The sequence below is a fragment of the Microbacterium sp. F2 genome (assembly GCF_052274505.1).
Lineage (GTDB): Bacteria > Actinomycetota > Actinomycetes > Actinomycetales > Microbacteriaceae > Microbacterium.
In genome coordinates, this window is sequence record NZ_JBNVBV010000001.1 from 281,243 (window position 1) to 337,362 (window position 56,120).

Annotated in this window: 53 protein-coding genes and 2 riboswitches (2 of these 55 running past the window's edge); of the genes, 29 read left to right on the plus strand and 24 right to left on the minus strand. The window is 67.3% G+C overall.

The window, feature by feature from the left end; translation table 11 throughout:
* Positions 1-448, minus strand: the 5' portion of a protein-coding gene (locus tag ACQVDU_RS01390; protein WP_300593091.1) for an SDR family oxidoreductase. 383 nt of this gene lie to the left of the window's left edge; the window shows 448 of its 831 coding nt (coding positions 1-448); the start codon lies at positions 446-448; its stop codon lies beyond the left edge, outside the window.
* A 305-nt stretch (positions 449-753) separates the two neighbouring features.
* On the opposite strand from ACQVDU_RS01390, the gene ACQVDU_RS01395 reads away from it, so the two are divergent.
* Positions 754-1,089 carry a DUF7882 family protein gene (locus ACQVDU_RS01395; RefSeq protein WP_300592974.1) on the plus strand — a complete coding sequence of 112 codons (336 nt, stop codon included), beginning with the start codon at positions 754-756 and terminating at the stop codon, positions 1,087-1,089.
* Positions 1,076-1,330: a hypothetical protein gene (locus ACQVDU_RS01400; protein ID WP_300592971.1), complete on the plus strand. Its 255-nt coding sequence runs from the start codon at positions 1,076-1,078 to the stop codon at positions 1,328-1,330. Before ACQVDU_RS01395 ends, ACQVDU_RS01400 begins: the two co-directional genes overlap by 14 nt.
* A gap of 32 nt (positions 1,331-1,362) precedes the next feature.
* Here the strand turns inward: ACQVDU_RS01400 and ACQVDU_RS01405 are convergent, their stop codons facing one another.
* Together ACQVDU_RS01405 and ACQVDU_RS01410 are read right to left on the minus strand one after the other, a co-directional pair.
* Positions 1,363-2,907 carry a DHA2 family efflux MFS transporter permease subunit gene (locus ACQVDU_RS01405; RefSeq protein WP_443476091.1) on the minus strand — a complete coding sequence of 515 codons (1,545 nt, stop codon included), beginning with the start codon at positions 2,905-2,907 and terminating at the stop codon, positions 1,363-1,365.
* Positions 2,908-3,074: 167 nt separating this feature from the next.
* Positions 3,075-3,284 (minus strand): hypothetical protein, encoded by a 210-nt coding sequence (locus ACQVDU_RS01410; protein ID WP_300592969.1) that lies wholly within the window; start codon positions 3,282-3,284, stop codon positions 3,075-3,077.
* Positions 3,285-3,328: 44 nt separating this feature from the next.
* Here ACQVDU_RS01410 and ACQVDU_RS01415 point away from each other — a divergent pair, with 44 nt between their 5' ends.
* Positions 3,329-3,973 (plus strand): DUF2461 domain-containing protein, encoded by a 645-nt coding sequence (locus tag ACQVDU_RS01415; protein WP_300592966.1) that lies wholly within the window; start codon positions 3,329-3,331, stop codon positions 3,971-3,973.
* A 16-nt stretch (positions 3,974-3,989) separates the two neighbouring features.
* Here the strand turns inward: ACQVDU_RS01415 and ACQVDU_RS01420 are convergent, their stop codons facing one another.
* The 6 genes from ACQVDU_RS01420 to ACQVDU_RS01445 are packed head-to-tail and all read right to left on the minus strand — an operon-like array spanning position 3,990 to position 10,572.
* Positions 3,990-4,880, minus strand: a complete 891-nt coding sequence (locus ACQVDU_RS01420; RefSeq protein WP_300592964.1) for a glycosyltransferase family 2 protein — start codon at positions 4,878-4,880, stop codon at positions 3,990-3,992.
* Entirely contained in the window at positions 4,877-6,019 is a 1,143-nt protein-coding gene (locus ACQVDU_RS01425; RefSeq protein WP_300592961.1) for a cysteine desulfurase family protein, read from the minus strand. Before ACQVDU_RS01425 ends, ACQVDU_RS01420 begins: the two co-directional genes overlap by 4 nt.
* Positions 6,016-6,885: a carboxylating nicotinate-nucleotide diphosphorylase gene (gene nadC / locus ACQVDU_RS01430; protein WP_300592958.1), complete on the minus strand. Its 870-nt coding sequence runs from the start codon at positions 6,883-6,885 to the stop codon at positions 6,016-6,018. Before nadC ends, ACQVDU_RS01425 begins: the two co-directional genes overlap by 4 nt.
* Positions 6,885-8,444: an L-aspartate oxidase gene (nadB, locus tag ACQVDU_RS01435; protein WP_443476092.1), complete on the minus strand. Its 1,560-nt coding sequence runs from the start codon at positions 8,442-8,444 to the stop codon at positions 6,885-6,887. Before nadB ends, nadC begins: the two co-directional genes overlap by 1 nt.
* Positions 8,441-9,790, minus strand: coding sequence for a quinolinate synthase NadA (gene nadA, locus ACQVDU_RS01440; RefSeq protein ID WP_300592952.1), 1,350 nt, complete (start codon positions 9,788-9,790; stop codon positions 8,441-8,443). Before nadA ends, nadB begins: the two co-directional genes overlap by 4 nt.
* On the minus strand, positions 9,787-10,572 hold the full coding sequence (locus tag ACQVDU_RS01445; RefSeq protein WP_300592949.1) for an NUDIX hydrolase: 786 nt from the start codon (positions 10,570-10,572) through the stop codon (positions 9,787-9,789). Before ACQVDU_RS01445 ends, nadA begins: the two co-directional genes overlap by 4 nt.
* A gap of 113 nt (positions 10,573-10,685) precedes the next feature.
* Here ACQVDU_RS01445 and ACQVDU_RS01450 point away from each other — a divergent pair, with 113 nt between their 5' ends.
* From ACQVDU_RS01450 to ACQVDU_RS01470, 5 genes are all read left to right on the plus strand, one after another.
* A complete protein-coding gene (locus ACQVDU_RS01450) occupies positions 10,686-11,870 on the plus strand; it encodes a MarP family serine protease (RefSeq protein ID WP_443476093.1) in 1,185 nt (394 codons plus the stop codon).
* Between the two features lie 65 nt (positions 11,871-11,935).
* Positions 11,936-12,027: riboswitch (glycine riboswitch) on the plus strand.
* 1 nt (position 12,028) lies between these two features.
* A riboswitch (glycine riboswitch) is annotated at positions 12,029-12,143 on the plus strand.
* A 48-nt stretch (positions 12,144-12,191) separates the two neighbouring features.
* A complete protein-coding gene (locus ACQVDU_RS01455; RefSeq protein WP_443476094.1) occupies positions 12,192-13,427 on the plus strand; it encodes a glycine cleavage system aminomethyltransferase GcvT in 1,236 nt (411 codons plus the stop codon).
* Positions 13,424-13,807 (plus strand): glycine cleavage system protein GcvH, encoded by a 384-nt coding sequence (gcvH, locus tag ACQVDU_RS01460; protein WP_363496643.1) that lies wholly within the window; start codon positions 13,424-13,426, stop codon positions 13,805-13,807. The genes ACQVDU_RS01455 and gcvH overlap by 4 nt, the downstream gene beginning before the upstream one ends.
* On the plus strand, positions 13,804-16,704 hold the full coding sequence (gcvP, locus tag ACQVDU_RS01465; RefSeq protein WP_443476095.1) for an aminomethyl-transferring glycine dehydrogenase: 2,901 nt from the start codon (positions 13,804-13,806) through the stop codon (positions 16,702-16,704). Before gcvH ends, gcvP begins: the two co-directional genes overlap by 4 nt.
* Before the next feature lie 118 nt (positions 16,705-16,822).
* A complete protein-coding gene (locus ACQVDU_RS01470; protein ID WP_443476096.1) occupies positions 16,823-17,980 on the plus strand; it encodes an IS30 family transposase in 1,158 nt (385 codons plus the stop codon).
* Positions 17,981-18,008: 28 nt separating this feature from the next.
* Here the strand turns inward: ACQVDU_RS01470 and ACQVDU_RS01475 are convergent, their stop codons facing one another.
* Together ACQVDU_RS01475 and ACQVDU_RS01480 are read right to left on the minus strand one after the other, a co-directional pair.
* Complete coding sequence (locus ACQVDU_RS01475; protein WP_300594824.1) at positions 18,009-18,965, minus strand: hypothetical protein; 957 nt, start codon at positions 18,963-18,965, stop codon at positions 18,009-18,011.
* Positions 18,966-19,156: 191 nt separating this feature from the next.
* The gene (locus ACQVDU_RS01480) at positions 19,157-19,996 is read right to left on the minus strand and encodes a CPBP family intramembrane glutamic endopeptidase (RefSeq protein WP_443476097.1); all 840 of its coding nucleotides are present in this window, start codon (positions 19,994-19,996) and stop codon (positions 19,157-19,159) included.
* A gap of 137 nt (positions 19,997-20,133) precedes the next feature.
* Between ACQVDU_RS01480 and ACQVDU_RS01485 the strand changes: the two genes are divergently transcribed.
* From ACQVDU_RS01485 to ACQVDU_RS01495, 3 genes are all read left to right on the plus strand, one after another.
* Positions 20,134-21,966 (plus strand): ABC transporter family substrate-binding protein, encoded by a 1,833-nt coding sequence (locus ACQVDU_RS01485; protein ID WP_443476098.1) that lies wholly within the window; start codon positions 20,134-20,136, stop codon positions 21,964-21,966.
* A gap of 155 nt (positions 21,967-22,121) precedes the next feature.
* Positions 22,122-23,639, plus strand: coding sequence for an ABC transporter permease (locus ACQVDU_RS01490; RefSeq protein WP_443476099.1), 1,518 nt, complete (start codon positions 22,122-22,124; stop codon positions 23,637-23,639).
* A 1-nt stretch (position 23,640) separates the two neighbouring features.
* Positions 23,641-24,846, plus strand: coding sequence for an ABC transporter permease (locus ACQVDU_RS01495; RefSeq protein ID WP_443476100.1), 1,206 nt, complete (start codon positions 23,641-23,643; stop codon positions 24,844-24,846).
* 8 nt (positions 24,847-24,854) lie between these two features.
* On the opposite strand, the gene ACQVDU_RS01500 is transcribed toward ACQVDU_RS01495, so the two are convergent.
* Positions 24,855-25,463 carry a PH domain-containing protein gene (locus tag ACQVDU_RS01500; protein ID WP_443476101.1) on the minus strand — a complete coding sequence of 203 codons (609 nt, stop codon included), beginning with the start codon at positions 25,461-25,463 and terminating at the stop codon, positions 24,855-24,857.
* A gap of 31 nt (positions 25,464-25,494) precedes the next feature.
* Between ACQVDU_RS01500 and ACQVDU_RS01505 the strand changes: the two genes are divergently transcribed.
* Both ACQVDU_RS01505 and typA read left to right on the plus strand, forming a co-directional pair.
* Entirely contained in the window at positions 25,495-27,222 is a 1,728-nt protein-coding gene (locus ACQVDU_RS01505; protein ID WP_443476102.1) for a dipeptide ABC transporter ATP-binding protein, read from the plus strand.
* A gap of 98 nt (positions 27,223-27,320) precedes the next feature.
* Positions 27,321-29,234, plus strand: a complete 1,914-nt coding sequence (gene typA / locus ACQVDU_RS01510; RefSeq protein ID WP_443476103.1) for a translational GTPase TypA — start codon at positions 27,321-27,323, stop codon at positions 29,232-29,234.
* 35 nt (positions 29,235-29,269) lie between these two features.
* Here the strand turns inward: typA and ACQVDU_RS01515 are convergent, their stop codons facing one another.
* Positions 29,270-30,373 (minus strand): serine hydrolase domain-containing protein, encoded by a 1,104-nt coding sequence (locus tag ACQVDU_RS01515; protein ID WP_443476104.1) that lies wholly within the window; start codon positions 30,371-30,373, stop codon positions 29,270-29,272.
* 22 nt (positions 30,374-30,395) lie between these two features.
* Entirely contained in the window at positions 30,396-30,941 is a 546-nt protein-coding gene (locus tag ACQVDU_RS01520; RefSeq protein WP_341579650.1) for a helix-turn-helix domain-containing protein, read from the minus strand.
* A gap of 65 nt (positions 30,942-31,006) precedes the next feature.
* Between ACQVDU_RS01520 and ACQVDU_RS01525 the strand changes: the two genes are divergently transcribed.
* From ACQVDU_RS01525 to ddaH, 7 genes are all read left to right on the plus strand, one after another.
* Positions 31,007-31,789: an AzlC family ABC transporter permease gene (locus tag ACQVDU_RS01525; RefSeq protein ID WP_443476105.1), complete on the plus strand. Its 783-nt coding sequence runs from the start codon at positions 31,007-31,009 to the stop codon at positions 31,787-31,789.
* Positions 31,786-32,100 (plus strand): AzlD domain-containing protein, encoded by a 315-nt coding sequence (locus ACQVDU_RS01530; RefSeq protein ID WP_300592133.1) that lies wholly within the window; start codon positions 31,786-31,788, stop codon positions 32,098-32,100. The genes ACQVDU_RS01525 and ACQVDU_RS01530 overlap by 4 nt, the downstream gene beginning before the upstream one ends.
* Positions 32,101-32,135: 35 nt before the next feature.
* Entirely contained in the window at positions 32,136-32,519 is a 384-nt protein-coding gene (locus ACQVDU_RS01535; protein WP_443476106.1) for a histidinol dehydrogenase, read from the plus strand.
* Between the two features lie 10 nt (positions 32,520-32,529).
* On the plus strand, positions 32,530-32,850 hold the full coding sequence (gene fdxA / locus ACQVDU_RS01540; RefSeq protein WP_300594868.1) for a ferredoxin: 321 nt from the start codon (positions 32,530-32,532) through the stop codon (positions 32,848-32,850).
* A 16-nt stretch (positions 32,851-32,866) separates the two neighbouring features.
* On the plus strand, positions 32,867-33,973 hold the full coding sequence (dapC, locus tag ACQVDU_RS01545; RefSeq protein WP_443476107.1) for a succinyldiaminopimelate transaminase: 1,107 nt from the start codon (positions 32,867-32,869) through the stop codon (positions 33,971-33,973).
* A 217-nt stretch (positions 33,974-34,190) separates the two neighbouring features.
* Entirely contained in the window at positions 34,191-35,486 is a 1,296-nt protein-coding gene (locus tag ACQVDU_RS01550; RefSeq protein WP_443476108.1) for a citrate synthase, read from the plus strand.
* A gap of 48 nt (positions 35,487-35,534) precedes the next feature.
* A complete protein-coding gene (gene ddaH, locus ACQVDU_RS01555) occupies positions 35,535-36,296 on the plus strand; it encodes a dimethylargininase (protein WP_443476109.1) in 762 nt (253 codons plus the stop codon).
* 21 nt (positions 36,297-36,317) lie between these two features.
* On the opposite strand, the gene dapD is transcribed toward ddaH, so the two are convergent.
* On the minus strand, positions 36,318-37,277 hold the full coding sequence (gene dapD / locus ACQVDU_RS01560; protein ID WP_443476110.1) for a 2,3,4,5-tetrahydropyridine-2,6-dicarboxylate N-succinyltransferase: 960 nt from the start codon (positions 37,275-37,277) through the stop codon (positions 36,318-36,320).
* Between the two features lie 87 nt (positions 37,278-37,364).
* Here dapD and dapE point away from each other — a divergent pair, with 87 nt between their 5' ends.
* The 3 genes from dapE to ACQVDU_RS01575 are packed head-to-tail and all read left to right on the plus strand — an operon-like array spanning position 37,365 to position 39,852.
* Entirely contained in the window at positions 37,365-38,429 is a 1,065-nt protein-coding gene (gene dapE / locus ACQVDU_RS01565; RefSeq protein WP_443476111.1) for a succinyl-diaminopimelate desuccinylase, read from the plus strand.
* A complete protein-coding gene (locus tag ACQVDU_RS01570) occupies positions 38,417-39,643 on the plus strand; it encodes a hypothetical protein (RefSeq protein ID WP_443476112.1) in 1,227 nt (408 codons plus the stop codon). Before dapE ends, ACQVDU_RS01570 begins: the two co-directional genes overlap by 13 nt.
* Positions 39,644-39,678: 35 nt before the next feature.
* Positions 39,679-39,852: a DUF3117 domain-containing protein gene (locus tag ACQVDU_RS01575; protein ID WP_076490128.1), complete on the plus strand. Its 174-nt coding sequence runs from the start codon at positions 39,679-39,681 to the stop codon at positions 39,850-39,852.
* 66 nt (positions 39,853-39,918) lie between these two features.
* On the opposite strand, the gene ACQVDU_RS01580 is transcribed toward ACQVDU_RS01575, so the two are convergent.
* Positions 39,919-40,551: an O-methyltransferase gene (locus ACQVDU_RS01580; protein ID WP_443476113.1), complete on the minus strand. Its 633-nt coding sequence runs from the start codon at positions 40,549-40,551 to the stop codon at positions 39,919-39,921.
* A gap of 79 nt (positions 40,552-40,630) precedes the next feature.
* On the opposite strand from ACQVDU_RS01580, the gene ACQVDU_RS01585 reads away from it, so the two are divergent.
* On the plus strand, positions 40,631-41,023 hold the full coding sequence (locus ACQVDU_RS01585; RefSeq protein WP_331791415.1) for a Sec-independent protein translocase TatB: 393 nt from the start codon (positions 40,631-40,633) through the stop codon (positions 41,021-41,023).
* On the opposite strand, the gene ACQVDU_RS01590 is transcribed toward ACQVDU_RS01585, so the two are convergent.
* From ACQVDU_RS01590 to ACQVDU_RS01600, 3 genes are read right to left on the minus strand one after another with little or no spacing between them, the layout of a single operon-like run.
* The gene (locus ACQVDU_RS01590) at positions 41,016-42,164 is read right to left on the minus strand and encodes a P-loop NTPase (RefSeq protein WP_443476114.1); all 1,149 of its coding nucleotides are present in this window, start codon (positions 42,162-42,164) and stop codon (positions 41,016-41,018) included. The two genes, ACQVDU_RS01585 and ACQVDU_RS01590, sit on opposite strands and share 8 nt — an antisense overlap.
* Positions 42,165-42,183: 19 nt before the next feature.
* Positions 42,184-42,753, minus strand: coding sequence for a DUF1003 domain-containing protein (locus ACQVDU_RS01595; protein ID WP_292708512.1), 570 nt, complete (start codon positions 42,751-42,753; stop codon positions 42,184-42,186).
* The gene (locus ACQVDU_RS01600; protein WP_300590951.1) at positions 42,753-44,033 is read right to left on the minus strand and encodes a magnesium transporter MgtE N-terminal domain-containing protein; all 1,281 of its coding nucleotides are present in this window, start codon (positions 44,031-44,033) and stop codon (positions 42,753-42,755) included. Before ACQVDU_RS01600 ends, ACQVDU_RS01595 begins: the two co-directional genes overlap by 1 nt.
* Positions 44,034-44,136: 103 nt before the next feature.
* Here ACQVDU_RS01600 and ACQVDU_RS01605 point away from each other — a divergent pair, with 103 nt between their 5' ends.
* Entirely contained in the window at positions 44,137-44,826 is a 690-nt protein-coding gene (locus ACQVDU_RS01605) for a general stress protein (protein ID WP_443476115.1), read from the plus strand.
* 16 nt (positions 44,827-44,842) lie between these two features.
* Here ACQVDU_RS01605 and ACQVDU_RS01610 read toward each other — a convergent pair whose 3' ends face one another.
* A complete protein-coding gene (locus ACQVDU_RS01610) occupies positions 44,843-46,261 on the minus strand; it encodes an aminopeptidase P family protein (RefSeq protein WP_443476116.1) in 1,419 nt (472 codons plus the stop codon).
* A gap of 32 nt (positions 46,262-46,293) precedes the next feature.
* Positions 46,294-47,316 (minus strand): endonuclease/exonuclease/phosphatase family protein, encoded by a 1,023-nt coding sequence (locus ACQVDU_RS01615; protein ID WP_443476117.1) that lies wholly within the window; start codon positions 47,314-47,316, stop codon positions 46,294-46,296.
* Between the two features lie 83 nt (positions 47,317-47,399).
* On the opposite strand from ACQVDU_RS01615, the gene ACQVDU_RS01620 reads away from it, so the two are divergent.
* Complete coding sequence (locus ACQVDU_RS01620) at positions 47,400-48,263, plus strand: PHP domain-containing protein (protein WP_443476118.1); 864 nt, start codon at positions 47,400-47,402, stop codon at positions 48,261-48,263.
* Between the two features lie 171 nt (positions 48,264-48,434).
* Here the strand turns inward: ACQVDU_RS01620 and ACQVDU_RS01625 are convergent, their stop codons facing one another.
* Together ACQVDU_RS01625 and ACQVDU_RS01630 are read right to left on the minus strand one after the other, a co-directional pair.
* A complete protein-coding gene (locus ACQVDU_RS01625) occupies positions 48,435-48,872 on the minus strand; it encodes an SHOCT domain-containing protein (protein WP_292735855.1) in 438 nt (145 codons plus the stop codon).
* A 100-nt stretch (positions 48,873-48,972) separates the two neighbouring features.
* Positions 48,973-50,412 (minus strand): DEAD/DEAH box helicase, encoded by a 1,440-nt coding sequence (locus ACQVDU_RS01630; RefSeq protein WP_443476119.1) that lies wholly within the window; start codon positions 50,410-50,412, stop codon positions 48,973-48,975.
* Positions 50,413-50,594: 182 nt separating this feature from the next.
* Between ACQVDU_RS01630 and ACQVDU_RS01635 the strand changes: the two genes are divergently transcribed.
* Positions 50,595-51,314 carry a ferritin-like fold-containing protein gene (locus ACQVDU_RS01635; protein WP_443476120.1) on the plus strand — a complete coding sequence of 240 codons (720 nt, stop codon included), beginning with the start codon at positions 50,595-50,597 and terminating at the stop codon, positions 51,312-51,314.
* A 15-nt stretch (positions 51,315-51,329) separates the two neighbouring features.
* Here ACQVDU_RS01635 and ACQVDU_RS01640 read toward each other — a convergent pair whose 3' ends face one another.
* Entirely contained in the window at positions 51,330-51,554 is a 225-nt protein-coding gene (locus ACQVDU_RS01640) for a DUF3107 domain-containing protein (RefSeq protein WP_195691794.1), read from the minus strand.
* 97 nt (positions 51,555-51,651) lie between these two features.
* On the opposite strand from ACQVDU_RS01640, the gene ACQVDU_RS01645 reads away from it, so the two are divergent.
* Positions 51,652-54,795 carry an ATP-dependent helicase gene (locus ACQVDU_RS01645; protein ID WP_443476121.1) on the plus strand — a complete coding sequence of 1,048 codons (3,144 nt, stop codon included), beginning with the start codon at positions 51,652-51,654 and terminating at the stop codon, positions 54,793-54,795.
* Positions 54,792-56,120 carry the 5' end (the start) of a UvrD-helicase domain-containing protein gene (locus ACQVDU_RS01650; RefSeq protein WP_443476122.1) on the plus strand. Its footprint extends 2,205 nt past the window's final position, so the window shows 1,329 of its 3,534 coding nt (coding positions 1-1,329); the start codon lies at positions 54,792-54,794; the stop codon falls past the right edge of the window. Before ACQVDU_RS01645 ends, ACQVDU_RS01650 begins: the two co-directional genes overlap by 4 nt.

Below are 56,120 nucleotides of genomic sequence, written 5' to 3' on the forward strand. Positions count from 1 at the left end.
AGAACAGCATGCCGTACAGGTTGGTGCGAAAGACCCGGTCGAACTCGGCAGTTTCCAGATCGGCGAGGCTGTCGCGGTCGCGCTGATACGCGGCGTTCAGTACAAGGATGTCGATTCCGCCGAACTCCGCGACGGTGTCGGCGACGATCCTCTCGGCGAAGGCTTCGTCACGGACATCTCCGCTGAAGGAGGCTGAGCGCACCCCCGAGTCACGGATGAGGGACACCGTCTTTTCCGCATCCTCGTGCTCCTCCGGCAACGAGGCAATCGCAACGTCCGCTCCTTCGCGCGCGAAGGCGATCGCCACCGCGCGACCGATTCCGGAGTCTCCGCCTGTGATCAAAGCACGCCTGCCCGCAAGTCGGCCGTGACCTACGTACGTTCCCTCGCCATGGTCGGGACGGGGTCCCATCTCGGTTTCGAGCCCGGGCTGCGCCTGTTCCTGCATCGGGAAGTCAGCAGTCGTGTGAGCGGTGCGGGGGTCCTGGGGTGTGTCGTGTGAAGTCACGAGCGCGATGCTAGAAGCTGCGGTGCGCTCCGGGCAGGGACTTGACCACGAAGGCCGACGGAGGTAACGCAACGAGCGCACGCACCGTAGGTGCTGATGTGCGGCTGGCACCGGCACGCACGCTGTCGACACGATCGCGGTAGATGTGGTCGCATACTGACTGGGGGTCTGCAATCATACGGAGACCCGCACTACGGGGTTTCCCGGCGACTCGGGGAGTGCCCACACAGGGGAGAAAGAGCGGAATGGGAAAGTTCATCTACGACGGCACCGTCAAGGTCGACTTCGACGATCGGACGTTGGCGCACTTGCAGGTCGTGATCGGGACGAAGCTGAGGCGGAACGAGGCGTTTCACTTCACCTGGAAGGACGATGCGAGCATTGGTGATGGCCGAACAACAGTGTGGGTCCACCCGCGGTGCTCGCTCGTCTACAAGTTCTACGGTGGACGTCGTCCGCAGCTGAACATGGCATGGGTGGAAGCCCTCGCGTTCACGGCGAACTCCCCGTCTGGCCTTTACGTCGTGCCTGAACCCAGGGAAGGCGACCCGGTGCCCGGAGGCAATAATGAAGCGCATTGACATCGTCTACGGCGGCGAGCTCTACAGCGTCGGTGGGCGAGAGTTCGACGACGTCCGTCAGGAGGTTCTCGACGGAATGTTGAGCGCTCCGCAGTGGCTCCGGGTCAACGACGGCGAGGGGATGCGTCGGGAGGCGTTCCTGCTCTTGACACCCGGCGTTCCTATCGCGCTCGTGCCGGTGCCCGAGGATGAGCGCGAGCTCACTGGAGCGGAGGATCTGGGCACGATCGACAACCGCTGATCGCAGCGGCACGAACCTTCTCGCTCGCGCGCTCAGTGCGCGGGGACAACTCCCTCAGGCTGGTCAGCCGGCTTGCGGATGATGAAGGCCCCGACGAGGATCGGCAGCGCAACGATCGCCGACACGAGGAACGCGCCGCGTGCCCCGGCCGCGGCTGCCTCGTTGGCCGGGAGTCCCGCTTCGACGGCAGAAGCCGCAATCGCGGACATCGTCGTGACCATGACAGCCACGCCCGCAGCGCCTGCGACCTGCTGCACGGTGCCGAGGACCGCCGATCCGTAGGAGTAGAACCGCGGCTGGAGCGAGGCGAGCGACGCCGTGAACAGTGGCGTGAACGAGAGCGCGAGACCCAGCGACAGCACGATCTGGGTGACGAGGATGACCCAGATGGAGGTGTCGGCGCCGTAGCTCGCGTACGCCCAGAGCGAGGCGACAGCGAGGATGGCGCCGGGAACCAGCAGTACGCGGGTGCCCGATGCGTCGTAGATGCGGCCCACGATCGGCCCGGCGAAGCCCATGGCGAGCGAACCCGGCAGCAGCAGGAGACCACTTTCCAGCGCCGTCGCACCCACAGCCTGGCTGAGGTAGAGCGGAAGTACCGTGATCGCCCCGAAGAACGCCATCGAGAGGACGCCCATCTGGGCAATAGACAGGGAGAAGTTCAGGGAACGGAACACGCGCAGGTCCATCAGCGCGTCATCCTTGCGCTGCAGCACGAGCTGACGCCACACGAACAGCGCGAGCGCGACGACGCCCACCGCAATCGCAATCACCAGGGTCATCGTGGACCCGGCTTCAGCTGCGGCGTCGGTCTGCGATCCGCCGTGACTTGCCGCGCCGCCGATCTGGCTCAGGCCATAGACGAGGCCACCGAATCCGAACGCCGACAGGATCACAGACAGCACATCGATCGGTGCGCGGGTGGTTTCGCCGAGATTGCGGATCCAGATCGCGCCGGCCACGAGAGCTGCGATTGCGATCGGCAGGACGATGCCGAAGATCCAGTGCCACCCCAGGGAATCGAGGATGAGTCCCGACAGGGACGGGCCGATCGCCGGAGCGAGCGCGATGACAATGCTGACCCGCCCCATCATGCGGCCACGCGCATGCGGCGGCACGATGGTCATGAGCGTCGTCATGAGCAGCGGCATCATGATCGCGGTGCCCGAGGCCTGGATGACGCGGGCGACGAGGAGGATCTCGAAGCCGGGCGCAATGAAAGCCACGGCTGTTCCGGTCGAGAAGAGCGTCATCGCTGCGAGGAAGACCTGCCGGGTCGTGAAGCGCTGCAGGAGGAAGCCGCTGATCGGGATGACCACCGCCATCGTGAGCATGAATGCCGTCGTCAGCCACTGGGCAGCCACCGCGGTGATGCCGAGATCCACGATGAGGTGGGGGATCGCGACGCCCATCGTGGTTTCGTTGAGGATCGCGACGAAAGCCGCAGACAGCAGGAGCCAGATAATCCGGCTCTCCTCGGGGCGCAGGTTCAGACCAGGGACCGGAGTCGCGGCGTCGGGGCCGGCAGGGATGACCGGGATCGAGCCGGTCTGAGAGTTTACATTGCTGGCTGCCACGGGCGGGTCCTCACTATCAGGGCACGTGTCGTCGGAGTCGAAAACGGGAGGGGACGCCGAGAGCGGGCGCACGAGAGCCACGCGAGGTGGCGTCGTTGACCATAACGGCGGGAACCGACATTCGATTCCCGTGAGGCGGAAGAAACTACTCCCGGTCGGAGCCAGACTCAGTCGTCGAGAGTCTCTTCGTCCACCGACTTGTCCCACTGCTCGGACCCGATCGCATTGGTCGGGTGCGGCGTGGGCTCCCGATCGAGCAGGCCCGCCGGTGTCGGGGAGATCAGCTGCTCCTCGGGGATCGACTTCAGATCGTCGATCTCTTTGCGAAGCGCGTCCAGGTCTTCGTGTCCAGTGCCGGCGCCATCGTTCGCAGTCATGCTCACAGCCTACCGGTGTCACTGCCCGGCGTTATGCTCCAGGCGTGAGCTTCGACGGCCTGAATCCTGACGCCCTCGCCTTCTTCGACGAGTTGGCGGTCAACAACACCAAGGAGTGGTGGCAGAGCCAGAAGTCGCGCTTCACCGAGAACGTCGCCGGTCCGTTTGAGTCGCTGGCCGAGGAACTCGAGCCGGAGTTCGGCCCCGTGAAGATCTTCCGCCCGTACCGTGACGTGCGCTTCAGCGCCGATAAGTCGCCCTACAAGCTCCAGATCGGCCTCGTCACCCGCGCTTCAGCCGCGCACTACCTGCAGCTCTCGGCATCCGGCCTGTTGATCGGTGGCGGGATGTACCAGCCCTCGCCCTCACAGCTGGCGGCGTTCCGGTCGCTCGTCGATGACGCCCGGACGGCGCCCGATCTCGAGGCCACCCTCGCCGAGGTTCATGCTGGGGGCTTCGAGCCGATGCGCGACGACGAGCTGCGCACCGCGCCTCGAGGATTCTCTGTCGATCACCCGCGGATCGAGCTGTTGCGCTTGCGGCACCTGGCGATCGGGCGAGAAGAGGCGCCCGAGGACTGGATGTGGACGCCCGTCGCCCTCGACGAGATCCGTGCCGCCTGGCACGTCGTATCGGTGTGGTGCGACTGGTTGCACGCGAACATCGCCACAGATCCCGAGGCCCGGTAGCGCTCCTGACGGTGCCTCAGCTCAACCAGTCCTCGAGCCTCGCCTCGAAGGCGTCCAACGCTTCTCGATAGCGAGGGTCGGGGTGGCTCTCGGCGATCGAGCGCAGTCGAGGCACATCCATGTCACGGATGAGGTCGATCCGGGCGCGGAGCGCTTCCTCGTGGCCGGCGAGCACGTCGAGCCCTTCTGCCATCGCGTCCAGGCAGTCGTGCAGCACGGCGAGTTCGGACTCACGCTGCGTGATTGAGGATCCGTCCGGCCGCATTCGCCACCGCACGACGACGTCGGGGATCGTGTCGAAGGCGGATGCCGACACGAGCATCCGCTGAGCGATGACCTGATCCTCGTACAGCCGACCCTCGGGAAATCGCAGCTCATCCCACACCCGGGCCCGGCTCACCTTCGCCCACGCGACGATGCTTCCGGTCGCCGCCGGATGCTCGTCCAGCGTCACCCCGTGGCGTTCGGGTGCTGTTGCCGCGGCAACCCACGGCTGTACTGGACCGTCGAGATACGAGCCGTCGGGCTGGGGCCGCAGCCGCGTATAGGCGCCGATGACGAAATCGCTTCGCGTGCGCTCGAGCGTCCCGATCATGCGTTCGAGGGCTGACGGGGTGAACTCGTCGTCAGCGTCCAGGAACCCCACGAAGGGCGTGGTGACAAGATCCAGTGCGGCGTTCCGCGCCGCCCCCAGTCCTCGCGTGCGGGGCAGCCTCAGGGCGCGGAACCGTTCGTCGCGGGCGGCTGCCCGCTCGAAGAGCCCACCGGTCTCATCGGCGGAACCGTCGTCGATGAGGATCGCCCGCCAGTCGCCGCGGGTCTGGTTTCGAAGGGACTCGAGCGCCGCGGGCACGTAGGGGGCGACATCCAGACCCGGAACGATGACGGTGATCGCCGGGTCTGTCATACCCCGGATCCTACGGCGGCAACAGCTGCCTCGATGGCGTCGACGATCGGCGCGACCGAGCCGACGGCGCCGTGGCCGAGGGTGACACGAACCGCGGTGCGGGCTTCGTCCGGCTCCAGCCCCAGAGCGAGCAGGACGTGCGAGGCCTCGTCGCTCCCGGCCGCGCAGGCTGACCCGCTCGAGGTGACCAGGCCTCGCCGCTCAAGCTCGAGCAGCACGGTCTCGCCGTTCACTCCCGCGAAGGTGAAACTCGCCGTCCCGGGAAGGCGGTGCTCCGGATGCCCGGTGAGCCGCGCGATCGGCACCCGCTCGAGCACTCCCGCGATCAGGTCGTCACGCAGGGCGGCCACGCGCGCGGCGGCGTCAAGGCGTTCGGCGTCCGCGAGCTCGAGTGCGCGCGCGAGGCCCACGGCTCCGGCGACGTTCTCGGTGCCGCTGCGCCGCTCCCGCTCCTGTCCGCCGCCGTGCAGCACGGGCTCCAGGGGGATGCGGGATCGGATGCCGAGCACACCGATGCCCTTGGGGGCGCCGATTTTGTGGCCGGCGATCGAGAGCGCGTCGACGCCGAGGCCGCGAAGCGGCAGCCATCCTGCCGCCTGGACGGCATCCAGGTGCAGGGGCACCCTCCCGGCGACGGCGGCGACCAGACCCGTGACGTCCTGAACCGTGCCGATCTCGTTATTGGCATAGCCGACGCTGACGATCGCGGTGTCGTCGCGGATGGCTGCAGCCACGGCATCCGGATCAACGAGTCCCGTCGTGTCCACCGGCACGAGCGTCGCTTCGAACCCGTGGATGCGCGTCAGGTAGTCGATCGAGGCAAGCACCGACTCGTGCTCGATCGGGGTGGTCACCACGTGCCGGGCGCCGCGTCGCTGCTGCGCGGCTATCGCGACGCCCTTGATCGCGAGGTTGTTCGCCTCGGTCGCACCAGAGGTGAAGATCACGTCGGTGGCCCGCATGCCGAGGACGGTGGCGACCCGATTCCGGGCATCGGCGAGGGCATGAGCTGCCTGCTCGCCGATGGTGTGGTGGCTCGACGGGTTGCCGTAGTGCGACGTGAGGTACGGAGTCATCGCCTCCAGCACCTCCCGGCGCACCGGAGTGGTCGCGGCGTTGTCGAGGTAGCTGACGCTCACGACCCGCCGGTACCCGACTCGATCTGGATGTCCAGGCCCAGGTCGATCGCGGGGGCAGAGTGCGTCAAGGCTCCGACCGAGACCACATCGACACCGGTCGCAGCGATCGCCCCGACGGTGTCGAGACCGACGCCACCGGATGCCTCGACGATGGCCCGGCCCGCGATCAGCTCGACTCCGGCGCGAAGCTCGTCGAGCGAGAAGTTGTCGAGCATGATGATGTCGACCCCTGCCGCGAGCACCGCGGGAATCTGATCGACACGGTCGACCTCCACCTCGACACGCATCGTATGGGGAATGCTTGCGACCCCGGTGCGGAGCGCCTCCGTGGTGGAGGCACCCGAAGCTGCCAGGACAGCGAGGTGATTGTCTTTGACCATCACGGCATCCGAGAGGGAATGCCGATGGTTGTGGCCGCCGCCGCTGCGCACCGCGTGGCGTTCGAACGCGCGCAGGCCCGGGGTCGTCTTGCGGGTGTCTGCAATTCGTGCGCCGGTTCCCGCGGCCGCCTCGACATAGCGGGAGGTGAGGGTGGCGATTCCCGACATCCGCTGGGCGAAGTTGAGTCCGACGCGCTCGGCGGTGAGAACGCCGCGGGCGGGCCCCTCGACGGTGGCGAGCACGTCGCCTGCCGAGAACGTCTCCCCGTCGGCTCGGTGCACGGTCACGGTGATAGCGGCATCCGTCAGCGCGAAGGCTGCCGCGAACACGTCTCCGCCGCTGAAGGTTCCGGGCTCCCTCGCGACGAGCTCGGCGCGGGCGCGGGCGGATGCCGGTACGAAGGCCTCCGCTGTCACGTCGCCCCACGGTGCGTCTTCGGCGAGGGCCGCAGCTACCACCCGGTCGATCTCGGCGCGGGTCAGCATCAGCGCACCGCCGCCAGCTCGGCGTCGCGGCGGAAGTGGGCACCGGCCGAAGACTTCCGAGCACGCGCAGCCGCCACGACCTGCTCGGCGACAAGCAACAGATTCTCGTCTTCGTACTCGCGCTCGGTCCGCGGCGAGCGCTCCTGCGCTCGCCAGGTGTCGATGACGCTAGCGGCGCGGGCGAGCCCCTCGTCGTCTCGCACCAGCGACGCGTTCTCCCACATGAGGTCCTGAAGAGCGGCGCGCGAGAAGGCTGGGGAGGGGGCGGCCAGGCTTCCCGCCACGCCCACGGACGGAACGGGGCTGATGTCGTCGCGGGTGTCGGCGGGCCAGAGGCGGGATGCGGCATCCGTCGCGATCGCGTCCCCGGCGCGGGCGCCGAAAACGGCGCCCTCCAAGAGCGAGTTCGACGCGAGACGGTTCGCCCCGTGGACTCCGGTGCGGGCCGCCTCGCCGACGGCATAGAGTCCGGGAAGCGAGGAGCGCCCCTCCAGGTCGGTGACGATGCCACCCATGAGGTAGTGGGCGGCAGGCGTCACCGGTACGGGAACGCGCGCCCAATCCAGGCCGCGCTCACGCATCGCGGCGTCGATCGTCGGGAAGCGTTCCTGCAGCCAAGCCGCGCGGGCATCAGCGTCAGTCGCGGGAATGGCGGTGGCATCCAGCAGCACGGGGCGTCCGTCCTGCTGCCTCATGACCCGGGCTATCGCGCGGGCGACGACGTCCCGCGGCGCGAGCTCACCGTCGGGATGATCGTCGAAAACGAAGCGGTGACCGTCTTCGTCGATGAGCGTCGCGCCTTCGCCGCGCACCGCTTCGGACACTAAGAACGCGTCGCCGGCCGCGAGGACTGTCGGGTGGAACTGCACGAACTCGAGGTCAGCGACAGCGGCTCCCGCTCGAATCGCCGCAGCGATCCCGTCACCGGTTGCTACCGCGGGATTCGTCGAGTGCGCGAACAGCTCGCCGATGCCCCCCGTTGCCAGGACGACGGCATCGGCGCGCAGCTCGTCGGGCGTTCCCGCGTCTCCGTCACGGGCGTCGCGCAGGATCCGGATGCCGCGCACCCGACCCTGCTCGATGATGAGGTCGACCAGGAACGCGTGCTCGATGACCGTCGCCGCCGTTGCGCGGACGGCGGCGACAAGCGCGCGTTCGATCTCGGTGCCGGTGGCGTCGCCCCCCGAGTGCAGAATGCGCGGGTAGGAGTGCGCGGCCTCGAGACCCTTGCGGAACTCACCGTGCTCGTCGCGATCGAACGCGACGCCGAGCGCGACAAGCTCACGGATCCGCTCCGGTCCCTCGGTCGCAAGTACTCGCACCGCTGCCTCATCACCGAGTCCGGCGCCGGCGACCAGGGTGTCGCGGATGTGGTCTTCGACCCGGTCGTCGGGGAACATGACTCCGGCAATCCCGCCCTGCGCGTAGCGCGTGTTGGCGTGCTCCAGCACGTTTTTGGTCACCACCGTTACGAGGCATCCGCCGGCTGCGGCGTGCAGGGCAACGGTGAGGCCCGCAATCCCGCTGCCAACGACGATCACGCGCGGTGCGGATGTCATGACGCCTGCTCCCAGGCTGCAGCGGGGGCTGCCGGGGGCTTAGCTGCCAGCATCCGCTCGAGAGCGACGCGGGCTGGGTCGGCTACGTTGGCCGGAACCGTGATGCGGTTGACGACCTCGCCGGCAACGAGCGACTCCAGCACCCACGCGAGGTAGCCAGGGTGGATGCGATACATCGTCGAGCATGGGCAGACGACGGGATCGAGGCAGAAGATCTCGTGCTGTGGATGCTCGGCCGCGAGGCGCTGCACCAGGTTCACTTCCGTGCCGATAGCGAACGTCGTCGGCTCGGTCGCGGCCTCGATCGCCTTACGGATGTAGTCGGTCGAGCCGGCTTCGTCAGCTGCGTCGACAACCTCCATGGGGCACTCGGGGTGCACGATGACACGGACGCCGGGGTGCTCAGCGCGGGCCTTGTCGATCTGAGCGACCGAGAAGCGGCGGTGCACCGAGCAGAATCCGTGCCACAGGATGACGCGCGCGGCATCCAGAGTCGTGTCGTCGTTGCCGCCCAGGGGCTTGCGGGGGTTCCACATCGGCATCTGCTCGAGCGGCACGCCCATGGCCTTCGCGGTGTTGCGGCCGAGATGCTGGTCGGGGAAGAACAGCACGCGCCGGCCCCGCTCGAAGGCCCACTCCAGCACGGTCCGCGCGTTCGAGGAGGTGCACACGATTCCGTGGTGGCGGCCCACGAACCCCTTGATCGCCGCCGAGGAGTTCATGTAGGTCACCGGGATCACCGGCAGCAGGCCCTCGACATCCGGGGTATCGAGGTCGCCGTAGATGTCGGCGAGCTCCTCCCACGCCTGCTCGACCTCGTCGATCGAAGCCATGTCGGCCATCGAGCATCCGGCCGCGAGGTTGGGCAGGATGACCGCCTGATCGGGTCCGGAGAGCAGGTCTGCGGTCTCAGCCATGAAGTGCACGCCGCAGAACACGATGGCCTCGGCATCCGTGCGTGCTTTCGCGGCGTTGGCGAGTTGGAACGAGTCGCCCACGTAGTCGGCGTGCCGCACGACCTCTTCGCGCTGGTAGAAGTGTCCGAGCACGACGACGCGGTCGCCGAGGGTGTTCTTCGCCGCGATGATCCGGGCGTCCAGCTCGTCTTCTGTGGCCTCGCGGTACTCCCGCGGGAGCTCGCCCTGACGCGGTGCACCGGTCGGGATGACATCGCCCTCGGATGCTCCAGGCCCGTAGCCCGGCACCGTGTCGAAGCTCCACGGTGCCGTCGCCAGGTCGGTGTTGCAGGTCTCGCCCTGCAGCGACCCCGAGACGATGCCGTGGATCTCGTGGTCGACCGACGGATCGATGGGGCGCGGGGCGAGGGCGATGTTGACAGCTGTCATGAGGTGCTCGATTCGGGCGAGGAGGTGCGGATGCCGCCCGGCCGCGCGGCGCTCAGCGGGCCCCGGTCGGCGAGTTCGACATCCTGGTTGTAGCGGTAGAGGCGGGCGGGACGATGGCTGCCGGTGCGGAACCGGTCGGTGGGGATGAGGTTTCCGGAGTTCTCGACCTGGCGTCGGAAGTTCGCGGGATCGAGTCGCCGATCCAGGATCGCCTCGTAGACCTCGCGAAGGTCGGCCAGCGTGAACAGCTCCGAGAGCAGGCCGTGGGCGATGCGGCTGTAGCCGACCTTGTTTCGCAGCCGCCACAGTGCGTACGACACGATCTCGTTGTGGTCGAAGGCGAGGGTGCCCGGCGCGTTCGCGTCGAACCAGGCGACGTTCTCGGGAGCATCGCCCGCTGCCTCATGGGCGGCGCGCTGGGCGTCAACGTCGTCGGCGCGCAGGAGTGCCCAGTAGACGATCGATACGACGCGGGTGGGGGAGCGGTCGACGTCTCCGAACGCGTAGAGCTGCTCCAGATAGCTCGGCGTCAGACCCGTCGTTTCGGCGAGGGTGCGCGAGGCGGCAGCATCCAGGCCTTCGCCTGCGTGGAGCCACCCACCGGGCAGTGCCCACAGGCACTCATAGGGTTCGCGGGTTCGACGCACGAGCGGCATCATGAGGCGCCCCGACCCGTCTCCGGGGTCGCGGCGGACCGTGAATATCACGGTCGACACCGCGACGCGGATGGCATCGGTGGATGCTGCGCGCGGTGTGTCGGGAGCGAGGACGGTTTGTGTCATGGTGACTCTAACTACGCAGTCGATCTTAGAGTCAGGGTGACCAGAACCGCAACTCGGGTGGGCTGGAAGAAAACCCCCAGCTTGGTCGATCGAGCGGGCGACAGACTGGATGTGTGGTCCTCGGCATCCTCACCGACGTTCTCGTCGTGATCCTGCTGCTCGGCGCGCTCGCGTGGGGAATCGGGAGCGGCGTGCTGGCGATCCTCGGCTCGGCGGTAGGCCTTGCCGTCGGCGGTGTGGCGGTCTGGTGGCTCTTGCCGGTCGTCGCGCCGCTGCTGCCCGAATCGGACTGGCGCGGGCCGGTGCTCATCGCCGGGGTCGTGGTGCTGCTCGTCGGCGGTGCGATAGCTGGGGGCGCGGTCGGCAGTGCCCTCAGGCGCGGAGCCGAAAAACTGCGCCTTCACGTGATCGACCGTCTGCTGGGCGGGGTCGTCGCTGTCGTCGCCACCGCCCTGTCGCTCTCGCTGGTCGCCCAGAGCGCCGCTATCTCAGGTGTGCCGCTGGTCACTGCCGCGACCTCGTCCTCCCGCGTCCTCGCCACGATCGATGCGCTGACGCCGCCACCGGTGAGCGCTGCCCTCGCGCAGCTGCGGCAGACGGTCTTCGTGGACGCCCTGCCCCGGATGGGGACGCTGCTGGATCTTCCCGCCGCGGCACCGACAGCCCCGCCGGTGGCGCTGGATGACCCCGCCCTGAGCGCAGCCGCCCAGTCGGTGGCTCGCATCTCGGGAACCGCATTCTCATGCTCGCGGGGCATGACCGGATCGGGTTTCGTCATCGCCGATGACCGCGTCATCACCAACGCGCACGTCGTGGCCGGGATGGAGCAGATCGTCGTCGAGCTGCCGGGGCGCATCGCGCAAGCGGGCCGCGTCGTCTGGTTCGACCCCGACCAGGATCTCGCCGTCATCGCCGTGGAGACCGAGGATGTTGCGGTACTGCCCGTCGTCGCACCGCTGCGTGCGGGCGATACCGCGGCGGTTGCCGGCTATCCCTATGGCGGCCCGTTCACGCTGGGGCAGGCGTCAGTGCGGTCGGTGGGAACCGCGCAGGTCCCCGACATCTACGACACCGCGACCGTGAGCCGCGAGATCTACGCGCTCGATGCCCGCGTCGCACCGGGGAACTCCGGGGGTCCCGTGCTCACCGCCGGTGGGGAGGCGGCGGGCGTCGTATTCGCTCGCGCCGATGACGGGTCGGATGTCGGCTACGCCGTCACCTCTGGCGTGCTCGCGCCGCTGGCCGATCAGGCGCCAGCTCTTGCCGAGCCGGTATCGACGGGTTCCTGCACGCCCTGAGGCGCGTCTGCAGGCGCAGCCCGGGCGCTGGGATATGCTGGCGGCGCAACTGAAGATCCGGCCACATGACGGGTGCGGGAGAGCCCCGGGTCACACCGGGCACCGAAGGAGCAAGCCTCCCCGCCAATCTCTCAGGTCCGCGTACCGCGCACGTCCGGCCACTCTGGAAAGCGTCATCACCCGCGCATCGGGTGGCGGCCGCCGACGGTGAAAGCACAGCATCCGGTTCACTCGGATGCCGCGCGAAACTCTCAGGCCACAGACAGAGGGGGAGTTCACGGGCGCCGAACAGCGTCCCCCGTCCGACGACCGGGAGAACTCATGTCACACCCCGCTCCACCAGATACCGCACCCGTGCCGGCCGAGCCGAGACGCTCGCCGCTCCACGATCGACACGTCGCGCTCGGGGCTGCGTTCACGGACTTCGGCGGCTGGCAGATGCCGGTGCGCTACGCATCCGACCTCGCCGAGCACCACGCGGTGCGCGAGGCTGCGGGCCTGTTCGACATCTCGCACATGGCCGAGTTCCTCGTCACCGGAGAGCCCAGCGGCGCATTCCTCGACTACGCCCTCTCGGGTGATCACTCGGGCATGCGGGTCGGCAAAGCCAAGTACTCGCTCGTGCTCACCGAAGACGGTGGCATCGTCGACGACGTCATCGTCTACCGCACCGCTGAGGATCGGTACCTCGTCATCGCCAACGCGGGCAACCGGGATGCCGTGGCTGAGGCGCTCGCGCTGCGGGCCGCGCGGGCGCCGGTTGCGGCATCCTTCCTCGCGGAGCCGAGGATCGACCGCGGCGTCACGTCGTTCGCGGTCATCCCGGGCGTCTCCGATACGGCACAGATCGAGGACGTGACCGACCAGTTCGCGCTCGTTGCCGTGCAGGGCCCCGCGGCGCAGGAGATCGTGACGGCAACATCCGGCATCGAAGGCGTTTCGCCCGCGCTCGCGGACCTTGGCTATTACGCCTGGGCTGCCGGATCCTTCGCTGGCGCGCCGCTTTTCATCGCCCGCACCGGCTACACCGGTGAGGACGGTTTCGAACTGCTCGTGCCCCATCGCGCAGCGGGAGCCCTCTGGGACGCCCTGCTGGCCGCGGGAGCGCCGCGCGGCCTCGTACCCGCGGGCCTCGCGGCCCGCGACACCCTGCGGCTCGAAGCCGGCATGCCGCTCTACGGCCACGAGCTCTCGCTCGAGACGGCTCCCGCCCAGGCGGGGCTTGCGCGCAGCGTCGCCGACGGCAAGCCGGATTTCGTGGGGAAGCGGGCTCCACAGGCCTCGGATGCCGACAGCCGCGTGCTCGTCGGACTCGTGTCTGAGGGCCGCCGCGCCGGACGTGCCGGCTACACCGTCGTTGCTCCGTCGGTCGACGGTGCCCCCGTCGTCGGTGAGATCACCTCCGGCGCGCTGAGCCCAACCCTCGGGCATCCGATCGCTCTGGCGTTTGTCGATCCCACTGTTTCCGCGCCCGGCACCGAACTGGCGATCGACGTGCGCGGCACCCTCATTCCTGCATCCGTAACGACCCTGCCCTTTTACCGGAGGACGACATGACCGACCTGACGACCCTGAAGTACACCGCCGAGCACGAGTGGCTGCGCCTGGAGGGCGATGAAGCCGTGATCGGGATCACCGATTACGCCGCCGACAAGCTCGGTGATGTCGTCTTCCTCGAGCTGCCGGGCGTCGGCGACGGCGTGTCAGCCGGCCAGGTCTGCGGCGAGATCGAGTCGACCAAGTCGGTCGGTGAGCTGTTCGCGCCCGTTGACGGTGAGGTCCTCGCCGTCAACCATGAGGCAGTTGATGACCCGTCTGTCGTGAACTCCGACCCGTTCGGTGCGGGCTGGCTCATGAAGCTCAAAGTCACGCCCGCCGACATCGATGCGCTCTTGGACCGTGACGCCTACGTCGCCCTGACCGGCGGCGCTGCATGATCGTCGGATCCTTCGCCGAGCGTCACATCGGAACCGACGCCGCTGCCCAGCGCACCATGCTCGATGCGCTCGGCTACGAGAGCGTCGATGCGCTCGTGGCGGCGGCGGTTCCGGCATCCATTCACGCTGCTCCGCGGGACGGATCGCGCATTCCGCACGCCGCGACCGAGGCGGAGGCGCTCGGGGAGCTGCGGGCGCTCGCCTCGCGCAACCGCGTCTCGCGCTCGCTAATCGGGCTCGGGTACTACGACACAGTCACTCCCGCCGTCATCGCGCGGAATGTCTTCGAGAACCCCTCGTGGTACACCGCCTACACGCCATACCAGCCCGAGATCTCGCAGGGCAGACTCGAGGCGCTGATCACCTTCCAGACGATGGTGACCGATCTCACGGGTATGGCGACCGCTGGCGCCTCGATGCTGGATGAGTCGACAGCCGTGGTCGAAGGGATGCTGCTCGCCCGCCGCGCGTCGAAGAGCGCCTCGAGTGTGTTCCTCGTCGACGCTGATGCGCTCCCGCAGACGATCGCGCTGCTGCGGCACCGGGCCGAAGCTCTCGGGATAGACATCCGGGTCGTGTCCTTCGATGAGCCCGAGGTGCTTCCCGAGGCCTTCGGCGGATTCATCCAGTACCCCGGTGCGTCTGGCTGGGTGTGGGATCCGAGCGAGGCGATCACGGCGATCCATGCGCATGGCGGACTCGCTGTCGTCGCCGCCGACCTGCTCGCCCTCACGCTGGTGCGCTCGCCCGGCTCGCTCGGGGCCGATGTGGCTGTCGGGACGACGCAACGTTTCGGGGTGCCGATGGGCTTCGGCGGCCCGCACGCTGGATACCTCGCGGTGCGGGCAGGGCTCGAACGGCAGCTGCCGGGGCGCCTGGTCGGAGTGTCGGTGGATGCCGACGGCCGCCCCGCGTACCGGCTGTCGCTGCAGACGCGTGAGCAGCACATTCGCCGCGAGAAGGCGACCTCGAACATCTGCACCGCCCAGGTGCTGCTGGCCGTGATGGCGGCGATGTATGCCGTCTATCACGGGCCCGAGGGGCTGAAGCGGATCGCTCAGGGCGTGCACGCGAGGACGGCTCTGGTCGCCGGATCGCTGCGGGCGCGCGGCGTCGAGGTGCTGACCGAGTACTTCTTCGACACGATCCAGGTGCGGGTCGCGGATGCCGATGCCGTCGTCTCGGCGGCGGCCGGGCTCGGCATCCTGCTGCGACGCGTGGACGCTGAGACTGTCGCAATGTCACTCGACGAGGTGAGCGCTGCCGATCCGTCGCTCGAGGCGGATCTGCTCGCCGTGTTCGGCGGTGCGGGCGAGCCCTCGACAGGGCTTTCGGAGGGCTCGTCATTCACCGCGATCGCGGGTGTGCGGATGTACCCCGACGCGCTGCGGCGAACGGATGCCTACCTCACGCACGAGGTCTTCCACGCGCACCGGTCCGAGACCGCGATGATGCGCTACCTGAAGACTCTCGCCGACCGCGACTATGCCCTCGACCGCGGCATGATTCCGCTGGGCTCGTGCACGATGAAGCTCAATGCCGCGACCGAGATGGCAGCGGTCTCGTGGCCGGAGTTCGCGCGGATGCATCCGTTCGCTCCGGCATCCGACGCCGAGGGATACCTCGCCCTGATCGATCAGCTCGAGACGTGGCTGGCGGAGGTCACCGGCTACGACGCCGTCTCGGTGCAGCCGAATGCCGGCTCCCAGGGCGAGCTCGCGGGCCTGCTCGCGATCCGCGGATACCACCGCTCGCGGGGCGACGAGCAGCGCACGGTGTGCCTCATTCCGTCGTCCGCGCACGGCACGAACGCGGCATCCGCTGTGCTCGCCGGGATGCGGGTCGTGGTCGTCGCGTGCGATGACGCCGGAAACGTCGACCTCGGCGATCTGCGCGCGAAGATCGCCGAGCACGCCGACACGCTCGCTGCCCTCATGATCACGTACCCGTCGACGCACGGTGTGTACGAGCACGAGGTACTGGCGATCACCGCGGCCGCGCACGAGGCAGGGGGACAGGTGTACGTCGACGGGGCGAACCTCAACGCGCTCGTCGGGTACGCGCGCCTGGGGGATCTCGGTGGCGACGTGTCGCACCTGAACCTGCACAAGACCTTCGCGATCCCGCACGGCGGCGGTGGGCCAGGAGTCGGCCCGGTGGCCGCCAAGGCGCACCTTGCGCCGTTCCTGCCTTCGCATCCGATGGCGCAGCGGGAACGGCATCCGTCGCTCACGGATCCCGAAGGCGCGATCTTCGCCGGGGGTCCGATCTCGGGCGCGCCGTACGGTTCGGCATCCATCCTGCCGATCTCGTGGGCGTACGTCCGGATGATGGGCGCTGAGGGCCTGCGTCAGGCGACCGGCAGCGCGGTCCTGGCGGCGAACTACATCGCGGCCCGCCTGCGCGAGCACTACCCGGTGCTCTACGCGGGAGAGAACGGGCTCGTCGCGCACGAATGCATCCTGGATCTGCGCCCCCTGCGGGAGGCGACCGGGATCACGGTCGATGACGTGGCCAAGCGCCTCATCGACTACGGATTCCACGCGCCGACCATGTCGTTCCCGGTCGCGGGGACCCTCATGGTCGAGCCGACCGAGTCTGAGGATCTCGGCGAGATCGAGCGATTCATCGAGGCGATGATCGCGATCAACGCCGAGGCTGAGGCGGTGGCTGCGGGGGAGTGGCCCGCGGGCGACAACCCGCTGGTGAATGCCCCGCACACAGCCGAGGCCATCGCGGTCGGCGACTGGCAGCATCCGTATTCGCGCGAGCGGGCGGTGTATCCGGTTCGTTCCCTGGTGCGCTCGAAGTATTGGCCCCCGGTGCGCCGCATCGACCAGGCCTACGGCGACCGCAACCTCGTCTGCGCCTGCCCGCCCCCCGCCGCGTTCGCCTAGCACTCCCGCCCCGCCCCCGCGAGACGGAACCTGGCGCGCGAAACGTGGCGGCGGATTCAACCGGTCAACGCAACGGGTGCTGTGAGATGAAGCAGGCGCTGATCTCGGGAGGCATTCGTTGCAGGGCAAACATGGTCATCTCAGTCGCGAGCAGAAGCAGCTCGCGCTCCGTCTCCACTCGAAGGGGTGGCGGCTCATCGATATCGCCCGCGAGATCGGCTGCACGGCGCCGATGGTCGGCCGCATGGCGAGGGAGGGCCGTCACCTCGACGGGAAGCCGTTCGGCTGGGAGCCGCGCGAGGGGCATCTGACGGTCTTCGACCGTGAGGAGATCCTGGTCGGCCTCGCCCGCGGTGACACGCTTACTGCGATCGCGCGTGCCCTGGGACGCGCGGTGTCGACGGTCAGCCGCGAGGTCAAGCGCGGCGGCGGACGGGAGGAGTACTCGGCGTGGCGGGCGCACGAGGACGCACGAGAGCAGGCCCGCCGACCGAAGCCGTTCAAGCTCGACAGTGGACGGCTGCTCGAGGTCGTCACGACGCAGCTGGAGCAACTGTGGTCGCCGCAGGAAATCGCCGCGCGCTTACGTTTGGAGCATCCCGACAACCCGGAGATGCACGTGAGTCACGAGACGATCTACCAGTCCCTGTTCGTGCAGGGACGCGGGCAGCTGCGCCGCGAGCTCGCCCGCTGCCTGCGGTCGGGGCGGGCGGCACGGAAGTCGCGGACCGCGACGGACGGGCGGGGCCGGCTGCCAGGGATGGTGATGATCAGCGAGCGCCCCGCAGAGGTCGAAGACCGTGCCGTGCCGGGGCATTGGGAAGGCGACTTGATCCTCGGCGAGAACAGTCGCAGCGCCGTGGGAACCCTCGTCGAACGCAGCACCCGCCTCACACTTCTGCTGCACCTGCCCGACGGGAAGAGCGCCGACAAGGTGGAGGCCGCAATGCGCGAGGCGATCACCGCGCTTCCGGCGTCGCTGGCGCGGACGATCACCTGGGATCAGGGCGCCGAGATGGCCAAGCACGCCGAGTTCACCACAGCGACCGGCATCCCGATCTACTTCTGCGACCCGCACTCCCCGTGGCAGCGCGGAAGCAACGAGAATCCCAACGGACTGCTACGCCAGTACCTGCCGAAGAGCACCGATCTGAGCATCGTCACCCGCGCTGAGCTGACCGCGATCCAGGACTCGCTCAACGGACGACCACGCAAAACGCTCGGCTATCTGACACCATCGGAGAAGTTCACAGAACTCATTGCGACCACCGCTTGAATCCGCCGGCCCCGCCCCACGCGCCAGGTTACGTCTCACGGTGCGGACGGTGTGAGCTCGGGGCGAGGGTGGCGAGCATGGTGGGGTCGGGTGGGCGGATGCGGGGCACGCCGCTCGACGCGAGCGCACGTCGAAGGGGCTCGGCGCGCATGGCGTCGTTCCAGTCCCAGCGCGCGAAGCCGCGTAGGTGTCGACGCAAGCGGTCTTCGCGGCGCTTCTCGGCGATGAGGTCGGCGGCGCTCCGGTACTTGCCGTATCCATCGGACTCTCCGGCGATTCCAGAGCGCGGCCAGTAGAAGTCGCAACGGTCGTCATGCCCTTCGAAGTGGAACGGATGCTGGAGCTCGGGTTCCTCAAACCCCAACCAGCCGATGACCGCGCGGCTGACCGATTCGCCAACGCTCTCGGAGCGCGGGTCGGCGTGTTCAATGGCCCATACACATCGACGGCGATGACGACGATCCACCTGCAGCGAAAAGGCGTCACGAATCTCCGCGATGGTGCACAGACCGAGTTGACGCTTGCTGATCGTCGCGTCCACGGCCGCCACGCCCCACGCGGGCGGAAGGGTGCGGGCCAGGGAGACGGCAGTGTCAGCCGAAGCGGTCAGCAGGAAGCCCCCAGCCTCGACGACGCGGGGCGTCGTGAGGCTTGCGTGCCGCACGACATCGCCTACCCGGTGCGACCGCGTCGCCTCGCCATCGAAGAGGTGGATGTCGCGAGGTTCGCCGATTATTGGTTGACCCCACAGTGCGGCGGCGGACTCGCGACAGAACACTGCGTCCGGCCGGAGTAGCGCGACGGCGTGGACGCGCGCCAGGTAACGATCCCACGGGGTGAGGGTGCGCCAGGCGGCCGCATCCGCCCAAACGCCGTGTCGTACGCGCACGAGCGTGCGGTCATCACGCGGTCGAGCAGTCGGCGCGGCATCCGATGCCACGTGGAAGATAACGGGACTCGGAGCGATCGCGGTCTTTGGCGGCATCCTTCATGCTTGAACACGCCCCGAAATCAGCCCTCGCCCCAAACTTCCGCGGTGGACAACGCGGCAATTCTTGCCCTCGTGGAGACGCGGCCGCCCTCTTCGCCGATACGCCTCCTCCGTGAGACGTGCGGTGGCGCGAGGGACGGACATCCGTGTGTCGCGCCAGGCTGTGTCTCAGGGCACCCGGGGCGTTAGAACACGGTGGGAAAGAGAGTCACCGCGAGGGGGTAACCGATGAAGGCGACGATATCGATCAGGGTGTGGGCGATCACGAGTGGCATGACCCGGCCCCAGCGCCGGTAGCACCAGCCGAACACGACGCCCATCGCGAAGTTGCCGACGATCGCGCCGAAGCCCTGGTAGGCGTGGTACGCGGCGCGAAGACCGGCCGTGGTCAGGATGATCGCCCACCAGTTCCAGCCGAACCGGCGGAGGCGATCGAACAGATACCCGAGAAAGATGACCTCCTCGGTCAGCCCAGCGCGCAGCGCTGCCAGCATCAGCAGCGGAACTGTCCACCACGCGGCATCCAGCGGCGAGGCGCTCACCTGAAGCGTGATCCCGAGCGCACGGCCTGCGACGTAGAGGGCAAGGCCCGGGATGCCGATCACGGCGCCGAGCAGGAGCGCACGCCCGAGATCGCCACCGAACCGCGAGAAGTCCAGGCCGATCCGCCTCAGGGCGTTGGACCCCGGCTCCCAGAGCAGGTAAATCACCAACGCCACCAGCGCCAACCCGAAGAAGATGCTGAGGAACTGGTACAGCGCGTTCCACAGCGCCTCGGCGTCCCGGTTCGGATTCAGCTGGGTCTGCTGCTGCGCGAGAGTCTGGTTTTCTTGAGCGGCACGGATGAGCGAGCGCGTGAACGACAGGATGCTGTACACCGCCGACTGGCCGACGGTGATCGCCAGGACGATCCAGACCTCCCAGGTCAGCCGCTTACGTGTTTGCCCGTCAACGCGCGAAACGTTCAGCACTTCGCTAACAACGGGAGGCCGCTTCGGGGGGTGCACCTTGTCAGATTGCCACATGCAACTCCCACCGAGTTAAGGGTATGTAACTTTTCGGCCTCAGGTTTTGAACAACTCAAAGCTCGCGCTTAGGGTTTTTCCATCCGTGCCGGGGTCACTCATGCCCCCGGCACATAACCCCTTGCACAGGAGGAAATGTGAAGATCTCGCGCTTCTTGACGGCGGCAGTCATTGCCGGCGTCGGCGCTCTGGTGATCTCGGGCTGCACCCCGAGCGCCGAGGACGATTCCGGGCTCATCGAGGGTTCGGCGATCTCGGTCGCGTGGAACCAGGCGTTCTACTCGATGAACGGCTTTACCTCGTACGGCAACGCCACCGCGAACAACAACATCAACTACTTGGTGTTGGACGGCTTCAACTACTACGACAACACCCCCGCCCTGGTGAAGAACACCTCGTTCGGGACCTATGAGCTCGTGAGCGAAGACCCGCTGACGGTCACCTACACGATCAACGAGGGTGTGAAGTGGTCCGACGGGACCGCCGTGGACGCTGCCGACCTCTTGCTGAACTGGGCCGCGCTCTCGCGCGCGCTCGACACGCCGGACTTCGACCCGGCAGACTTCACCGACCCCGAGACCGGTGAGTTCACCGACGCGTTCCCGACGGACGTCGTCTACTTCGACTCGGGTGCGACTCCGGATGCCGGTCTCGGCCTGGTCAGCCAGACCCCCGAGGTCAGCGAAGACGGCCGCTCCATCACGATGGTCTACGACGCTCCGTTCGTCGACTGGGAGCTGTCGTTCTCGTCCCCGCTGCCCGCGCACGTGGTCGCCAAGAACGCGCTGGGCATCACCGACAACGCCGAGGCCAAGCAGGCAGTGCTCGACGCGATCCAGAACGATGACGCGGCTGCCCTCGCGCCGATCTCGTCCTTCTGGAACTCCGGCTTCAACTTCACGTCGATGCCCTCGGACACAGAGCTCGTCACCGCGAGCGGTCCGTACATGATCACGGACTTCGTTGCCGATCAGTACATCACTCTGAAGGCGAACCCCGAGTACACGGGCGAGAACAAGCCGACCATTGAAGAGATCACGATCCGCTTCATCCCCGACCCGCTGGCTGCTGTTCAAGCCCTGCAGAACGGTGAAGTCGACATTATCTCGCCCCAGGCGACAGCTGACATCAAGACGGCTCTCGACGGTCTCGACGGAGTCACTGTCCTCACCGGTCTCGAGGGCACCTACGAGCACGTCGACCTTCAGTTCGAGAACGGCCGCAACCCCGAGAACATCTTCTCTAACCCCCTCGCCCGCGAGGCGTTCATGAAGACGATCCCCCGCCAGGAGATCGTGGACACGCTGATCAAGCCGATCATCGGTGATGACGCGATTCTGCGTAACTCGCAGCTGTTCGTTCCCGGTGCTGAGGGCTACGACGAGTCGGTGGCCAACAACACCTCGCTGGACTACGAGCAGGTTGACATCGAAGGCGCAAAGGCTCTCCTCGCTGAGTCGGGTGTGACCAACACGGACGTCTGCATCCTGTACGCAGCGAACAACCCGCGTCGTGTCAACGAGTTCGCGCTCATCCAGCAGTCGGCAAACCAGGCTGGCTTCAACGTCACGGACTGCGGTTCGACTGAGTGGGGCGGCCTGCTCGGTACCCCGGGTGCCTACGACGCATCCCTGTTCGGGTGGCAGTCGACGAGCCTCGGCGTTACCAACTCGCTGCCGACGTTCCAGACTGGCGGAATCAACAACCTGAACTTCTACTCGAACGCTCAGGTTGATGATCTGGTCGCACAGCTGAACGTCACGTTCGATAAGGCCGAGCAGATCACGATGCTCCAGGAGATGGACAAGCTGCTGTGGGAGGACTTCTACGGCGTCACCATCTTCCAGTTCCCGAGCGTGACCGCATACAGCGACCGCGTCCAGGGAGTCGATCCGTCCATTCTTGCCCCGACGATCTTCTGGAACGCCTGGGACTGGACAGTGACAAGCGGCGAGTCGACCGAGGGTTGACCGCCAGGGAGGCGCCGGACAGCGGCGCCTCCCACAGAGGGTGCAGGTCCTACCGGGACCTGCACCCTCGCACGTTAGACTTCTGCGCAATCGCGCCGGGCGAGACGGAAGATCCCGCAACTCGCCGACCCTCGGATAGGTAGGCCGCCCTCTTCATGGCTTCATTCATCGTTCGACGCCTTATCGCGTCGGTGTTCGTCCTCCTCGCGGCGACGTTCTTGATGTACATGCTCGTTTCGCTCGCGGGAGATCCGCTCGACGAGCTGCGGACGTCGAACGCGCCGAACAAGCAGGAGCTGATCGATGCACGCATCAAGCTGCTGAACCTCGACGTCCCCGCGCCGCTGCGGTACTTCTTGTGGTTGGGGGCAGTTCTGCGTGGCGACTTCGGCATCAGCATCCAGAACCAGTCGGTCAACGCACTGTTGGCCAACGCGCTCACCTCGACCATCACGCTCGTGACGACCGCGACCGTCGTGGCGATCATTCTTGGACTCGCGGTGGGTATCGTCTCTGCACTGCGTCAGTACAGCGGATTCGACTACGGCGTCACTCTCGTCGCGTTCCTTTTCTTTTCGCTCCCGATCTTCTGGGTCGCGGTACTGCTGAAGCAATACGGCGCTATCCAGATGAACAACTGGCTCGCGGACCCCGTCATAGCCGCACCCGTCATCGTCATCGGCGCACTCCTCTCCGGGGTCGTCTGGATGTCGCTGCTGGGTGGTTCGCTACGTAAGCGCCTTCTCGTCTTCGCGATCGGGACTGTTGCCACTGCTGGAGTGCTCGTTTACCTCTCGGCTACGAGGTGGTTCGCCGACCCGAGCATCGGGATCGTCGTCTTCGTGATTCTTAGCGTCGGCATTGCGGTAGCGGTGACGGCGATCTCAACCGGTTTGCGAAACCGCCGCGCGCTCTACGCCTCGCTTGTCGTCGTCGTCATTGCCATCGCGCTCTACTTCCCGATGATGTACTACCTACTGAGCGGGATGACACTTCCGCTGTTCCTAGGACTCGCTGCCCTCACCATCGTCGTTAGTGGCGCGATCGGATGGCTCTTCGGAGGCAACGATCGCGGTCCTGTCATCCGCACCGCCATCATCGTCGGCGTGCTCACCGCTGGATTGCTGGCGCTCGACAAGTACATGTCGTATTGGAACGCCTACACGAACTCGGATCGGGTCAACGGTCGTCCGATTGCCACTGTCGGCGCCTCGACCCCGGGGCTCGGTGGCAACTTCTGGGTGCAGGGAATCGACCTGTTCACGCACCTGCTGCTTCCAACGATCGCGATCATCCTCATCTCGTTCGCCAGCTACACGCGATACTCGCGTGCGAGCTTGCTCGAGGTCATGAACCAGGACTATATCCGCACTGCGCGCGCGAAGGGTCTCACCGAGCGTACGGTCGTCGTGCGTCACGCGTTCCGTAACGCGCTTATTCCCATCACCACGATCATCGCGTTCGATGTCGGCGCGATCGTCGGTGGGGCGGTGATCACCGAGACGGTCTTCGGGTGGGTCGGCATGGGCCGCCTCTTCGTCGATGCGCTGCGGGTCTCCGACCCCAACCCCGTCATGGCCTTCTTCATTGTGGCTGGCTCTCTTGCCGTGGTCTTCAACCTCATAGCCGACCTCGTCTACGCAGCCCTCGACCCGAGAATCAAGGTGAGTTGAGATGGCCCAGGACACGACCTCTCCGGCATCCGACGCCGCGATCGACCGCGGCACGGAGACCTCCATCGAGCAGCGTGAAACAGAAGGTCTGAGCCAGGGCCAGATCGTCCGACGCCGCTTCTTCCGGCATCGGGCGGCTCTCGTGGCCATGTTCGTTCTCGGGTTCATCATCGTCTTGGCGTTCACCTCGGTTGGCGTGACCCTGTGGGGCCTGCGAATTCCCGGATGGTGGCAGTACACGTGGGATCAGATCCCGCCGATCGAGAACGGCGGACAACCGACACTGAGCCTGCTACCCGAGTTCCTCGGCGGCGCCGGCATCTCGTTCGGAAACCACCCATTCGGGCAGGACGAAGTCGGACGAGACATCTTCGCCGTTGTGATGCGCGGTGCTCAGCAGTCGATCATGGTCATGGTCATCGCGGGGGTCGTGGCATCTTTCATTGGCGTCGTCATCGGCGCGGTCTCGGGGTACTACGGCAAGGCAACGGACGCCGTTCTGATGCGGTTCACCGACGTCGTGATCACCATCCCGCTGATCGTGATCGGTTCGGTGCTCGGTCACGCGTTCGGCAGCCTCGGTGCCGCTGTCCTGGGTGTGGTCATCGGGTTGTTCGCGTGGACGACGATGGCGCGGCTCGTTCGGGGTGAGTTCCTCACCCTGCGCGAACGGGAATTCGTCGATGCCGCGAGAGTGTCGGGCGCCCGCGATCGTCGCATCATCTTCCGCCACATCCTTCCCAACGCCGTCGGGGTGATCGTGGTCAACGCCACCCTGCTGATGGCGGGGGCGATCCTGCTCGAGTCTGCGCTGAGCTATCTGGGCTTTGGTGTTCAGTCACCTGACACGTCGCTGGGCAAGATCGTCTCCGACAACCAGGCCGCGTTCTCTACCCGACCGTGGCTGTTCTGGTGGCCCGGCATCTTCATCATCGCAATCGCTCTGTGCGTCAACTTCATCGGTGACGGGCTCCGCGATGCCTTCGACCCCCGTCAGAAGAAGATGCCGAGTGAGCGGGCGATGGCACGGGCGGCGAAGGCATCCGGTCATGCCCCGGTGGATGTCGACACTACTGCTTCCACGGACGCCCCTTCCGTGACAGTTGCCGGCGAGGCCGTGTACACGGGGGATGTCGTGAACTATCACGATGCTCGTCCGGAAGAACCGGGCGACGGTCAGCACTCGCCACTGGATCCCGAACGATGAGTTTGGCTTTATACGAAAGCGCCCAGGACCGACGCCAGAGCCAGCACGAGCAACGTAGCGATCGCCGGTACGTTGACGGTGAGCCAGTCGGCGCCCGGATCGGCGCCGGCGTCCAACGCGCCGCGGTCGCGAAGCTCCTCCCAGCGCCCGCGTATCACCTGGGCCAGGTTGCCGCTGGGCGTCGAGATCGCGTCGCTGGGTCGCAGGCTCGCGTGTGGTCCTTGAGCGCTCTGACCCACCCCGGCGAAGTCGCTTCGCGACAGGCCCGCCGATCGGTGCCGGCTCGGTGCGGGAGCGGCCCACACCGTGATCGCTCGCTGAGCGGTAGTAACGCGCAGCGACCAGCGCGTATCGATGCTCTGGATCGAGGGCCAGGATATGAAGGCGGTGCGGAAGGGGTTGGTGACCGTCACGCCGTGGTCTTGGATCGTCAGGCTCGGTCGCCAGAACAGCACGACAGCCAGCACGGCGACAAAGAGCAGCGGCCACCCGTAGCGCAGTCCGTCGAGCGGGTTCTGAATGGTCATGGCCGCGATGCCCAGGCCGGCGATCGCGACCGTCGCGCCGGCAAGGATTCGGCCGCCGAGCGGTCGGTAGTGCACATCGATCGACTGCATGAGATCAAGCTTTGCAGACAGGAGTTCTCCCATGAGTGAGTCAGCGCCGGGCACGGCAGCGCAGAAGATCCTGGAAGTCTCGCACCTGGGCGTCGAGTTCTGGGTCGAGGGGAAGTTCTACCCCGCGGCAATCGACATGAACTACGTCGTGAATCGCGGTGAGGTTCTGGCCATAGTCGGTGAGTCCGGCTCGGGAAAGAGCACGTCCTCGATGGCCTTGCTCGGCCTGCTCCCGGAGAACGCTCGGGTAACCGGCTCGATTAAGCTGCAAGACCGGGAACTGCGCGGCGCCGACCCGGCAGGACTGCGTTCGCTCCGTGGGAACGAGATCGCCGTCATCTTCCAGGAGCCGATGACGGCCCTGAACCCTGTCTATACGGTCGGCTTCCAGATCACCGAGGCATTGCGGTCACACGATCGGACGCTCTCGCCTAACGATGCGAAGGAGCGGGCGATCGAGCTTCTTCGCATGGTGGAGATGCCCAGGGCCGAGGAGGCGTTCCACAAGTACCCCCACCAGCTGTCGGGCGGTCAGCGGCAGCGAGCGATGATTGCTCAATCGATCTCGTGCGATCCGCTCCTGTTGATCGCCGACGAACCAACGACAGCTCTCGATGTCACCGTGCAGGCCGAGATTCTCGACCTGCTGCGAAACCTCCACAAGCGCCTCGATTCGGCAATCATCCTCATCACCCACGATATGGGGGTCGTCGCGGACCTCGCCGACCGGATCATGGTCATGAAGGACGGCGTTGTTGTCGAGTCGGGGACGGTAGAGCAGATCTTCACGGAGCCGACGCACCCGTATACCCAGGCGCTTCTGAGTGCCGTTCCGCACTTGGGAATCCACAACGCGGTCGAGTCGAGTTCGCCCGCTCAGGTTGATGAGCGCCCAGCCGGAGCAGACACCTCGCACGGGGGCGCCCAGCCCGTGCTCCACTTCGAGGATGTTTCCATCGAGTACCCCAAACGGGGCAGGATTCCCGCCTTCCGCGCCGCGGAGAACATTGACCTTGCGGTTTACCCCGGCGAGATCATGGGGCTGGTCGGAGAGTCCGGATCGGGAAAGACGACGCTTGGTCGCGCCGCCGTCGGACTTCTTCCTATCGCCGAGGGCAAGCTCACAGCGGTGGGCGTCGACATTTCTGACGCGAGCGCGAAGGATCTCTTCTCAATCCGCAGACGCACCGGCATTGTCTTCCAGGACCCGTTATCTTCGCTGAACCCCCGGATGCCCATTGGTCAGTCGATTGGCGAGCCGCTGTTCCTGGCGGGAGAGGCGAAGGGCAAGGCACTCGACAGGCGAGTGGAGACTCTGCTCGACCAAGTCGAACTCCCGACCTCGTATCGCAACCGCTTCCCACACGAGCTGTCGGGAGGGCAGAAGCAGCGCGTGGGCATCGCGCGAGCTCTCGCGCTCGCCCCCGACCTTCTGGTGGCGGATGAACCCACTTCCGCGCTGGATGTTTCTGTCCAGGCCCGATTCCTCGAGCTGCTCCAGGAGCTGCAGCAGGAGCTCAAGTTCGCATGCCTTTTCATCAGCCACGACCTTGCCGTCGTGGACATCCTCTCGCATCGCATTTCGGTGATGCACTTCGGGAAGATCGTCGAGCAGGGTACGAAGGAGCAGATTCTGCGCAATCCGCAGGATGATTACACCAAGCGCCTCATCGCGGCTGTGCCCGTTCCGGATCCCGCTGAGCAGCGGCAGCGTCGCGAGGCGCGGGCTGCCCTCCTGGCAGAGCAGAAGTCCGCCTAAAGCGGGACAACGCTCCGCTCAGCGGCCTGCAAGCGGTCCTGAGATATCCTGGAAGGCGCCGGCATCCCGGCCGCCTCCCCACCCGCAAGGACTCCCTCATGGCGCATGCCCTCCGTTCGGACCTCCGAAACGTCGCGATCGTCGCGCACGTCGACCACGGCAAGACCACGCTCGTGGATGCGATGCTGCGCCAGACCGGCTCGTTCGGGGAACACGCGCACGTCGAAGAGCGCGCGATGGACTCGAACGACCTCGAACGCGAAAAGGGCATCACGATCCTCGCGAAGAACACGGCGATCACCTACAACGGTGTCCACACCGAGGTTCCCGTGACGATCAACGTCATCGACACACCCGGGCACGCCGACTTCGGGGGAGAGGTCGAACGCGGCCTGTCGATGGTGGACGGCGTCGTGCTGCTCGTGGATGCCTCGGAGGGGCCGCTCCCGCAGACCCGCTTCGTGTTGCGCAAGGCGCTGGAGGCCAAGCTTCCCGTCATCCTGCTCGTCAATAAGACGGACCGGCCGGATGCCCGCATCGCCGAGGTCGAGGAGGAATCGCACGACCTGCTGCTGGGCCTTGCCTCGGATCTGCAGGAGGATGTCCCGGATCTCGACGTCGATGCCCTGCTCGACGTTCCCGTCGTCTATGCCTCCGGTCGCGCCGGCGCAGCTTCGCGTAACCGACCCGCGAATGGGTCGCTTCCCGACAACGACGACCTCGAGCCGCTGTTCGAAGCGATCCTCGAGCACGTTCCGGCGCCGTCATATGACGACGAAGCGCCGCTGCAGGCGTGGGTGACAAACCTCGATTCGAGCCCGTTCCTCGGTCGTCTCGCGCTCCTTCGTGTCTTCAACGGCACCCTGAAGAAGGGCCAGACCGTCGCCTGGGTGCGTCACGACGGATCCCACTCGAACGCCCGGGTCACCGAACTACTCAAGACCCGCGCGCTCGAGCGCTATCCCGCCGAATCTGCAGGCCCCGGTGACATCGTCGCGATCGCCGGGATCGAGGAGATCACGATCGGTGAGACGATCGCCGACCCCGAGGACGTGCGTCCCCTGCCGGCCATCACGGTCGATGACCCCGCCATCTCGATGACGATCGGCACGAACACCTCGCCGCTTGTCGGCAAGGTCAAGGGTCACAAGGTGACGGCCCGCATGGTGAAGGATCGCCTCGACCGCGAACTCATCGGCAACGTCTCGATCAAGGTCGTCGACATCGGGCGGCCGGATGCCTGGGAGGTGCAGGGCCGCGGAGAGTTGGCCCTCGCCATCCTCGTCGAGAACATGCGCCGCGAGGGCTTCGAGCTCACCGTCGGCAAGCCTCAGGTCGTCACCCGCAAGGGGCCGAACGGGCAGACGCAGGAACCCTTCGAGCACCTCACGATCGACGCTCCCGAGGAGTACCTCGGTGCTATCACGCAGCTTCTTGCCGCGCGCAAGGGTCGAATGGAGACGATGGTCAACCACGGTACCGGCTGGGTGCGGATGGAGTTCGTCGTCCCTTCGCGCGGACTCATCGGCTTCCGCACTGAGTTCCTCTCGATCACCCGCGGCACCGGGATCGCCAACGCGATCTCGCACGGATACGACGACTGGGCAGGACAGATCGTCGCGCGCCAGAACGGTTCGATCGTCGCCGACCGCGCGGGTGTCGTTACCCCGTTCGCCATGATGGCGCTGCAGGAGCGCATGAGCTTTTTCGTGCAGCCCACCGAAGAGGTCTACGAGGGCATGGTTGTCGGCGAGAACACGCGAGCCGACGACATGGACGTGAACATCACGAAAGAGAAGAAGCTCACCAACATGCGTTCCTCGACGGCTGACGAGCTGGAGAGGCTCACGCCGCCGCGACAGCTCTCCCTCGAGGAGAGCCTCGAGTTCGCGCGCGAAGACGAGTGTGTCGAAGTCACTCCCGAGAAGGTCCGGATCCGCAAGGTGATCCTCGATCAGACCGAGCGTGGCCGCGCTGCATCCCGTCTGAAGCGTCAGGACGCCAACGCCTGACCTTCGTGCTCCAGGCGCGGCAAGGCGCGGACGAATCAGCCCTCGAGGATCAGCTCCTGCAGCTGCTCGAGCAGGTGCGCGGGGAGATCCGAGTCCGGTCCCGTAGCGTTGAGCGCGATCGCGACAGCCGTCTGGGACTCCGGGTGGTACATCGCCAGTGCCTGGTAGCCCAGGCCGTTGCCGGTGTGGCCGATCCAGTCGCCGATCCGACCGATGCCGAAACCGTACTCGTCGTAGAAGGGGCTCGCCGGGTCGGGGGAGGTGTCGTGCCACTCCGAGAGTCGACGCTCCTGCGCGGCGTCCGACACGAGCGTTCCTGCGCCGAGCGCCTCGGCCCACGCGGCAAGGTCTCCCGCCGTACCGAACAGGCCGCCGGCGGCAGAGAACGCGCTCGCGCGGACAGCGAGAAGCTCCTCCACGGTGCCATCAGCATCCACCTGGAACGGTGCTGCAGTCCCCTCCGGCGGCAGAGCGTTTCCCGGATATACGACTGACTCGAGCTGTAGCGGCTCCAGGATGCGCGTCGCGACTGCCTCGGGCCAGCTGAGCCCCGAGGCAGTGTCGATGACCTGCCCGAGCAGGACGGTGTTGGTGTTGGAGTACTCGTAGCTGGTCCCGGGCGTGAACTCCTCGGGCACACCGTCGGTGAGACCGTAGAGGGTCGTGTCGGTCCAGCTGCGCGTCCAGTCCACGACCAGCAGGTCAACAAGCCCCGCTTGCGTCGAATAGCTGGGTACCCCTGAGGTCATCGTGGCAAGCTCATCGATCGTCGCAGTCGTCTCGATCCCGGTTCCGGCGGTCGGCGCCGGCGCATCCAGATCAAGGATGCCGTCATCGGCCAGCTGCAGCACCACGGTCGCGACGAACGACTTGGTCACGCTGCGGTAGGCGAACCGTGTCTGATCGGTCACGGGCGTGCCGCTGGCATCCGCGACTCCCGCCGGGTAGACCGTGGTCGCCCCGTCGCGGCGGATCGCGATAGCGCCGCCGGGGACGGATGCCGACTCAAGCGCCGCGGCGAAGGCCTCGCTAACCGGGCTCGAGGGCGGTGCGGCGCTGCATCCGGACACGACGGTGGCGACGGCAGCCGCGACAGCTCCCGCGAGCATGCGCCCGCGATATCGGGTGTGGCGGGTCATCGTTCCAGCCTAGGGTGACTCCTCAGCGCATTTCGGAGACAAGGACCGCGCTGGTGCCGGCGACGAGGGCCTCGAAGACGTGTGCTGCATCGCCGGGATAGCAGAGGTAGTCCCCGGGCTCCAGGTCGAAGGGTGCCTCGCGCGGGCCGACGCGTGCTCTTCCCGACAGGAGGACGACGTGTTCCGTGGTGCCCGTCGGATGTGCGTCCGAGAGCCGCGGCGAGCCTGGTTCGGCGCGGAGGAGGTACAGGTCACGTCTGACGTTCGGCGGGGCAGCCGAGAGCAACAGTGCCTCGTAGGCCGAACCTGCGGCTCGCACTCCGTGGCCATCGCGTGCGCGGATGAGCGTGGGTTCACTCTCGCGGTCCTCTACCAACGCGGCGAAGGGGGCCCCTAGAGCCGTCGCGATCGCCCACAGGGTCTCGACGTTGGGATTGGCCGAACCTGCTTCGATCTGCGAGATGGTGGCCTTGGACACGCCCGAGCGTCGCGCGAGCTCTGCGGCAGAAACTCCCGCGCGGTCGCGTTCGCGTCGGACGGCGGTCGCGATGCGGGACCCCAGACTCATGTCGTTCATTATGCCGAACTATTGTCCACTTGACCGAACGAATTTCTTCTTGCAGGATGGCGGACATGGAGCCGGTCGACGGGCCGCCGGAAGGCGAGGGAACGGATGCCGCGCGCGGTGCGTGGCGCCAGGGCCTGAGCGTCGCCCTCGCGACGAGTGCCTACGGGATTTCCTTCGGCGCGCTTTCGGTGGCGGCAGGACTTGATGTCTGGCAGACCTGCATCCTCAGCCTCGTCATGTTCACGGGGGGTTCTCAATTCGCCTTCGTGGGAGTGATCTCAGCCGGGGGACTCGCGGCGATCCCAGCAGCCGTCGCGTCCGCCGCGCTTCTGGGCGTGCGAAACGTCGCGTACGGCATCCGGATGTCGACCCTGTTGCCTCCGGGGCGCTTCACCCGCATCGCGGCGCCGCAGTTCACGATCGACGAGTCCACGGCGGTCGCTCTCGCGCAGCAGACGCCGCACGCACGAACCGTCGGCTTCTGGGTCACCGGCATCGGGATCTACGTCGGCTGGAACCTCTCGACCCTTGTCGGTGCGCTCCTGGGCGATGTGCTCGGTGACCCGCGCGCGTACGGGCTGGATGCCGCCGCCGCAGCAGCCTTCCTCGCCCTGCTATGGCCTCGTCTGCGCGGGAGGCAGCCGATCGTCGTGGGCATCGCGGCTGCCGTGGTGGCTACCGTGCTGACGCCTACGCTCATGCCCGGTCTCCCGGTGCTGATCGCCGCTGTGGTCGCAATCGTGGTCGGCTGGTTCGATTGGGGGTCGCGTCCGAGGACTGATCGGGATGCTCGCCCCGGAGGCCCCGATGAACCCGACGATGTGCCAGAACGGGTGGGACTGCCGTGACGCTGTGGAGTGCGATCGCGCTGGCATCGGTCATCTGCCTGGCGCTCAAAGTGACCGGATACCTCGTTCCGCCCCGCTTGCTCGAGGCGCCTCGGCCCGCGCGGATCGCCGACCTGTTGACGGTCGCCCTGCTCGCCGCGCTTGTCGCTGTGCAAACACTCGGGGTCGGCCAGCAGATCGTGGTGGATGCCCGCGTCCCCGCCGTACTGGTGGCTGCCGGTCTGCTCCTGCTGCGCGCACCGTTCCTCGTCGTGGTGGTTGCTGCAGCTGCGGTAGCCGCCGCGCTTCGGTGGTGGGGCCTGGCGGTCTAAGCCTTCCCGCCGCACGGCCGCGATACAGTGATGCGGTGCCGCGCTTCTCGTTCCTTCGCCTTGCTGCGTGGGTGGTCGCGCTGATCGTCGGTGCGATCTACGGGGCGGCGGGGACCGTCAGCCACGCCTACCGTCTGTTCGGCATCCCGGTGGGGCTCGTGCTGGCGATGGTGGCGGGTGCGGCAGTGATCATCGCGGTGCGCCTGCTGACAGCCGACCGGTGGGCCGCGCTTGCCACCGGGCTTGGCGCCATGGGCGTCACGATCGTGCTCTCGGGCACCGGAGCCGGTGGTTCGGTGATCGTGCCGCAGTCGATCCTGGGCGTCGTGTGGACCCTGTGGCTTCCCCTGGTGACGGCCTTCGTCGTCGCCTGGCCCGAGCGTGTCGATCGCGGACGGACAGCCGAGGCAGCCGACTAGACTTGCACCTGTGACGTATGTGATCGCCCTTCCGTGCGTCGATGTCAAGGATCGTGCCTGCATCGACGAGTGCCCCGTCGACTGCATCTATGAGGGGGAACGCAGCCTCTACATCCATCCGGATGAGTGTGTCGACTGCGGCGCTTGCGAGCCCGTGTGCCCCGTTGAGGCGATCTACTACGAAGATGACCTGCCCGAGGAATGGCAGGACTACTACAAGGCGAATGTCGAGTTCTTCGATGACCTCGGCTCGCCCGGTGGGGCCGCCAAGGTCGGGGTGATCCCCAAGGATCACCCGATCATTGCCGAGCTGCCTCCGCAGAACCACTGATCCCGGGCTTCGACGGATGGGCGTCGCCGATCTGGCCGATTACCCGTGGGACGCGATGGCGCCCTACGCCGCGCAGGCCCGCTCGCACCCGGACGGGATGGTCGATCTTTCGATCGGTTCGCCGGTTGATCCGACTCCCGAGGTGATCGCGCGAGCTCTTGCCGCCTCGACCGACGCTCACGCCTACCCGCAGACCGTCGGCACGCCTCAGCTGAGGGAGGCGATCGTCGAGTGGTACGCGCGTCGGCGCGGAGTTCCGGGGCTCACGATCGACGCAGTGCTCCCGACTATCGGGTCGAAGGAACTCGTCGCCCTCCTGCCGCTGCTCCTGGGTCTGGGGACGGGAGATGTCGTCGTACATCCGGTGGCGGCGTACCCGACGTACGAAGTCGGAGCCCGGGTCGTGGGGGCGACGCCGTTCGCTTCCGACGATCCGGCCCAGTGGCCCGAGAACACGCGGCTGGTCTGGGTGAACTCGCCGGGGAACCCCGACGGCGCGGTGCTGGATGCCGCAGCGCTTCGTGTCGCCCGTGACCGGGCAAAGGAGCTCGGCGCGGTGCTCGCGAGCGACGAGTGCTACGCCGAACTCGGGTGGGATGCGCCGTGGGATCGCGAGGCGATCCCGTCGGCGCTGGACCCCCGCGTAACCGACGGGGACAACACCGGGATCTTGTCGGTGTATTCGATGAGCAAGCAGTCGAACCTTGCCGGATACCGCGCAGCTTTCGTCGCCGGGGACACCGCGATCATCCAACGGATGCTGACAGCTCGTAAACACCTGGGGCTGATGCCCCCCGCGCCCGTTCAGGCTGCCATGGCCGCGGCCCTGCGTGATGACGAGCATGTCGCCGAGCAGCGGGGGCTCTACCGGCAGCGGCGCGAGATACTTCGCCCCGCTGTCGAGGAGGCGGGATTCCGTGTCGACCGCAGCGAAGCCGGCCTGTATCTGTGGCTCACGCGCGATGAGGACGCCTGGAGCTCCGTCGAGTGGTTCGCACAGCGCGGCATCCTCGTGGGGCCTGGTGTCTTCTACGGGGCACAGCACACACACCACGTCCGGCTGTCCTTGACGGCAACCGATGAACGTATCGCCGCCGCGGCGGATCGCCTCCGCCGCGGCTAGACCCAGGCTGGCTACACCCCTCTAAGACCCGCGCCGGGGCGTTACTGCGAGGGTTCCTCCATCGAATCCGCCAGCGCTTTGGCTGTGCGCACAGTAGGCCGAGCCGACTACTAGGCTGTAGGGGCAGCCCGGGCACCGACGCGTGCTTGGACGGCTCCGCGAGGCGGCGAACCCGTCCCGGTGCCGACGACAGCCCCAGACAATGCAAGGAGGCGCCGTGGACGACGCGCAGACCCCGCAGCAGAAGGCCATCCTGACCGTCGGTGATCGGACCGCCGAATTCCCCGTGCTCCACGGCACAGACGGGGTGCCGAGCATCGACGTCGCGACACTCACCCGGCAGACCGGGTTCACGGCTTTGGACTACGGGTTCGTCAACACGGCATCGACGAAGTCGGCGATCACCTACATCGACGGGGATGCCGGCATCCTGCGCTACCGCGGCTATCCGATCGAGCAGCTCGCGACCCACAGCACGTACCTCGAAGTCGCGTGGCTGCTCATCTACGGTGAGCTGCCCACGGCCGACGAACTTGCAGAGTTCGACAGCCGCATCCGTCGCCACACGCTGCTGCACGAGGATCTCAAGCGCTTCTTCGGCTCGCTGCCCCCCACGGCGCACCCGATGTCGGTGCTGTCAGCGGCGACGGCGGCCCTGTCGACCTACTACGAAGATGAGTCCGACCCCCACAACCCCGAGCACGTCGAGGTCAACACGATCCGGCTTCTCGCGAAGCTCCCGGTCATCGCGGCGTACGCCCACAAGAAGAGCATCGGTCAGGCGTTCCTCTACCCCGATAACTCGATGAGCTTCGTCGACAACTTCCTCAAGCTCAATTTCGGTGTCCTGTCCGAGCTGTACGAGGTGAACCCGGTGGTTTCCCGGGCGCTCGAGCGGTTGCTCATCCTGCACGAAGATCACGAGCAGAACGCGTCGACCTCGACGGTGCGCCTGGTCGGATCAACCGGCGCCAACCAGTTCTCGTCGATCTCGGCGGGTATCAACGCGCTCTACGGTCCGTTGCACGGTGGCGCGAACGAAGCGGTTCTCTCCATGCTTGCCCGCATCCGCGACTCGGGCGAGAGCGTCGAGCGTTTCGTCGAGCGGGTCAAGAACAAAGAAGACGGCGTCAAGCTCATGGGCTTCGGTCACCGTGTCTACAAGAACTACGATCCGCGGGCCAAGCTCGTGAAGGAGTCAGCCGACGAGGTGCTCTCGGAACTCGGCGTGCACGACCCGCTGCTGGATCTTGCCAAGCAGCTCGAAGAGATCGCCCTCAACGACGACTACTTCAAGGAGCGTCGCCTCTACCCGAACGTCGACTTCTACACCGGCGTCATGTACAAGGCGATGGGCTTCCCCACGCGCATGTTCACCGTGCTGTTCGCGATCGGTCGCCTTCCGGGGTGGCTCGCGCACTGGCGGGAGATGAACGGCGACCCGCAGACCAAGATCGGTCGGCCGCAGCAGCTGTACACGGGCGCACCCGAGCGCATGTACCCGGGCGTCTGAGAGAGCTGCTGCGCCAGCCCGCCGCGAGGAATCTGGCATTCTGAACGGATGCCGAAGCTCCTCGTCCGCGTTCCCTCCCCGCTCCTCGCTCAGGGGGAACTGACACACCTCGACCGAGTCGAGGCGGATGCCGACCTCGCGCTGTCTCAGTGGCGGGACTATGGCTCGGTCTATCGTGACCGTGGCTGGCAGATTGTCGACGTTGCTGAGGCCCCGGACCAGCCCGATGGTGTCTTCATCGAGGATGCCCTCGTCGTGTTCGACGACATCGTGGTGATCGGTCGGCCCGGCGCCGAATCTCGACGCGGCGAGATCGCAACGGCCCGGGCGGCGGCAGACTCGCTCGGCCTCCCAGTCCACGAGATCGTGGCGCCGGGCACTCTCGACGGGGGCGATGTGCTCAAGATCGGGCGCACCGTCTATGTCGGGGCGTCATCCCGCACCAACGATGACGGCATCCGCCAACTGGAGGCTCTGCTCGCCCCGCGGGGATGGAAGATCGTGGCCGTGCCGGTGACGCGGGTCCTGCATCTGAAGAGCGCGGTTACGGCGCTTCCTGACGGCACGGTCATCGGCTACGAGCCGCTCGTCGACGACCCATCGGTGTTCCCGCGCTTTCTTCCCGTCCCCGAAGAGCACGGCACTGCGGTGGTCGTGCTCGATGAGGCGACGGTCTTGATGTCGGCGGATGCGCCGCAGACCGCCGCGTTGCTCCGGTCGCGCGGACTGACCGTCATCCAGACGCCCGTGACCGAGTTCGAGAAGCTCGAGGGGTGCGTCACGTGCCTCTCGGTGCGCGTGCGTCGCTGAATCGCGTCGTCGCGATCGTCCTCAGGCGTGCAGCGCCTCGTTGAGGGTCACCCCGACACCGGCGCGCCGCACTGCCTCGATCGCGCCCGTAAGCGAGTTGCGGCGGAACAGGATTCCGTCGCGGCCGGAGAGCTCAGCGCCCTTGACGGTCGGGTGCGTGCCGTCGGCGCCGACCGGCTCGTCGGCAAGCACGATCTTCGACCCGGCGGTCACATACAACCCTGCCTCGACGACGCAATCGTCTCCGAGCGAGATGCCGATGCCGGCGTTCGCGCCGAGGAGCGTCCGTTCACCGATCGAGACGCGGTGGGCTCCGCCGCCCGAGAGTGTGCCCATGATCGAGGCGCCACCGCCGATGTCGCTGCCGTCACCGACGATCACGCCCTGTGAAATGCGCCCTTCGACCATGCTCTGACCGAGCGTCCCGGCGTTGAAGTTCACGAAGCCTTCGTGCATCACCGTGGTGCCCGGCGACAGATAGGCGCCCAGCCGCACGCGTGATGCGTCGGCGATGCGGACTCCGGCGGGCACGACGTAATCGGTCAAACGCGGGAACTTGTCCAGCCCCTGCACCTGGATGCCGGCGCGCTGCAGTCGTGGACGCAGCCGGTCGAGCCACCGTGGGTCGACGGGGCCGGCGTTCGTCCACGCAACATTCGGGAGCGCGCCGAAGATGCCGTCGAGATTCAGATCGTTCGGAGCGACGAGTCGGTGCGACAGTGCGTGGAGGCGGAGGTAGGCATCCGGAGTACCCGAGGGCGCCGCGTCGAGATCGATCTCGATCTCGACCTGCTCGATGGTTACACCGCGGGTGTCATCCGCACCCACAGCCTCGGACACGACGGCTCGCGCAGCCTCGTGAGCGTCCTGGTTATCGGACAGCGCACCGGACTGGGGGGAGGGGTACCAGGTGTCCAAGACCATGCCGTCTGCCGCGACAGTTGCCGCCCCGATACCGCTGATCATCCGCTGTGCCGTCATCGTTCCAGGGTATCGACTCGCGCCCCCTCGGGCGGTTCCTGTGACGCCGCCCACCGCACCACGAAGGGCCCTGGCTAGACTCGAGGGGTGCTGGACCTGACCTCGAATTCTGTCGATCTCACCCGCGCGATCTGCGACATCCCCAGCGTCTCTGGCGGCGAAGGACATCTCGCAGACCTGATCGAGGAGGCAGTGCGTGCTCTGGCGCACCTCGAGGTCATCCGGGATGGCGACACGGTCATCGCCCGCACGAACCTCGGAAGAGCTCGCCGGGTCGCGATCGCCGGACACATCGACACGGTGCCGATCAACCGAAACGTTCCCACCCGAACAGTCGACATCGACGGCGAAGAGTTCATCTGGGGACGCGGCACCGTCGATATGAAGGCCGGCGTTGCCGTTCAGCTCAAGCTCGCCGCCGACCTCGTTGCACCCAAAGCTGACATCACGTGGATTTGGTACGACCATGAGGAGGTTGCGGCAACCCTCAACGCCCTCACTCGCATCGCCGCGACCCGTGCCGACCTGCTCGCCGCTGATTTCGCGATTCTCGGAGAACCCTCCAACGGGCAGGTCGAGGGCGGCTGCAACGGTCACATGCGCGCTATCATCCGAACGCATGGTGTGCGCTCGCACAGTGCACGGTCGTGGATCGGGGAGAACGCCATCCACAAGGCGGCGCCGATCCTGGAGCGGCTTGCCGCCTATACGGCTCGCGAGGTTCCCGTCGATGGGCTCGTCTACCGAGAAGGCTTGAACGCGGTTCGCATCACGGGCGGTGTGGCAGGAAACGTCATCCCCGATCTCTGTGAGGTCGAGGTGAACTACCGCTTTGCTCCCTCACGCAGCGGCGCTGAGGCCGAGGCGCACGTGCGAGAGGTCTTCGACGGGTTCGAGGTCGAGGTCATCGACATGGCCGAGGGCGCTCGGCCGGGGCTGGACGATCCCCTGGCGCAGGAGTTCGTCGCTGCCGTGGGCGGTACGGCCCAGCCCAAGTACGGCTGGACGGACGTTGCCCGCTTCTCGGCCCTCGGCATCCCGGCTGTCAACTACGGCCCGGGGGACCCGCAGCTGGCCCACCACGACGAAGAGCGCGTTGCCGTCGCCCAGATCCGGGATGTCGAGCGCGGGCTGCGCGCGTGGCTGACCTGACGACAGCGGCACCGGCGCCGCCCTCCCGGCGGTCGATCCCGCCGGCGCTGACGATTGCGCTCATCTATCTCGCTGCGCGGGCCGTCACGTTCGGCTTTCTGATCCTGGCTGCCGCGTTATCGGCCGAGGGCACACGTTTCGGTGCGGGGGCGAGCGTTCAAGACCTCGTGGTGGGCTGGGACGCCCAGTGGTACTGGTATCTTGCCGTCAACGGGTATCCGGCTGACCTACCGCTAACTGACGCGGGCGCGGTAGCCGAGAACCAGTGGGCATTCATGCCGATCTACGCCTACCTCGCTGCCGCGATGGCGCCGCTCGTGGGCGGGTGGTGGGGAGTCGCTGCCGTCCTGATCTCGCTGGCATCCGGGTACGGGGCGACCTACGTGCTGTACCGGATGCTGCGCGGTCGGATCGGGGGATCGGCTGCCATCTGGGCGGCTGCCTTCTTTGCCGCAGGGCCCCTGGCGGCGCTCTTCCAGGTCGGCTACGCAGAAGCCCTCTTTCTGTTGTGGCTGTTCCTTGCCCTGTGGGCGGTCACAGCGCGGCGCTTCGTGTGGGTCTACCCGCTCGTGGTCCTCATGGGGTACACGCGGCCCGGCGTTCTTGCGTTCGCCCTGTTCATCGGCCTCTTCGGCATCTGGCGTTTCTTCTCACGCCGCACCGAACCGCTTCGTGCGCGCGAGGTCATCCACATCGTCGCGCTGGGCGCGCTCGCCACCGCTGTGGGGTTCTCCTGGCAGATCATCGCGGCTTTCGTCACGGGGGACCCCGGTGCCTACCTTGCCACCGAACTCGCCTGGCGGCGCAACTGGCTCCTGGACGATGGGGGGCACTTTCTGCCGTTTGACGCTTTCGTGCGCGGTGCTGCGTTTTGGGGAGAGGTCTGGGGGTTGGGGGCTAACGGCGGCGTCATCCTGCTCGTGTTCATTCTTGCCGGCGCGGCCGCGGCGCTCCTGTGGGCACCTCAGGTTCGGGCGCTGGGACCCGAGATCCGCCTCTGGGCTGTCAGCTACCTCGTCTACCTGCTGGCAGTGTTCTTCCCTCAGTCGAGCATCTTCCGCCTGCTGGTGCCGATCTCGCCCCTGTGGGGCGCGGTCGCGGTGCCGCGGTCCCTTGTGTGGCGCGTCGGCGTGCTCATTGCGTGCCTTGCCGGGCAGTGGTGGTGGATCTACAACATGTATGCACTCGGCAACCGTTTCTGGCAGATCCCCTAAGCTTGATTGGTAGACCACGACGAAAGGGAGCCGCCATGGCAGCCATGAAGCCGCGAACCGGAGACGGACCGATGGAGGCCGTGAAGGAAGGCCGCCTCATCATCGTGCGAGTACCTCTCGAAGGCGGTGGCCGCCTTGTCGTCTCGGTGAACGACGCCGAGGCCAAGGAACTGTACGACGTGCTCGGCGGAGTTGTCGGAGCCGCGTAACGCGCGATGATCTCACGAACGAAGCGGCCGGTCTGGTGACCGGCCGCTTCGGCGTCTCTGCCTCGCCTAGACCGACGCGAGAGTCGTCAGCTGGAGGAGTCCTTCCCGCGCGGTGTTGAGTGCGCCCAGGACGGCGGGGGACTGCGCGACCTCTTGAATGAGCGAGCGGTACGCGGTCGTGACGTCGTCGCGTTTGACCGGATCGGCGACCGCGCCTCCGGCGAGGACTCGCGGGACGAGCACCGTGCCGCCGGGGCGCACCAGGCGCAGCCCGTGCTCGACATACTCGATGACGCCCTCGGGCTCGGCGTCGACCAGCACGATGTCGTACGATGCCTCGTTCATCCGAGGAAGTACTTCGGCCGCGCGGCCCGTGATGAAACGGGCACGTGCCGGCGGGACCTTGGCCTGCGCGAATGCCTGACGCGCTGCCCCCAGATGCTCAGGCTCGACATCGATCGTGGTGAGAGTCGCCTGCGGCGCTCCGCGCAGCAGCCACAGCCCGGAGACTCCGCCGCCCGTGCCGATCTCGACGATGTTCAACGCACGCCCGACGGCGGCGATCGTGGCACACTGCACACCGACCGCAGCGCTGATCGGTTCGGCGCCGAGTTCGAGCGCAGCCTCGCGAGCGCGGGCGATCGCGTCGGGTTCGACAGTGACCTCTTCGACGAATCGATTGACCGCGTGATCTCCCATGCACTGCCCTTTCTCTGAGGGGCAAGCCTACGGGCGCGCAGCCGGAATCTCGCTGAGGCGCGAGGGGTAATCTTGACCCATGTTCAACGGGATCACGATCGAGAAGCTTCTGCTGATCGCTCTGATCGCCGGGATGATCATCGGTCCGCAGCGGCTTCCCCGCTACGCAGCAGCTCTCGGACAGTTCGTGCGCCGAGCCCGTGACTTCGCCCGCTCCGCCGGCTCGCGCGTCAAAGAAGAGATGGGCGAGGACTTCGACGACGTGGATTGGCGCACGCTCGATCCACGGCAGTACGACCCGCGTCGCATCATCCGTGAGGCACTGCTGGATGACCCGCCGACGCCGCCCGTCAAGCCTCAGTCCGCGACGATGGCCGCGGCCGGGGCCGCTGCTGGAGCGACCACGACGTCGACGAAGGCACCGCCGCTGGCGGTGGGTGAGATCCCGCCGTTCGACGCCGAAGCTACCTGACGCGCATCGGGAGGGGGCGGCCCGACAGTCCGCGCCCGGAGCCCAGGACCGCCTCCGCGACAGCTTCAATCGCCGCTGCGGCAGGGTCAGCGGCATCCGTCACGAGGTGCACGTCGCCGGCGTCGCCGGATGCCCGTACGCCCTGACTCAGAGGAATCGAGCCGAGGAGCGGGACAGGTTCGGCATCCGTCTGCAGCGCCTGGGCGACAAGCTCGCCGCCGCCGGAGCCGAACAGATCGAGCACCGTGCCGTCGGGGAGGGTCAGCGGCGCCATGTTCTCGACGACCCCCAGCACGCGCTGTCCTGTCTGCCGCGCAACGAGCCCTGAGCGGATCGCGACGTCAGCGGCTGCGCGCTGGGGCGTGGTCACCACGATGACCTCGGCGTGGGGCAGGAGCTGGCCGACGGAGATCGCGACATCGCCCGTTCCCGGTGGCATGTCCAGCAGCAGAATGTCGAGGTCACCGAAGTGGACGTCGGTGAGGAACTGCTGCACGGTGCGGTGCAGCATCGGGCCCCGCCACGCCACGGCGCCGAGCGGCTCTTCTCCCGAACCGCGTCGCAGGAACATTCCGATCGAGATCACCTTCACCCCGTGCGCGACGGGAGGAAGCATGAGGTCATCGATCCGGGTCGGTTGCGGGGGTGCTCCGTCGGGTCCGACAAGACCCAGGATGCCGGGAATCGAGAACCCGTGGACGTCGGCGTCGATGAGCCCGACGCGAAGACCGCGCGCTGCCAGGGTCGTCGCCAGGAGCGCGGTCAGCGTCGACTTGCCGACACCGCCCTTGCCGCTCGTCACGGCGATCACGCGGGTCAGGGAGTCGGGCCCGAACGGCATCGACCGGGCCGGGCGTCCGCCGCGCAGCATCTCGGTGAGGCGGGCCCGCTCGTCGGCATCCATGACCCCGACCGCGATCTCCGCTGACGCCACCCCGGGGACTGACAGGGCCGCGGCGCGAACGTCGGATTCGATGCGCGCGGCGGCGGGGCATCCGGCGACGGTGAGAGCGATGTCGACCCACGCCGCGCCATCGTCAACCCGCGCGCCCCGTACCATCCCGAGCTCACCGATCGGGCGGCGCAATTCCGGATCGATCACCGAGCCGACGGCGCGCGCGACCTCGTCTGCGGCAGTCACCGCACGTCTCCGCTGCGAATCATGCCGAGTGGCCCTCGTGGGGGAGCGTCGGGCCCGCGGAGGGCACCGCGTCGGTGGGCTGCTGCTCGGCGCGTTCGTCGAGCTTTCTCAACAGCGACTTCAGTTCGGCGCGCAGTGTGTCACGGGTCACGACCTCCGAGGTCACCTCGGTGAGGGCGATGCGCAAGGCCACGATCTCGCGCGCGAGGTACTCCGTATCGGCGAGGTTCCGCTCTGCGCGCTGACGGTCCTGCTCGATCTGCACGCGGTCGCGATCGTCCTGCCGGTTCTGGGCGAGCAGGATGAGGGGGGCGGCATAGGAGGCCTGCAGTGAGAGCATGAGCGTCAGGGCAGTGAAGCCGTTGGCTGCCGAATCGAACCGCAGGTTCTCGGGGGCCGCAGTGTTCCACGCGATCCACGCGACGCAGAACAGGGTGAGAGCCACCAGGAACCAGGGGGTGCCCATATTGCGGGCGATCCACTCGGTTGCTCGGCCGAACCGATCCCGCGAGGGCTGGGGCGTGCGACTGCGAATCGGCATGCTCGACCGACCGCGGGGAGCGTCCAGCCCCCGGGGTGAGCGCGCCATCACAGCTTCACCGGCCCTGTCCAGGGAAACGACACCGGTCGCTGGTCGGTCGAGTGCGAGCGCCAGTCCTCAGGCAGCAGGTAGTCGAGCACGTCGTCGACGCTGACGACACCGACCAGGCGGTGGACTTGGTCGACGACCGGCACCGATACCAGGTTGTACGAGGCGAGGATGCGGGCGACCTCGGCTGCCGTCGCGGTGGCTGCCAGCGGCTCGATGGTGTCATCGATGAGGGAGCCGAGCCGCTCGTGCGGCGGGTAGCGCAGCATCCGTTGGAAGTGCACGGTGCCCAGGAACCGGCCCGTCGGCGTTTCGTACGGGGGCAGGGTAATGAACACTGACGCCGCGAGTGCCGGATGCAGCTCGTGGCGGCGGATGAGCGCGAGTGCTTCAGCGACGGTCGCTTCGGCGGAGAGCACGATCGGCTCGCTCGTCATGAGACCGCCGGCGGTGTCAGGGCCGTACTTCAGGAGTTCACGGACGTCTTCGGCTTCCTCGGGCTCCATGAGATCGAGCAGCGCCTCGCTGCGGCCCGCCGGAAGCTGTCCGAGAAGGTCGGCTGCGTCATCCGGTTCCATCGCGTCGAGGATGTCGGCGGCACGCTCGTCACCCAGCTGCTCGAGAATGTGCGCCTGGTCATCCTCGGGCATCTCTTCGAGCGCGTCAGCGAGGCGGTCGTCGGGGAGTTCCTCGGCGACCTCGAGCAGTCGGGCGTCGGGAAGGTCGAGCAGCGTGTTGGCGAGGTCTGCGGGCTTCAGCTCGCTCAGGGTCGCAACGAGCTGTTCGGCCGACGGCTCCTGCGTCGAATCGAGCTGCTCGGTGACCTCTTCCCAGCTGGCGAGCGTGGTCGGGCCCTTCGTGAACGGGGAAGCGCTGGTGCGGGGACGACGCAGGAACAGCTGGCCGATGTCCCAGGCTCCGAGCCGGTCCCGCTCGATCGCGGCATCCTCGATGACTGCCTCGCCTGACCCGTCGCGGAAGTACACGCGGCGACCGAGGAGTTCGGCGAGGACCCGGACCTCGCCACCGCGCTGCTGGAAGCGGCGGACGTTGATGAGGCCGGTAGTGATGACCTGCCCCGGGGCGATCGAGGTGACGCGCCCGATCGAGACGAAGACGTTTCGTCGGCCGGGAATCTCGACCACGAGCCCGACGACGCGCGGTGGGTCATCGGCGCGGTAGACGACCACGACATCGCGGACCCGTCCGAGCCGGTCGCCGGCAGGGTCGAAGACGGCGCAGCCCGAGAGGCGCGCGACAAAGACCCGCTGCGTGTTCACCCGTCCAGCGTAGCCCCGCGCCCGGGCATGCCCTCCTGTGGTTACGAGCGGCGATTCGTGGCGACTCAGCGGATGGCAAGACCCGGCATGGGAGGATGAACGAATGAGCATGATGGGGGGCCAGTTCGCCCGCAACCTCGAGGACGTCGGACAGACCGTCGCGACCTTCGACAAGTACGAAGCTGCCCAGAAGGCGGTGTCCAAGCTCATCGCCGAAGACATTCCCGCCCGTGAGATCACGATCGTGGGTCAAGGGTTGCGTTCGATGGAGCGGGTCACCGGTCGCCTCGGCTACGCGACGGCTGCTCGCTCGGGCGCGATCAACGGACTTCTCCTGGGCATGCTGTTTTCTGCCGTCTTCGTGCTCGGGATGCCGAACGTGCCGGTCCAGGCCTTCGTCGGTGTGCTGTTCGTCGGTATCGCGATCGGGATGCTGGCGAGCCTGCTGACCTTCGCCATCGTTCGACGCCGTCGCGACTTCGCGTCGGTCATGCAGTTCGTCGCCGACCACTACGACATCGCGGTTGCCGCCAGCAGTGCGGGCAGGGCACGCCAGGTGCTGGGCCCGCAGGCTGCAGCGCAGGCAGCGCCGCGCACGCAGGTGGTAGCCCCGCCGCCCGAGCGGCCGGCTGCCCCTCAGGAACCGCCGCGCTACGGTCAGCGGATCGAGGACGTGACGCCGCCGGAGGCAGCGGCAGAAGCCGCGACTGACGCGTCATCCGAGCCCGGCCCTCCCGACACCGGGGCCGACCACGACCAGGAAGCGGCGCCTCGGGCCGACGACAAGGCCTAGCCGCACGCTCCCTGCGCTAGCGCGCGAGGCGCGCGATCCAGGCTTCGACCTCGTCGGCGGTGCGCGGGATCCCTGCCGACAGGTTCACGGGGCCTTCGGCGGTCATCAGGACGTCATCCTCGATCCGAACACCGATGCCGCGCAGTTCTTCGGGCACCGTGAGGTCGTCGATCTGGAAGTACAGCCCCGGCTCGATCGTGAACACCATTCCGGGCTGCAGGATGCCGTCGTAGTACATCTCGCGGCGGGCCTGCGCACAGTCGTGAACGTCGATGCCGAGGTGGTGGCTGGTTCCGTGCACCATGTACCGGCGGTGCTGACCACCGGTGTCGGGAGCGAGCGCTTCGTCAGCGGTCACCGGGAGAAGGCCCCACTCCGCGGTGCGGGCGGCGATGACCCCCATCGCGGCTTCGTGGATGGATCGGAAGGTGACCCCGGGGCGGGCAGCGGCGAACGCGGCATCCGCGGCCTCCCGCACGGTCTCGTAGACGCGCCGCTGTACCTCCGTGAACGTCCCGCTGACCGGCAGCGTTCGGGTGATGTCTGCGGTGTAGAGGCTGTCGAGCTCGACGCCAGCATCGATCAGGATCAGATCTCCCGGCAGCACTGCGCCGTCGTTGCGGGTCCAGTGCAGGTAGCAGGCGTGGGGTCCGGATGCGGCGATCGTGTCGTACCCCTCCCCGTTGCCGTCGCTGCGCGCACGGAGGTGGAAGACGCCCTCGACAATCCGCTCTCCGCGAGGGTGCTCGATGATCCGGGGGAGGTCGGCGACGATGTCGTCGAACCCTGCCGCGGTCACGGCCACGGCTTCACGCATCTGCGCGATCTCATCCTCATCCTTGATCAGTCGCATCTCCGAGACCGTGCGGGTGAGGTCGGCGTCGGCGTCCACGACCCGCTCGCCGTCGGCGGGGACGAACGCGGCGATGTGGTCGGTGCGGATGCCGAGGTCAGCCGCAACACCCGCAAGCGCTGGGCGGGGGCCGATCCAGAACTCCCCGATGGATGCATCGGCGTAGAACTCCGCTGTCGTGCGGTCGGCGCGTTCGCGGAAGTACAGGACTGCCTCGTGTCCGCCGTCAGGAAGTGGATCCATGACGAGGATCGCGCCGGGTTCGGCATCCGACCCCCACCCGGTCAGGTGTGCGAAAGCCGAGTGAGCCCGGAACCGGTAGTCGGTGTCGTTCGAGCGCTGCTTGAGTTCACCGGCGGGAAAGACCAGCCGCTCGCCGGGGAAGGCGGCGGACAGCGCGGCGCGGCGTCGTGCCGCGAACACGGCCCGCGACCGGGCAGGGGGGAGTGCCTCGGGGCGCTCAGCCCAGCCCGTGGAGATCGTGTCGAGGAAGCCCTGCGGAAACGGCTGCTTGCGGTTCGTCGTGCTGTTTTCGGTCGCCGCAGTCGTTGTCGTGGCTTCGCTGTCGCCGGTCGTGCTCATTCCCCCAGTCTCGCACGCGCGGATCTCGGGAGTCAGGGGGTGGCTGGCTCCAGCTGCACCACGAGCGGCCGGTGATCGCTTCCGCTGCTGTCAACCGACGACAGGACGAGCGAGCCCGTCACCGTCCACGCGCCCGTTGTCATGACGTGGTCGATGGCGGTCCCGAACAGTGGCGGCCACGCCGTGCTCCAGGTGCCCACGGCTCCTGTGCCGCTGGCTGCCGCGGCATCCCGGCAGCGTCCGAGTTCGCCGCCATCGACGCCGAGTCCACCGAAGTGGTCGAGCGTCGCGTTGAAGTCGCCGGCCATGATGACGTTGTCAGCGGCGCACTGGTCGCCGAGCCAGCGGAGGTCTGCGCGCCAGTCCTCCATGTAGTCGGCGCGGGGTGCGACGGCGTGTGCTGCCACCACGATCGGGCCGACCCCCGAGACGGGCATCGCGACGGCGCTTGGCACCGTGGATGTCGTGCTCGTGCCCTCCACCGACGACTCGATCACGGCGTAATCGCCGAGGTCCGGGGTGATGAGCAGGGTCGTCGATCCGGCATCCCACGGGGTCGACGGGTCCTTCGCGTGGTGTGCCCACATCGGATGCCCGAGCTCACGCATCTCGATTGCGACCTGCTCGCCGGTCTCGATGGTCGTCTCGGGAAGGGCGACGATGTCGGCATCCATCGCGACCGCGAGCCGCGCGATCTCATCGGCCGACGTTGCGGGTCCCGCGGTGTTCCAGGTCATGACGCGGATGGCGGTGTCGGTCTTCGCAGGAAGGCCCTCTGTGCCGATGCCGCGACCCAGCACGACCGACCCGTTCGCGACGACACCGACCAGCGCGACGATCAGGATGGTGACCGCGAGCGGGCGGATCGAACGAGCGAACGAAGCGAACAGCGCGAGGATGCCGACCGCCGCGAGACCGAGCACGATCACGCCGCGGAAGGCGATGATCTGCGCGATCGGTGCGAGGCGCTCGACCCGGAAAAAGTCGGGAGCGGTGAGCACCGCGACCACGGCGATCCAGATCACCGCAACGAGGATCCCCAGAGCCCGACGCACGTGCGTGAGCCTATGCCAGCGGTCTGAGAGATAGGTAGGAGCCGCGCCGCGGTGAGCTGTGCGTGCGGCGCTAGGCTCAAACGGTGGACGACGAGCGGCTTTTCGAGGGACCCGCCGACCTGCATCTCCACTCGACGCAGTCAGATGGGACTGACGCGCCGGCTGACGTCATGCGGGCGGCGCATCGTCACGGCCTGCGCATTGCCGCCCTGACCGACCATGACACCGCCGCTGGCTGGGCAGAGGCCGCGGAGGCTGCGGCATCGCTCGGCATGATGTTCGTTCCGGGTATGGAGATGTCGGCGCGTGATGACTGGCGCAGCGTTCATGTGCTCGCGTACCTCTTCGACCCCGACGACGAGCAGCTGCGGGCGATGACCGAGCGGGTGCGGACGTCCCGGCTTGAGCGTGCCCGGATGATCTCCGATCGCATCGCCCGCGACTTCGACCTCGAGTGGGAAGACATCCTCGCGCAGACCTCCGACGGTGCCACCGTGGGTCGCCCCCACATCGCTGACGCGCTCGTCGCTCGTGGACACGTGCAGGATCGCGATGAGGCCTTCCGCAGCATCCTCAGCCCGCGGAGCCCCTACTACGTCGCTCTGTTCGCCCCCGACCCGGTCACCGCGGTCCGGCTCATCGTCGCAGCCGGGGGAGTCCCGATCCTCGCCCACCCCGCCGGGCGCGCGGGCCCGTTCCCCGCGCCGCTCGTGAACCGGATGCTGGATTCGGGGCTTGCCGGCTTCGAACTCGGCCACCGCGACAACACCGCTGCCGGCATCCGCGAGCTGGAACAGCTGGTCGCCGAGCGCGACCTCATCGTGACCGGCTCGAGCGACTATCACGGCCTCGGCAAGCCGAATGTGCCGGGCGAACACACGACAGCCCCCGCCATGGTCGAGCGCATCCTCGCCGCCGGGCACGGCAGTGCGCCGGTCTACCCCTGAGCGCGTGGCGCGCGCCACGCCAACGTCGCAGAATCGCGCCAACTCCGCACTTTCGGCTCAGAATCCTGCGAGGTTCGCGCGATTCTGCGAGGTTCGGATGCCGAACCTCTCGCGCACAGCGAAGCGCCCCCGCCTCAAGAAGAGACGGGGGCGCTTCGCGTGAGCGTCGGATCAGCCGAGGGCCTTGGCCTTCAGCTGGTCGTACTCGGCCTGTGAGATGGTGCCGGCGTCCAGGAGCGCCTTGGCGCGGGCGATCTCCTCGGCCGGGCTGTGCTTGGCCCCGCCACCGGCGACCGACTGGATGTAGGCATCCTGGGCCTGCTTGATCTGCTCGGCCTCCTTCATTGAGCGCTCGCTCATGCCGCGGCCGCGCGCGATGAGGTAGACCAGCGCCGTGATGAAGGGGAGGAAGAGCAGGAAGATGATCCAGACGGCCTTCCACCAACCGTTGAGCTTGTGGTCACGGAAGAGGTCGCCGATGATCGCGAACAGCACGAACAGGTACGCAACGAAGACGAAGATCCACAGGAACCACCAGATGATGTCCCAGAACGAGCCCCAGAATCCCTGGTACTCGTATCCCGTCGTCACAGCTTCAAGAAATCGCATGACAGCCTTTCGGGGTTTTCGCGGCGCCATGCCGCAGCCATCACCTTAGCGCTGTCGGGTGTCTCGTTTCGAGAGCAACGCCCGCGTCGTTGGGCGCAGATCAGGCTGCGTCGGGGCGAGGCCCCCGGCGCCGGCGTCGGCGACGTGGTGTCGTGGTGCCGTCGCGGTGCTCGGCGCCACCACCGTCGTGCGTGCCTGCGCCGTCGGCGGTGCGCGTCGGCGTTTCCGCTGAACCCTGCGACGCGCTCGAGCCCGACGCGCCTGACGAGCCGCCGCGCGAGCGACGACGACGCGATCCGGACCGTCCGTTCGATGACCCGCCCTCCACCGTCGAGACGGTTTCGGTGCGCGGCGCGGTCACGATGCGACCCTTCGTCCCCTCGGGGATGTCGAGATCGGTGTAGAGGTGCGGGCTCGACGAGTATGTCTCGATCGGCTCGGGCTGACCGAACTCCAGCGCGCGATTGATGAGGGCCCATTTGTGCAGGTCGTCCCAGTCGACGAAGGTCACGGCGATACCGGTGCGCCCGGCGCGGCCAGTGCGGCCTGCCCGGTGCAGATAGGTCTTTTCGTCGTCGGGGATGGTGTGGTTGATCACGTGCGTCACGTCGTCGACGTCGATGCCGCGGGCTGCGACATCCGTGGCGATCAGCACATCCTTCTTGCCGGCCTTGAACGCTGCCATGGAGCGCTCGCGGGCCTCCTGGCTCATGTCGCCATGCACCGCCACCGCCGAGAATCCGCGGTCCTGCAGCTCGTCGACGAGCTTCTGCGCTGCCCGCTTGGTGCGGGTGAAGATGACAGTCTTGCCGCGGCCCTCTGCCTGCAGGATGCGGGCGATGACCTCGTCCTTGTCGAGCGAGTGCGCGCGGTAGACGAGGTGACGGATGTTGGCCTGGGTGAGCCCTTCATCCGGGTCGGTCGCCCGGATGTGGATGGGGTTGCTCATGAAGCGCCGTGCCAGGGTCACGATCTGGCCGGGCATCGTCGCCGAGAACAGCTGCGTGTGGCGGACGGCGGGAACGCGCTGGAAGATCTTCTCGATGTCGGGAAGGAACCCGAGATCCAGCATCTTGTCGGCTTCGTCGAGCACAACTTCGGTCGCGTTCGACAGATCCAGGAGGCGCTGCCCGGCGAGGTCGATGAGTCGACCCGGAGTGCCGACGACGATCTGCGCGCCGGCCTTCAGCTGCTCGATCTGACCCTCGTAAGCCTTGCCGCCGTAGATGGCGACCACCGAGGTCGACCGGTTCTTGGTCAGCATGTCGATGTCTTCGTAGACCTGGACGGCGAGTTCCCGGGTGGGGACCACGATGAGCGCCTTCACGCCGTGTTCGGGGTCGAGTCCGAGTCGTTGCACGACCGGGATGCCGAAACCGAAGGTCTTGCCGGTGCCGGTCTTTGCCTGGCCGATGATGTCCTGGCCGGGAAGGCCTAGGGGAATGGTCTGTTCCTGGATGGGAAATGCATCCACGATGCCGCGCTCGGCGAGCGCATCGACGATGTCTTGATCTACGCCGAGGTCGGCGAAAGTCGTCACGATAAAAGCCTGTCTGGCAGCCTGCGCTGCCGCTGGTTCCGGATCCACGCCCTTCACTCAGCCGCAGGCGCGGGGCTCCGGGCCTACGCCGGAGACTGCCTCAGTCTATCGGCGAGCGCTGGATGACCCCTCGGAGCGGCCTCGCCCGGCGGGTCGCCCCGTGCTGGCCCTAGGCTGTGTGCGTGGTCGACTGGAAGTTTTGGCGAAAGAGCCGTCCGCTGGCCGCGACGCTGTCGTTGCGGTCTCGGGGCGACTTCGGCGACGCGCATCGCGTCGATTTCGAAGAGCTCGCTCCCGACATTGACGTCTTCCTCGGCCAGGCCGCCTATCTGCAGCTCGGGTTCTTCGAGACTCTGAGTGAGCTCATCGCCATGACGCCGTCGCTCGAGAAGAAGGAAGCGCTGTCGCGAGCTGCGGGGGCGGCACTGACCAAGCACGAGGCTCTTGTCGACGTCATCCGTGATCGAGGAGATGATCCCACCGCGCTGATGCTGCCCTTCCGGGAACCGCTCGATCAGTTCCGCCGCGCCACCCACGGCGTGCGCCCGCAGGAGACCATGCTGTCGGTCCACATCATCGCCGGCATGCTCGACGACTTCTACCTTGCGCTCGCTGCCAGCTACGGAGACACCGGGCGTCGCGTCGCGCGCATTCTCGGTGCGGATGCCGACCGTCAGGCGGTCGTCGAGATTCTCACCGAAACGATCGACAGCGACGACGAGTGGCGCTCGTTGCTGGCGATGTGGGGCCGGCGCCTGGTGGGGGACACGTTGTTGGTCGCGCGAGCGGCGCTACGACCCAAGCAGCTTCAGGTGCAAGACGAGCAGAAGGTCGAGCCGGTGTTCACGCAGCTCATGGCAGCGCACTCCCGACGGATGGACGACCTCGGGCTTGCCGCGTAGTCCGCTCGGATCTGATCAGGCGACGAAGCCGACCCGGCGAGCCTCTTCGGTGCCGACCTCAACGTAGGCAAGTCCTGCGGTGGGAACGATATAGGCGTTGCCGCGCACGTCGGTGAAGGTGACGTGCGTCGCGCCGGAGTCCAGGGCCTGGGCAACGGACTGGCGCACGTCAGCGGCAGAATCGTTCGTCTCGAAGTTCAGCTCGCGACCCGAATTCGTGATGCCGATGCGAATCTCCACGTTCCTGCCTTTCTCATGCGCCCGTGCGACCGGTGCCGTAGGTGCATGGCAACTCTACGACACCGTGATGTCGTCGGGGCTGGGTAGCGTCGTCGTTATGGATCGCTCGCAGGCACAGGTCGTCGCGCTGCCGGCAGATGCGAGCGGACTGGTGATTGGCGCAGCGGGCACGGGCAAGACATCCGCGATTCTCGAGCGGGCGGCCCGGCTCCTTCGGGTCGGCGAGGTGCTCCCCGACGATCTGCTGATCCTGACGCCCACGCGCCAGAGCGCAACCGACCTGCGTGATCGGGTCACCGCCGACCTCGACATCGCAACGCCCGGCCCCTTGGCACGTTCGATCGCGTCGTTCGCCTTCCAGCTCGTGCGCTCGCGCGCCGTGGCGGCCGGCGATCCGCTTCCGCAGCTTCTCACCGCTCCTGATCAGGATGCCGTCATCGCCGATCTTCTCGAGGGCGATGAGGCTGACGCCGAGGAGGGGTCATCCCGGTGGCCGGAGTCTCTGGGCACAGCGGTGCGACGTTCTCGGGCTTTCCGGTCGGAACTGCGTGCTCTGTTCGCGCTCGCGACCGAATTGGGCCTTTCGCCCGACGACCTCGAGCGGCTGGGGGCGGACCGTGCCAACGCGGTGTGGTCCGCGGCAGGCTCGTTCTGGCGCGAGTACCGGTACGTGCTCTCCCGCCTGCGCCCCGCCCATCGCGACCCCGCCGAGGTGCTTCGCGAAGCAACCGATGCGTTGCTGCGCGGTGGCGACGCCACTGCGCAACGCGTTCTCATGGTCGACGATGTTCAAGAGCTCAGCTGGGGTGCGGTGGCGCTCCTGGAGGCTGCACACGCGCGAGGAGTCGCCGTGCTCGCGTTCGGGGATCCCGACGTCGGATCCGGCGCATTCCGGGGCGCCGGCCCCGAAACCTTCGCCCGGTTGACATCGATGTTCGCCGATCGCTACGTGTTGCGACGTCAGCATCGAAGCCGACCCGATCTCGTGCGGGTTGCCCGAACCGTCGCGGGATCGATCGGCACGGCTGGCGCGGTCGAGCACCGCCTTGCGCCGGATGCCGAGCTTACCGACGCCGCGGGCGAAACCGGCCAGATCTCGACGATGTGGGCAGCCTCTCCGCACGAGGAACTCGACGCGATTGCGCGGACACTGCGCTCCTGGCACCTGTCGGAGGGCCTACCGTGGGGCGAGCTCGCCGTCATTGCGCACGACACGCGCCAGGTCGCGAGGCTGACGGCTGAGCTGGCGGCGCGCGAGGTTCCGACGCGCGCAGCCAGCGCGGCACGACCGCTCGGAGAAGAACCCGCGGTGCGGGGACTGCTGCATCTGGTGCGTCTCGGGATGATGGCCCCCGCCGAGCGACCTGCCGACGAGGTGGCTGCGGCGTTGACCTCGCCCTTTGGTGGCCTCGACGCCATCGGATTGCGGCGCTTGCGTGCTGTGCTGCGGGCACACGAATTCGAGGGGGAGAGCAGACGCGCGGCCTCCGAGCTGCTCGCCGAGGCGATGGCTGAGCCCGCCGCCCTGGTTCTGATCGACACGCCGCAGGCACGCACTGCTCATCGCCTCGCACAGACACTTGCGCAGATCCATGCCGGCGCGGCCCGCGGCGACTCGGCGCATGAGCTGCTCTGGGTGGCGTGGGACAGGTCGCAGCTGGCAGGGCCGTGGCGGGAGCGGGCGCGCCTGGGCGGGGCGGAGGGAGCTGACGCTACCCGGTCATTGGATGCCTTGGTCGCACTGTTCGCGGCGGCCAAGCGATCGGCCGAGCGTGAGGATGAAGACCCCGCCAGGTTCTTTGCCGACATCCTCGGCAGCGAGGTGCCGGAGGACTCTCTCGCAGCCGCGCAGCGCCGGGGTGTCGTCGAGATTCTGACCCCGGCGGGCTCGTTGGGTCGGGAGTTCGAGGCGGTCGTGATCGCCGGCGTCCAGGACGGCATCTGGCCGAATACCCGGCTGCGCGGGAGCCTTCTCGATGGCTGGCGCCTCGCCGACGAGTCCGAAGTCTGGCGTCACGGCGGGACGCCGCTAGCTCTTGACGTTCTCGACCGCCGGCGCAGCGTGCTGCATGAGGAGCTGCGATTGTTCGAGCGCGCGCTCACGCGTGCTCGCTCGCGCCTCCTCGTGACCGCCGTGGACGACGAGGACCAGGCACCCAGCGCCCTGTTCTCGTACCTGCCGGAACCGCCGCCGCGCCGCTCGGATCGGCATCCGCTGACCCTCCGCGGTGCCGTTGCCAGCTTCCGCCGAACGCTCGTCGAGACGACAGACCCCGCTGTCGCGGAGCACGCCGCAACGCAGCTGGCCGCGCTGGCTCGGGCAGGGGTGCCCGGTGCCGACCCCGCGTCGTGGTATGGCGTGACCGCGCGCACGGGGGAGGGTGGCATCCATGATTTGCATCGCGCGCCTGTCTCTATCTCGCCGTCGCGCGTGGAGGCGTTCGAGGAGTGCGGGCTGGACTGGGCGATTCGGGAGCTCGGCGGTGACTCGCGAACCTTCTCGGCGGGCCTCGGTACGATCTTGCATGCTGCGATGGAGACCGCTCCCGACGGGACCTTCGAACTCCTCGATGCCATCGTTGAAGAGCGGTGGGGCGAGCTCGATTTCGAAGCCGACTGGCTTTCCAAACAAGAACGCCAGTGGGCTACGACTCTTACACGCCGGCTGGCGAGCTACCTGCGGGAATTCGCCGCGCGCGGGGGAGAAGTGGCCGGTGCCGAAGCGCGTTTTCGTATCGCGGTCGTCGCAGGCAGCGACGGGCCGTACGTCGAGGCGATCAGCGCGCCGGGGTCGCCTCCCGAGGGAACCATCGCGATCATCAGCGGGTCGATCGATCGCGTCGAGCGGTGGCTCGAGGATGCCGACCCTCGCGTTGCCGTGATCGACCTCAAGACAGGGCGATCCGAGGCGCGCGTTTCGGATGACAAGGTGGCGACCGACGCGCAGTTGGCGGCCTATCAACTCGCCGTGGGAGCCGGGGCGGTGCCTGGGGCTGAGCAGGGCCAGCTCGTGGGAGCTCGACTGCTGGTGCTCTCGAAGACGCTCAAGGGCTCCGACTACCGGATGGCGCAACAACTGCCGCTGGACGCTGACACCCGGTCCGCACTGCTTCACCGCATCGTCGCGGATGCCGAGGCGATGGCTGCCGACAGCTTCACCGCGTACCCCGACGCGCATTGCAACGACGATCACTTCGCGGTGTGCCGCCTTCATACCGTCAAGCCGGTGAGTGCCCCGTGACCGCGCTCACATCAGGCGGCGCGCACCCTGCGGCCCGCCTGTCGTCACTGCAGATCGCTGAGCTTCTCGAGCTGCCCCCGCCCACCCAGCCGCAGCAGCGTGTGATCGAGGCGCCGCTGTCTCCCGTCCTCGTGGTGGCGGGCGCCGGAAGCGGCAAGACCGAAACGATGGCGGCGCGGGTCGTGTGGCTCGTGGTCAACGGCATCGTCCGCCGCGACGAGATCCTCGGCCTGACCTTCACACGCAAGGCCGCGGGCGAGCTTGCCGAGCGGATCGATCGGCGGCTCGCCCGCATTGATGCTCTGACCCGCGCGGGCAGGATCGAGTCGGCGACCCAGATGGATGCCGAACACCTGCTTCTTCGCCCACGCGTGTCTACCTACAACGCGTTCGCGGACTCGCTCGTGCGCGAGCACAGCGCCAGGATCGGACGCGACCCCGATGCTGCGCTGCTGAGCCCCTCGGCATCCTGGCTGCTCGCGCGGCGCATTGTGATCTCCTCGCGCGATCCACGGCTCGCCGACCGTGAGGACCGGTTCGGCACTGTCGTCGACAGCCTGCAGCGGCTCTCCGGTGAGGTTCTGGATCACGGCGTCGACCTCGACGAGCTGGCGGCGTTCGGCGACCGTGTCGCGCGCACCATCGAGCCAGCCTGCAACCCGGCCTTGGCATCCCCCGGCGACATCGAGAAGTTCCACACGGCGATGAGCGCTCTTCCTCTTCTTGCCGGGCTTGTCCGTGACTATACGCGGGCAAAGGCTGCCCAGGGAACCGTCGACTACGCAGACCAGGTCTCGGGTGCCCTCCAGATCGTGACAGCTGCACCATCGGTTGCGGACGAGGTGCGAGGTCAGTACCGCGTTGTGCTGCTCGATGAGTATCAAGACACCTCGGTTCAGCAGACCCAACTGCTCGCCGAGTTGTTCGCCGACGGTGCGGTCATGGCGGTCGGCGACCCGCATCAGTCGATTTATGGCTGGCGGGGCGCCAGCGCAGACAACCTCGCGTCCTTCCCCGCAGCGTTCGCCCGCACCACCGCCTGCACGAACGTGGCCCTCATGACCAGCTGGCGCAACGACGCGCTCATTCTGGATGCTGCCAATGCGCTCATTGTCGACCACGGCGCTCGCGGCATCCAGATCCCGCCCCTCGAGCCTCGGCCTGGGGCGCCCGCCGGTCACGTGGGGCACGTGTATGCGAACACGATCGATGACGAAGCTGCAGAGGTTGCGACGTTTTTCGCACGGTTGCGCGCCGAGCATGAGGAAGCACTCAGAGGTCGGGGCGGCGATGCTCATTCGGGTGCCATCCTCTTCCGCACCAAG

What these genes read in the sequence shown, in the direction of transcription:
- ACQVDU_RS01395 (WP_300592974.1), top strand. Translation starts at nt 754, where the DNA reads ATGGGAAAGTTCATCTACGACGGCACCGTCAAGGTCGACTTCGACGAT.
- ACQVDU_RS01400 (WP_300592971.1), top strand. Translation starts at nt 1,076, where the DNA reads ATGAAGCGCATTGACATCGTCTACGGCGGCGAGCTCTACAGCGTCGGT.
- ACQVDU_RS01410 (WP_300592969.1), bottom strand. Translation starts at nt 3,284, where the DNA reads ATGACTGCGAACGATGGCGCCGGCACTGGACACGAAGACCTGGACGCG.
- ACQVDU_RS01420 (WP_300592964.1), bottom strand. Translation starts at nt 4,880, where the DNA reads ATGACAGACCCGGCGATCACCGTCATCGTTCCGGGTCTGGATGTCGCC.
- nadC (WP_300592958.1), bottom strand. Translation starts at nt 6,885, where the DNA reads ATGCTGACCCGCGCCGAGATCGACCGGGTGGTAGCTGCGGCCCTCGCC.
- nadB (WP_443476092.1), bottom strand. Translation starts at nt 8,444, where the DNA reads ATGACATCCGCACCGCGCGTGATCGTCGTTGGCAGCGGGATTGCGGGC.
- nadA (WP_300592952.1), bottom strand. Translation starts at nt 9,790, where the DNA reads ATGACAGCTGTCAACATCGCCCTCGCCCCGCGCCCCATCGATCCGTCG.
- ACQVDU_RS01445 (WP_300592949.1), bottom strand. Translation starts at nt 10,572, where the DNA reads ATGACACAAACCGTCCTCGCTCCCGACACACCGCGCGCAGCATCCACC.
- ACQVDU_RS01455 (WP_443476094.1), top strand. Translation starts at nt 12,192, where the DNA reads ATGTCACACCCCGCTCCACCAGATACCGCACCCGTGCCGGCCGAGCCG.
- gcvH (WP_363496643.1), top strand. Translation starts at nt 13,424, where the DNA reads ATGACCGACCTGACGACCCTGAAGTACACCGCCGAGCACGAGTGGCTG.
- gcvP (WP_443476095.1), top strand. Translation starts at nt 13,804, where the DNA reads ATGATCGTCGGATCCTTCGCCGAGCGTCACATCGGAACCGACGCCGCT.
- ACQVDU_RS01475 (WP_300594824.1), bottom strand. Translation starts at nt 18,965, where the DNA reads ATGCCGCCAAAGACCGCGATCGCTCCGAGTCCCGTTATCTTCCACGTG.
- ACQVDU_RS01480 (WP_443476097.1), bottom strand. Translation starts at nt 19,996, where the DNA reads ATGTGGCAATCTGACAAGGTGCACCCCCCGAAGCGGCCTCCCGTTGTT.
- ACQVDU_RS01490 (WP_443476099.1), top strand. Translation starts at nt 22,122, where the DNA reads ATGGCTTCATTCATCGTTCGACGCCTTATCGCGTCGGTGTTCGTCCTC.
- ACQVDU_RS01495 (WP_443476100.1), top strand. Translation starts at nt 23,641, where the DNA reads ATGGCCCAGGACACGACCTCTCCGGCATCCGACGCCGCGATCGACCGC.
- ACQVDU_RS01500 (WP_443476101.1), bottom strand. Translation starts at nt 25,463, where the DNA reads ATGCAGTCGATCGATGTGCACTACCGACCGCTCGGCGGCCGAATCCTT.
- ACQVDU_RS01505 (WP_443476102.1), top strand. Translation starts at nt 25,495, where the DNA reads ATGAGTGAGTCAGCGCCGGGCACGGCAGCGCAGAAGATCCTGGAAGTC.
- typA (WP_443476103.1), top strand. Translation starts at nt 27,321, where the DNA reads ATGGCGCATGCCCTCCGTTCGGACCTCCGAAACGTCGCGATCGTCGCG.
- ACQVDU_RS01515 (WP_443476104.1), bottom strand. Translation starts at nt 30,373, where the DNA reads ATGACCCGCCACACCCGATATCGCGGGCGCATGCTCGCGGGAGCTGTC.
- ACQVDU_RS01520 (WP_341579650.1), bottom strand. Translation starts at nt 30,941, where the DNA reads ATGAGTCTGGGGTCCCGCATCGCGACCGCCGTCCGACGCGAACGCGAC.
- ACQVDU_RS01525 (WP_443476105.1), top strand. Translation starts at nt 31,007, where the DNA reads ATGGAGCCGGTCGACGGGCCGCCGGAAGGCGAGGGAACGGATGCCGCG.
- dapC (WP_443476107.1), top strand. Translation starts at nt 32,867, where the DNA reads ATGGGCGTCGCCGATCTGGCCGATTACCCGTGGGACGCGATGGCGCCC.
- ddaH (WP_443476109.1), top strand. Translation starts at nt 35,535, where the DNA reads ATGCCGAAGCTCCTCGTCCGCGTTCCCTCCCCGCTCCTCGCTCAGGGG.
- dapD (WP_443476110.1), bottom strand. Translation starts at nt 37,277, where the DNA reads ATGACGGCACAGCGGATGATCAGCGGTATCGGGGCGGCAACTGTCGCG.
- ACQVDU_RS01575 (WP_076490128.1), top strand. Translation starts at nt 39,679, where the DNA reads ATGGCAGCCATGAAGCCGCGAACCGGAGACGGACCGATGGAGGCCGTG.
- ACQVDU_RS01580 (WP_443476113.1), bottom strand. Translation starts at nt 40,551, where the DNA reads ATGGGAGATCACGCGGTCAATCGATTCGTCGAAGAGGTCACTGTCGAA.
- ACQVDU_RS01585 (WP_331791415.1), top strand. Translation starts at nt 40,631, where the DNA reads ATGTTCAACGGGATCACGATCGAGAAGCTTCTGCTGATCGCTCTGATC.
- ACQVDU_RS01595 (WP_292708512.1), bottom strand. Translation starts at nt 42,753, where the DNA reads ATGGCGCGCTCACCCCGGGGGCTGGACGCTCCCCGCGGTCGGTCGAGC.
- ACQVDU_RS01605 (WP_443476115.1), top strand. Translation starts at nt 44,137, where the DNA reads ATGAGCATGATGGGGGGCCAGTTCGCCCGCAACCTCGAGGACGTCGGA.
- ACQVDU_RS01610 (WP_443476116.1), bottom strand. Translation starts at nt 46,261, where the DNA reads ATGAGCACGACCGGCGACAGCGAAGCCACGACAACGACTGCGGCGACC.
- ACQVDU_RS01625 (WP_292735855.1), bottom strand. Translation starts at nt 48,872, where the DNA reads ATGCGATTTCTTGAAGCTGTGACGACGGGATACGAGTACCAGGGATTC.
- ACQVDU_RS01645 (WP_443476121.1), top strand. Translation starts at nt 51,652, where the DNA reads ATGGATCGCTCGCAGGCACAGGTCGTCGCGCTGCCGGCAGATGCGAGC.